The organism is Halomonas koreensis (assembly GCF_031451675.1).
Lineage (GTDB): Bacteria > Pseudomonadota > Gammaproteobacteria > Pseudomonadales > Halomonadaceae > Halomonas > Halomonas koreensis.
The window spans coordinates 165,983-221,775 of record NZ_JARWAK010000001.1 but is presented as its reverse complement, the minus strand read 5'-3'; the positions used below and the strand labels follow the sequence as shown (position 1 = coordinate 221,775).

52 protein-coding genes and 1 pseudogene (2 of these 53 running past the window's edge) are annotated in these 55,793 nt (G+C 69.7%); 30 read left to right on the top strand and 23 right to left on the bottom strand.

Going from position 1 to position 55,793, the window contains the following annotated elements; translation table 11 throughout:
* From QC818_RS01075 to QC818_RS01060, 4 genes are all read left to right on the top strand, one after another.
* Window positions 1-911 carry the 3' portion of an allantoate amidohydrolase gene (locus QC818_RS01075; protein WP_309650976.1) on the top strand. The gene continues 352 nt to the left of window position 1, outside the view, so 911 of the gene's 1,263 nt are visible here — the last part of the coding sequence; its start codon lies off the left edge, out of view; it ends in the stop codon at window positions 909-911.
* Window positions 912-972: 61 nt separating this feature from the next.
* Window positions 973-2,394 carry a YfcC family protein gene (locus QC818_RS01070; protein WP_309650975.1) on the top strand — a complete coding sequence of 474 codons (1,422 nt, stop codon included), beginning with the start codon at window positions 973-975 and terminating at the stop codon, window positions 2,392-2,394.
* Window positions 2,395-2,617: 223 nt separating this feature from the next.
* Window positions 2,618-4,015: a DNA-3-methyladenine glycosylase 2 family protein gene (locus tag QC818_RS01065; protein ID WP_309650974.1), complete on the top strand. Its 1,398-nt coding sequence runs from the start codon at window positions 2,618-2,620 to the stop codon at window positions 4,013-4,015.
* Window positions 4,005-4,496 (top strand): methylated-DNA--[protein]-cysteine S-methyltransferase, encoded by a 492-nt coding sequence (locus QC818_RS01060; protein WP_309650973.1) that lies wholly within the window; start codon window positions 4,005-4,007, stop codon window positions 4,494-4,496. The genes QC818_RS01065 and QC818_RS01060 overlap by 11 nt, the downstream gene beginning before the upstream one ends.
* A 9-nt stretch (window positions 4,497-4,505) precedes the next feature.
* Here QC818_RS01060 and QC818_RS01055 read toward each other — a convergent pair whose 3' ends face one another.
* Together QC818_RS01055 and QC818_RS01050 are read right to left on the bottom strand one after the other, a co-directional pair.
* Complete coding sequence (locus QC818_RS01055; RefSeq protein WP_309650972.1) at window positions 4,506-4,994, bottom strand: metallophosphoesterase family protein; 489 nt, start codon at window positions 4,992-4,994, stop codon at window positions 4,506-4,508.
* A 75-nt stretch (window positions 4,995-5,069) separates the two neighbouring features.
* Window positions 5,070-5,660, bottom strand: a complete 591-nt coding sequence (locus QC818_RS01050) for a TetR/AcrR family transcriptional regulator (protein WP_309650971.1) — start codon at window positions 5,658-5,660, stop codon at window positions 5,070-5,072.
* 94 nt (window positions 5,661-5,754) lie between these two features.
* Between QC818_RS01050 and QC818_RS01045 the strand changes: the two genes are divergently transcribed.
* The 5 genes from QC818_RS01045 to QC818_RS01025 all read left to right on the top strand — a co-directional run bounded on the left by QC818_RS01045 (window position 5,755) and on the right by QC818_RS01025 (window position 17,728).
* Entirely contained in the window at window positions 5,755-6,258 is a 504-nt protein-coding gene (locus tag QC818_RS01045) for an HPP family protein (protein ID WP_309650970.1), read from the top strand.
* Window positions 6,259-6,329: 71 nt separating this feature from the next.
* Window positions 6,330-9,971, top strand: a complete 3,642-nt coding sequence (gene recC / locus QC818_RS01040; RefSeq protein ID WP_309650969.1) for an exodeoxyribonuclease V subunit gamma — start codon at window positions 6,330-6,332, stop codon at window positions 9,969-9,971.
* Window positions 9,968-13,972, top strand: a complete 4,005-nt coding sequence (gene recB / locus QC818_RS01035) for an exodeoxyribonuclease V subunit beta (RefSeq protein WP_309650968.1) — start codon at window positions 9,968-9,970, stop codon at window positions 13,970-13,972. Before recC ends, recB begins: the two co-directional genes overlap by 4 nt.
* A complete protein-coding gene (gene recD / locus QC818_RS01030; RefSeq protein ID WP_309650967.1) occupies window positions 13,969-16,443 on the top strand; it encodes an exodeoxyribonuclease V subunit alpha in 2,475 nt (824 codons plus the stop codon). Before recB ends, recD begins: the two co-directional genes overlap by 4 nt.
* A gap of 172 nt (window positions 16,444-16,615) precedes the next feature.
* Complete coding sequence (locus QC818_RS01025; RefSeq protein WP_309650966.1) at window positions 16,616-17,728, top strand: TauD/TfdA dioxygenase family protein; 1,113 nt, start codon at window positions 16,616-16,618, stop codon at window positions 17,726-17,728.
* 351 nt (window positions 17,729-18,079) lie between these two features.
* Here the strand turns inward: QC818_RS01025 and QC818_RS18355 are convergent, their stop codons facing one another.
* Window positions 18,080-18,529 (bottom strand): DUF2141 domain-containing protein, encoded by a 450-nt coding sequence (locus tag QC818_RS18355; protein ID WP_374710043.1) that lies wholly within the window; start codon window positions 18,527-18,529, stop codon window positions 18,080-18,082.
* Between the two features lie 565 nt (window positions 18,530-19,094).
* Window positions 19,095-19,385, bottom strand: coding sequence for a hypothetical protein (locus QC818_RS01020; protein ID WP_309650965.1), 291 nt, complete (start codon window positions 19,383-19,385; stop codon window positions 19,095-19,097).
* A 335-nt stretch (window positions 19,386-19,720) separates the two neighbouring features.
* On the opposite strand from QC818_RS01020, the gene QC818_RS01015 reads away from it, so the two are divergent.
* Window positions 19,721-20,923, top strand: coding sequence for an ISL3 family transposase (locus tag QC818_RS01015; protein ID WP_309650964.1), 1,203 nt, complete (start codon window positions 19,721-19,723; stop codon window positions 20,921-20,923).
* 767 nt (window positions 20,924-21,690) lie between these two features.
* Here QC818_RS01015 and QC818_RS01010 read toward each other — a convergent pair.
* The 3 genes and pseudogenes from QC818_RS01010 to QC818_RS01000 form a co-directional block, all read right to left on the bottom strand.
* Window positions 21,691-21,822, bottom strand: a pseudogene (locus QC818_RS01010) (DUF427 domain-containing protein); the annotation flags it as partial.
* Window positions 21,823-21,834: 12 nt separating this feature from the next.
* Complete coding sequence (locus tag QC818_RS01005) at window positions 21,835-22,044, bottom strand: DUF427 domain-containing protein (RefSeq protein ID WP_309650963.1); 210 nt, start codon at window positions 22,042-22,044, stop codon at window positions 21,835-21,837.
* 343 nt (window positions 22,045-22,387) lie between these two features.
* Entirely contained in the window at window positions 22,388-22,756 is a 369-nt protein-coding gene (locus QC818_RS01000; RefSeq protein ID WP_309650962.1) for a nuclear transport factor 2 family protein, read from the bottom strand.
* Window positions 22,757-23,094: 338 nt separating this feature from the next.
* Between QC818_RS01000 and QC818_RS00995 the strand changes: the two genes are divergently transcribed.
* On the top strand, window positions 23,095-24,045 hold the full coding sequence (locus QC818_RS00995; RefSeq protein ID WP_309650961.1) for an IS481 family transposase: 951 nt from the start codon (window positions 23,095-23,097) through the stop codon (window positions 24,043-24,045).
* Between the two features lie 218 nt (window positions 24,046-24,263).
* Here the strand turns inward: QC818_RS00995 and QC818_RS00990 are convergent, their stop codons facing one another.
* On the bottom strand, window positions 24,264-25,100 hold the full coding sequence (locus QC818_RS00990; protein WP_309650960.1) for a DUF6544 family protein: 837 nt from the start codon (window positions 25,098-25,100) through the stop codon (window positions 24,264-24,266).
* 156 nt (window positions 25,101-25,256) lie between these two features.
* Here QC818_RS00990 and QC818_RS00985 point away from each other — a divergent pair, with 156 nt between their 5' ends.
* From QC818_RS00985 to QC818_RS00975, 3 genes are all read left to right on the top strand, one after another.
* Window positions 25,257-25,946 (top strand): 5'-methylthioadenosine/S-adenosylhomocysteine nucleosidase, encoded by a 690-nt coding sequence (locus tag QC818_RS00985; protein ID WP_309650959.1) that lies wholly within the window; start codon window positions 25,257-25,259, stop codon window positions 25,944-25,946.
* A gap of 228 nt (window positions 25,947-26,174) precedes the next feature.
* On the top strand, window positions 26,175-27,170 hold the full coding sequence (locus QC818_RS00980) for an ion transporter (protein ID WP_309650958.1): 996 nt from the start codon (window positions 26,175-26,177) through the stop codon (window positions 27,168-27,170).
* 282 nt (window positions 27,171-27,452) lie between these two features.
* Window positions 27,453-28,193 carry a hypothetical protein gene (locus QC818_RS00975; protein ID WP_309650957.1) on the top strand — a complete coding sequence of 247 codons (741 nt, stop codon included), beginning with the start codon at window positions 27,453-27,455 and terminating at the stop codon, window positions 28,191-28,193.
* A gap of 105 nt (window positions 28,194-28,298) precedes the next feature.
* On the opposite strand, the gene QC818_RS00970 is transcribed toward QC818_RS00975, so the two are convergent.
* From QC818_RS00970 to QC818_RS00960, 3 genes are all read right to left on the bottom strand, one after another.
* Entirely contained in the window at window positions 28,299-28,640 is a 342-nt protein-coding gene (locus QC818_RS00970; protein WP_309650956.1) for a DUF427 domain-containing protein, read from the bottom strand.
* Between the two features lie 328 nt (window positions 28,641-28,968).
* Complete coding sequence (locus tag QC818_RS00965; RefSeq protein WP_309650955.1) at window positions 28,969-29,319, bottom strand: VOC family protein; 351 nt, start codon at window positions 29,317-29,319, stop codon at window positions 28,969-28,971.
* A 116-nt stretch (window positions 29,320-29,435) separates the two neighbouring features.
* Window positions 29,436-31,106, bottom strand: coding sequence for a GMC oxidoreductase (locus QC818_RS00960; RefSeq protein ID WP_309650954.1), 1,671 nt, complete (start codon window positions 31,104-31,106; stop codon window positions 29,436-29,438).
* A 504-nt stretch (window positions 31,107-31,610) separates the two neighbouring features.
* On the opposite strand from QC818_RS00960, the gene QC818_RS00955 reads away from it, so the two are divergent.
* Window positions 31,611-31,892, top strand: a complete 282-nt coding sequence (locus QC818_RS00955) for a sll1863 family stress response protein (RefSeq protein WP_309650953.1) — start codon at window positions 31,611-31,613, stop codon at window positions 31,890-31,892.
* Between the two features lie 27 nt (window positions 31,893-31,919).
* Here QC818_RS00955 and QC818_RS00950 read toward each other — a convergent pair whose 3' ends face one another.
* Window positions 31,920-32,489 carry a nucleoside deaminase gene (locus tag QC818_RS00950; protein WP_309650952.1) on the bottom strand — a complete coding sequence of 190 codons (570 nt, stop codon included), beginning with the start codon at window positions 32,487-32,489 and terminating at the stop codon, window positions 31,920-31,922.
* Window positions 32,490-32,597: 108 nt separating this feature from the next.
* Here QC818_RS00950 and QC818_RS00945 point away from each other — a divergent pair, with 108 nt between their 5' ends.
* On the top strand, window positions 32,598-33,137 hold the full coding sequence (locus QC818_RS00945) for a YgjV family protein (RefSeq protein ID WP_309650951.1): 540 nt from the start codon (window positions 32,598-32,600) through the stop codon (window positions 33,135-33,137).
* A 62-nt stretch (window positions 33,138-33,199) separates the two neighbouring features.
* On the opposite strand, the gene QC818_RS00940 is transcribed toward QC818_RS00945, so the two are convergent.
* Complete coding sequence (locus QC818_RS00940; RefSeq protein ID WP_309650950.1) at window positions 33,200-34,483, bottom strand: MFS transporter; 1,284 nt, start codon at window positions 34,481-34,483, stop codon at window positions 33,200-33,202.
* Window positions 34,484-34,768: 285 nt separating this feature from the next.
* Here QC818_RS00940 and QC818_RS00935 point away from each other — a divergent pair, with 285 nt between their 5' ends.
* From QC818_RS00935 to QC818_RS00915, 5 genes are all read left to right on the top strand, one after another.
* Window positions 34,769-35,539, top strand: a complete 771-nt coding sequence (locus tag QC818_RS00935) for a DUF1499 domain-containing protein (protein WP_309650949.1) — start codon at window positions 34,769-34,771, stop codon at window positions 35,537-35,539.
* A gap of 132 nt (window positions 35,540-35,671) precedes the next feature.
* A complete protein-coding gene (locus QC818_RS00930; protein ID WP_309650948.1) occupies window positions 35,672-36,373 on the top strand; it encodes a glutathione S-transferase N-terminal domain-containing protein in 702 nt (233 codons plus the stop codon).
* A gap of 40 nt (window positions 36,374-36,413) precedes the next feature.
* Window positions 36,414-37,622, top strand: coding sequence for a nicotinate phosphoribosyltransferase (gene pncB, locus QC818_RS00925; protein WP_309650947.1), 1,209 nt, complete (start codon window positions 36,414-36,416; stop codon window positions 37,620-37,622).
* Window positions 37,623-37,750: 128 nt separating this feature from the next.
* The gene (gene bfr / locus QC818_RS00920) at window positions 37,751-38,218 is read left to right on the top strand and encodes a bacterioferritin (RefSeq protein ID WP_309650946.1); all 468 of its coding nucleotides are present in this window, start codon (window positions 37,751-37,753) and stop codon (window positions 38,216-38,218) included.
* A 107-nt stretch (window positions 38,219-38,325) separates the two neighbouring features.
* Entirely contained in the window at window positions 38,326-38,799 is a 474-nt protein-coding gene (locus tag QC818_RS00915; protein WP_309650945.1) for a YbaK/EbsC family protein, read from the top strand.
* Window positions 38,800-38,809: 10 nt separating this feature from the next.
* Here QC818_RS00915 and QC818_RS00910 read toward each other — a convergent pair whose 3' ends face one another.
* On the bottom strand, window positions 38,810-39,157 hold the full coding sequence (locus tag QC818_RS00910) for a hypothetical protein (RefSeq protein WP_309650944.1): 348 nt from the start codon (window positions 39,155-39,157) through the stop codon (window positions 38,810-38,812).
* Window positions 39,158-39,391: 234 nt separating this feature from the next.
* Here QC818_RS00910 and QC818_RS00905 point away from each other — a divergent pair, with 234 nt between their 5' ends.
* Both QC818_RS00905 and QC818_RS00900 read left to right on the top strand, forming a co-directional pair.
* Window positions 39,392-40,195, top strand: a complete 804-nt coding sequence (locus QC818_RS00905) for an EAL domain-containing protein (protein WP_309650943.1) — start codon at window positions 39,392-39,394, stop codon at window positions 40,193-40,195.
* Entirely contained in the window at window positions 40,186-41,067 is an 882-nt protein-coding gene (locus tag QC818_RS00900) for a GGDEF domain-containing protein (protein ID WP_309650942.1), read from the top strand. The genes QC818_RS00905 and QC818_RS00900 overlap by 10 nt, the downstream gene beginning before the upstream one ends.
* A 13-nt stretch (window positions 41,068-41,080) precedes the next feature.
* Here the strand turns inward: QC818_RS00900 and QC818_RS00895 are convergent, their stop codons facing one another.
* Window positions 41,081-41,713, bottom strand: a complete 633-nt coding sequence (locus QC818_RS00895) for an SDR family oxidoreductase (protein ID WP_309650941.1) — start codon at window positions 41,711-41,713, stop codon at window positions 41,081-41,083.
* A gap of 110 nt (window positions 41,714-41,823) precedes the next feature.
* Here QC818_RS00895 and QC818_RS00890 point away from each other — a divergent pair, with 110 nt between their 5' ends.
* The 4 genes from QC818_RS00890 to QC818_RS00875 all read left to right on the top strand — a co-directional run bounded on the left by QC818_RS00890 (window position 41,824) and on the right by QC818_RS00875 (window position 45,070).
* Window positions 41,824-42,039: a DUF3820 family protein gene (locus QC818_RS00890; RefSeq protein ID WP_309650940.1), complete on the top strand. Its 216-nt coding sequence runs from the start codon at window positions 41,824-41,826 to the stop codon at window positions 42,037-42,039.
* Window positions 42,040-42,055: 16 nt separating this feature from the next.
* Entirely contained in the window at window positions 42,056-42,469 is a 414-nt protein-coding gene (gene arfB, locus QC818_RS00885; protein ID WP_309650939.1) for an alternative ribosome rescue aminoacyl-tRNA hydrolase ArfB, read from the top strand.
* Window positions 42,470-42,609: 140 nt separating this feature from the next.
* The gene (locus tag QC818_RS00880) at window positions 42,610-43,740 is read left to right on the top strand and encodes an ABC transporter substrate-binding protein (RefSeq protein ID WP_309650938.1); all 1,131 of its coding nucleotides are present in this window, start codon (window positions 42,610-42,612) and stop codon (window positions 43,738-43,740) included.
* Window positions 43,730-45,070: a GGDEF domain-containing protein gene (locus QC818_RS00875; protein WP_309650937.1), complete on the top strand. Its 1,341-nt coding sequence runs from the start codon at window positions 43,730-43,732 to the stop codon at window positions 45,068-45,070. Before QC818_RS00880 ends, QC818_RS00875 begins: the two co-directional genes overlap by 11 nt.
* Before the next feature lie 12 nt (window positions 45,071-45,082).
* Here QC818_RS00875 and QC818_RS00870 read toward each other — a convergent pair whose 3' ends face one another.
* The 3 genes from QC818_RS00870 to QC818_RS00860 form a co-directional block, all read right to left on the bottom strand.
* A complete protein-coding gene (locus QC818_RS00870; RefSeq protein ID WP_309650936.1) occupies window positions 45,083-45,532 on the bottom strand; it encodes a hypothetical protein in 450 nt (149 codons plus the stop codon).
* 81 nt (window positions 45,533-45,613) lie between these two features.
* On the bottom strand, window positions 45,614-46,264 hold the full coding sequence (locus tag QC818_RS00865; protein WP_309650935.1) for an NAD(P)H-dependent oxidoreductase: 651 nt from the start codon (window positions 46,262-46,264) through the stop codon (window positions 45,614-45,616).
* Between the two features lie 33 nt (window positions 46,265-46,297).
* Window positions 46,298-47,239 carry a DMT family transporter gene (locus QC818_RS00860; RefSeq protein WP_309650934.1) on the bottom strand — a complete coding sequence of 314 codons (942 nt, stop codon included), beginning with the start codon at window positions 47,237-47,239 and terminating at the stop codon, window positions 46,298-46,300.
* A 78-nt stretch (window positions 47,240-47,317) separates the two neighbouring features.
* Between QC818_RS00860 and QC818_RS00855 the strand changes: the two genes are divergently transcribed.
* From QC818_RS00855 to QC818_RS00845, 3 genes are all read left to right on the top strand, one after another.
* Window positions 47,318-47,812: a MarR family winged helix-turn-helix transcriptional regulator gene (locus QC818_RS00855; protein ID WP_309650933.1), complete on the top strand. Its 495-nt coding sequence runs from the start codon at window positions 47,318-47,320 to the stop codon at window positions 47,810-47,812.
* A 70-nt stretch (window positions 47,813-47,882) separates the two neighbouring features.
* On the top strand, window positions 47,883-48,437 hold the full coding sequence (locus QC818_RS00850; RefSeq protein ID WP_309650932.1) for an NADPH-dependent FMN reductase: 555 nt from the start codon (window positions 47,883-47,885) through the stop codon (window positions 48,435-48,437).
* Window positions 48,438-48,490: 53 nt separating this feature from the next.
* On the top strand, window positions 48,491-50,032 hold the full coding sequence (locus QC818_RS00845) for an FAD-dependent oxidoreductase (RefSeq protein WP_309650931.1): 1,542 nt from the start codon (window positions 48,491-48,493) through the stop codon (window positions 50,030-50,032).
* Between the two features lie 40 nt (window positions 50,033-50,072).
* Here the strand turns inward: QC818_RS00845 and QC818_RS00840 are convergent, their stop codons facing one another.
* From QC818_RS00840 to QC818_RS00820, 5 genes are all read right to left on the bottom strand, one after another.
* Entirely contained in the window at window positions 50,073-50,864 is a 792-nt protein-coding gene (locus tag QC818_RS00840; protein ID WP_309650930.1) for a maleate cis-trans isomerase family protein, read from the bottom strand.
* A gap of 61 nt (window positions 50,865-50,925) precedes the next feature.
* Entirely contained in the window at window positions 50,926-51,231 is a 306-nt protein-coding gene (locus tag QC818_RS00835; RefSeq protein WP_309650929.1) for a hypothetical protein, read from the bottom strand.
* 69 nt (window positions 51,232-51,300) lie between these two features.
* Complete coding sequence (gene xdhB / locus QC818_RS00830) at window positions 51,301-53,664, bottom strand: xanthine dehydrogenase molybdopterin binding subunit (protein WP_309650928.1); 2,364 nt, start codon at window positions 53,662-53,664, stop codon at window positions 51,301-51,303.
* Window positions 53,661-55,172, bottom strand: coding sequence for a xanthine dehydrogenase small subunit (gene xdhA, locus QC818_RS00825; protein WP_309650927.1), 1,512 nt, complete (start codon window positions 55,170-55,172; stop codon window positions 53,661-53,663). The genes xdhB and xdhA overlap by 4 nt, the downstream gene beginning before the upstream one ends.
* 72 nt (window positions 55,173-55,244) lie before the next feature.
* On the bottom strand, window positions 55,245-55,793 hold the end of the coding sequence (locus tag QC818_RS00820; protein ID WP_309650926.1) for a permease family protein. 1,026 nt of this gene lie beyond the right edge of the window; the window shows 549 of its 1,575 coding nt (coding positions 1,027-1,575); its start codon lies off the right edge, out of view; the stop codon is at window positions 55,245-55,247.

Here is a 55,793-nt window from a genome sequence, read left to right as displayed (position 1 = left end):
TCGAGCTGCCCTTCCATATCGATGTCGTCGCCTTCAGCGACGAGGAAGGCACGCGCTTCAGCTCGACGCTGCTCGGCTCCAAGGTGCTCGCCGGCACCTTCGACGACGCCATGCTGGACGCCACCGACGATGACGGCATGACGCTGCGCGAGGCCCTCGAGGCCTTCGGCTGCCGCCCCGAGCGCATCGCCGAGGATCGATACGCCCCCGAGGAGGTCCTCGCCTTCCTCGAGGTGCACATCGAGCAGGGGCCGCAGCTCGAGCTCGACGGCCTGCCGGTCGGCGTGGTGAGCGCCATCACCGGCATCGAGCGCCATCGGTTGACCATCCAGGGCCTGGCCGGACACGCCGGCACGGTGCCCATGCACGTGCGCCAGGACGCCCTGGTCGGTGCCGCCGAGGTGATCCGCCTGGTGGATGCCCTGTGCCGGGAAACCGAGGACCTGGTCGGCGTGGTGGGCAAGATCGAGAACGCCCCCAACGGGGTGAACGTCATCCCCCAGAGCACCACCCTCTCCATCGAGCTGCGCTCGCCGCGCGACGAGATCCGGCGCCAGGCCCGGGAGACGCTGCTCGAGCGCATCGATGCCGCGCTGACCGCCTCCCGCCTGGGGCTCGACCACGCCCTGACCTACGAGCAGTCCGCCGTGCAGTGCTCCGGCTGGCTCACCGAGGAGCTGCGGGGCGCCGTGCATGACAGCGGCCTCCCGCCTCGGGTGCTGTTCAGCGGGGCCGGCCATGACGGCCTGGCCATGCGCTCGCTGTGCGACATCGGCATGCTCTTCGTGCGCTGCGAGGGAGGCGTCAGCCACCATCCCGGCGAGGCCATCGAACCCGAGGACCTGACGGCCGCCGTCGAGGTCCTGGTCCGCGTCTGCCAGCGCCTGGCCCAGCGCCAGGACGCGGCATGACACCCCTTCCCGACTCGCTTCATCCTCCACGACAACACCGACAACGTTCCGAGGGTCGACCATGAGCCAATCCCAACAACATACCCAGACCTCGGCCCCATCGGCCTCGACCGCGCCGAAGTGGTACCAGCGCGTGCCGGATCCGATGGTCCTGATCTTCCTGATCCTGGTGGCCGCCTACCTGATGACCTTCATCGTGCCGGCCGGCGAGTACCAGCGCGAAATGCTCGACAACGGCAGGACGTCGGTCATTCCCGACTCCTTCCGCTACCTGGCGGACGTCGCCAACCTCCACGTCTTCGACATCTTCGTGGCCATCCCCGAGGGACTGATCGCCGCCTCGCAGTACCTGTTCATCGTCTTCATCGCCGGCGGGCTGTTCCACATCCTGCAGCGCACCGGGGCCCTGGAGAACGCTATCGGCGTCGCCGTCCACCGGGTGGGCGCCGAACACAGCACCCGCAGCCGCAACCTGATCATCGTCGCCGGGACCTTCATCTACGGCTTCTTCGGCGTGGCCGTCGGCTTCGAGAACAACATCGCCCTGGTGCCCATCGGCGTGCTGATCGCCACGGCCATCGGCTGCTCGCGGCTGGTCGGGGTGACCATGGCCGTGGGCGGCATCGGGGTCGGCTTCGCCCTCTCGCCGATCAACCCCTACACCGTCGGGGTGGCCCAGGGCATCGGCGAGCTGCCGACCTTCTCCGGCTGGGGCCTCAGGACCCTGATGGTGGTCGGCTGCCTGGCCACCCTGAGCGCCTTCATCTGCCGCTACGTGACGCGCGTCGACTATCGCGACGACCAGCCCGCCGAGCTCACCAAGCGGCTCGAGGACTACACCCTGACGCGCCGCGACCTGATCACCCTGGGCATCTTCGTGACAGGGCTGGTCGCCATGCTGGTCGGGGTGTTCAGCCAAGGCTGGTACATCAACGAGATCGCCGGCATGTTCCTGCTGATGGCGATCGTGATCGGCTTCGCCAACGGGCTGGGCGCCAACGAGCTGGTCAAGCAGATGATGGAAGGGGCCTCCACCGTCACCGCCGGCGCCCTGGTGATCGGGGTCGCGGCGTCGATCCAGGTCATCCTCCAGGACGCCCGGATCATCGACACCATCGTCCACGGCCTGAGCGGCCTGGTGGGCGACATGCCGACCGCCCTGGCGGCGGTGGCCGCCAGCGTCATCCAGGGCGTGATCAACCTGTTCGTGCCCAGCGGCTCGGGCCAGGCGCTGGTCACCATGCCGATCCTGATTCCGCTGGCCGACCTGATCGACATGAGCCGCCAGTTGATGATCACCGCCTTCCAGGTGGGCGACGGCCTGACCAACCTGATCGTGCCCACCTCCGGCGGCACCCTGGCCATGCTGGCCCTCGGCCGGGTCTCCTATGCCCAGTGGCTGCGCGTGATCATGCCGCTGATGGTGCTGGTCTATGCCATGTGCTGGGTCGCGCTGATCGCCGGGCACTATCTCGGCTACTAGGTTTGGGGACTGAGCGCGCCTGCCGGAATCGCTCCGGCGGTGCCGAAGCTCATGCACAGGCGAGCGCCCGCCCCCACGCGGGCGCTCGCCTTGCCGGTTGCTTAGCTGCGCCTCGACACGACCGCCCCCATGACGGGACGACGCGCCTCCGGGTCCGATTCCGGCTAGTCCCACCCGCTCCGGGCGATACACTGGGCATCAGGCCCACCCGGAGGAACGCCCCATGCTGGATCCCGCCCGGTGTCGCCGGGCCCGCCTGGCCCGGGACGCCCGCTTCGACGGCCGCTTCGTGGTCGCCGTGACGACCACCGGCATCTACTGCCGCCCCATCTGCCCGGCCACGCCGTCCCGGGAAGCCAACGTGCGCTACTTCGCCAGTTCCCTGGCCGCCGCCGAGGCCGGCTTTCGCCCCTGCCTGCGCTGCCGGCCGGACAGCGCCCCGGACTCCCCGGCCTGGCGGGGCAGCCACACCACCCTCGACCGGGCCCTGCGGCTGATCGACGAGGGCGCCCTCCAGCAAGGGTCGCTGGCGGCGCTGTGCGACCGCCTGGGCATCGGCGAGCGCTACCTGCGCCGCCTGTTCGACCGCCACCTGGGCCTCTCGCCCAAGGCCTACGCCCAGCATCGCCAGTGCCTGTTCGCCAAGCAGCTGCTGCACCAGACGACGCTGCCGATCACCGACATCGCCTACGCCAGCGGCTTTCGCAGCCTGCGGCGCTTCAACGACGCCTTCCGCACGCGCATCGGCCTGGCGCCCCGGGAGCTGCGCCGACGGACGGGCAAGGACGACGAGGGCCTGACGCTGTGGCTGGCCTACCGGCCGCCCTATGCCTGGGAGGCGCTGCGCGACTTCCACGCCAGCCGCGCCATCGACGGGCTGGAGTGGGTCGGCGACGCCCACTATGGCCGGCGGATCCGCTGGGGCGAGGCGACCGGCGCGTTCACCGCCGAGCATGTTCCGGCACGCCACGCCTTCCGGGTACGCCTCACGCTCGACGACCTGGGCGTGCTGTCGCCGGTGGTGCGGCGCATCCGCCGCCTGCTCGACCTGGACGCCGACACGGCCGCCATCGAGGCCCACCTAGCCGAGGCGTTCCCGGACCTCCCACTGATCGAGGGGCTCCGGCTGCCCGGCGTCTGGTCGCCCTTCGAGGCCGGGGTCCGCGCCATCCTCGGCCAGCAGGTGTCGGTGGTCGCCGCACGCCGGCTGGTCAGCCGCCTGGTGCGCGAGCTCGGCGAGCCCGACGGCGACGGCCAGCGCTTCCCCACCCCCGCCGCCCTGGCCAACGACGACCTGGCGTGGCTGCCCATGCCCGGCGCGCGCCGGAATACCCTGCGCCGCTTCGCGGCCTGGTACGCTGGAGACGAGGGCAGCGACGCGCCGGCCGACTGGACCGCCCTCAAGGGCATCGGCCCCTGGACGGCGAACTACGCGGCCCTACGCGGCACCGGCGCCCCGGATGTGTGGCTGGACGGCGACGCCGGCGTGCGCCGGGCCCTGCCCCGCCTCGACGGGGCCGACCCGGCTCGGGCCGCGCCCTGGCGCAGCTACCTGACCCTGCAGCTCTGGTCCCAGGACCTCTCTCACCCCCCAAGGAGGAGCCAAGCCGATGACCGATGACGCCCTGGACTACTACCGGCCGCCGGAGACCGAGGCCCTGGGCCTGATCCGCCTGAGCGCCAAGGAGGCGGGGCTCACCGAGATCGCCTTCGTGCTGGAGGAGGACGCGCCGCCCCGGCCCAACGCCCACACCGAGCAGGCCAGGGCCCAGCTCGCCGAATACTTCGCCGGCCGCCGCCGGGCCTTCGACCTGCCCCTGGCGCCCCAGGGCACCGACTTCCAGCGCCGGGTGTGGCAGGCGCTGGCGACCATCCCCTTCGGCGAGACCCGCTGCTACGCCGAGATCGCCGAGCAGCTTGGCTGCAGGGGCGGCCAGCGCGCCGTGGGCGCGGCCAACGGCAAGAACCCCCTGGCCATCGTGGTGCCCTGCCACCGGGTGATCGGCAGCGACGGCCGGCTCACCGGCTACGCCGGCGGCATCGGCCGCAAGCAGTGGCTGCTGGCCCACGAGGCCGGCGAGATCCCCTTCGAACTGGAGTGAGCCGGTCAGTCACACCGGCAGGTGCAGGATGGCACCGCGCAGGGCGGCCTCGTCGGCCCACAGCTTGCCCAGGGTCAGCGGCAGCGAGAAGCGCCGCCGGCCGGCGCCGCCGGGGTTGAACAGCAAGCGGCCGTCGCGCCACTCGTGGCGCGCCTTGTGGGAATGGCCGTGGAGCACGGCGTCGCAGGCGGTGGTCGCGTCGAAGTCGGCGATGTCGTGCACCAGATGCAGGCGCCAGCCGTTGACCGCGAGGCCCTGATGCCAGGGCAGCGCCTCGGCCCAGGCCGCGGTGTCGACGTTGCCGCGCACGGCGTAGACCGGCGCCAGCGCGCCCAGCCGCTCGAGGATCGCCGCGTCCCGCTCCCGGCCGCCCACATCGCCGAGATGCAGGATCAGCCCGCAGCCCTCAAGCAGCGCCAGCGCCTCGTCGCGCAGGGTGCCGTGGGTGTCGGCGATCACCCCGATCGGGGCATCGAGCTCGAGGGTGGAGGTGTCCATGGGAAAGCTCCCGTCATCCGGTCAGGCCCGCCATGGTGACGCCGCCAGCCTGGACTGGCCAGCACCGCGCCACGCTCAGGGCCGCGTCCAGTCCGCCTCGCCCTCGCGGTCCAGCGGCCGGGCCTCCAGCCCCAGCAGCGGCGCCAGCGCCGCCCAGGCCTCGTCCACGGCCTCCGGGCCGAACAGGTAGGCATTGACGATCATGCCGTCCAGCGTCACTTGCACGAGCCGCGCCATGGGCGACGCCGCCTCGCCGTGCATCCCGACGAGGATGTCCTCGACCAGCGCCCTCACCTCGGCCTTGTGCCGCCGCGAGAGCGCCAGCAGGGAGGCCGGCTCCCGGGCGTATTCCTCGGTCGCCTTGAGGAACATGCAGCCATGGAAATGCTCGGCGGCGAACCAGCGGGCATGCCAGTCGAAGACGGCACGCAGCCGCGCGTCCGTCGAGCCCGCCGACTCGACCGCCGCGGCCAGCGAGGCCATGAAGCGCGCGTGGCGCTGTTCCAGCACCGCCTCCACCAGCGCCTCCTTGCCGGCGAAGTGGTGATAGAGCGTCATCTTCGAGACGCCGGCCTCGTCGCGGATCCGGTCCACGCCGACGGCGTGATAGCCGTATGCCCCGAACAGCCGGGTCGCCGTCGCCAGGATGTCGTCGCGCTTGGCCATGAGCACCTCTCCTCGTCATCGGCTGCCTTGCTTCGATGAGCTCATGCTACTACTGTACAGACCTGTCTGTATATAACCCTGACGAGGCAATTCCATGCTCCACAAGATGAAGGGCGGCGGCCCCCTGCCGGCGCGTCCCGACACCCTCCAGATCCTCACCGGCCTGCTCGGCGGCATCAGCGGCATCGGCCTGGTGGCCTGGCTGACCCGGCTCACCGAGGTGCCGCTGCTCATGGCCCCCTTCGGCGCCACCTGCGTGCTGCTGTTCGCCGCGCCGGGCGCGCCCCTGGCCCAGCCCCGCAACGTGGTCGGCGGCCACCTGGTCTCGGCGCTGGTCGGCCTGGTCGTCATGCAGTGGCTGGGCACCGGGCCGCTGGCCATGGCGGTCGGCGTCGGGGTGGCCATCGCCGCCATGCAGGCGCTGCGGGTGGTGCACCCGCCGGCGGGCGCCAACCCGCTGGTGGTGATGATGTCCGGCGCCGTCGGCTATGACTTCCTGCTGATGCCGGTGCTGGCGGGCTCGCTGAGCCTGGTGCTGGTGGCGCTGCTGATCAACAACCTGGGAACGGAACGCCGCTGGCCCAGCTACTGGCTGTGACGGTGCCGGCTTCATGCGCCCCGCGATTTGCGGCACCATGAAGGCCCGTCCAACGCCGCGAAGGATTCGCCATGCCCCTCAGCCTCTCCCAGGGAACCGAGCTCACTCCCGGCTTTATGGTGGTGCATGGCAATCGCCTGGAGGCGCTGCGCGACCTGGCGGTGGAGTGGCTGCGCAACCATCCGCTGGGCCCGTTGGAGGACGAGGTGATCCTGGTCCAGAGCAACGGCATCAGCCAGTGGCTGAAGCTGGCGCTGGCCGCCGACCCGCCCGCCGGCGCCGGCATCGCCGCGGCCATGGACGTCACCCTGCCGGCGCGCTACCTGTGGCAGGCCTACCGCGCGGTGCTGGGAAGCGAGGCCGTGCCCCCGGCCTCGCCGCTGGACAAGCCACGGCTCGTCTGGCGGCTGATGCGCCTGCTGCCGGAGCTGCTGGATGACGCCACCTTCACGCCCCTGGCGCGCTTCCTGGCCGACGACGCCGACCGGCGCAAGCGCCACCAGCTCGCCGAGCGCCTGGCCGACCTCTTCGACCAGTACCAGGTCTACCGCGCCGACTGGCTTTCCGCCTGGGCCGAGGGCCGCGACGAGCTGATCGACGCCCGCGGCCAGGCCCGGCCGCTGGCCGAGGACCAGCGCTGGCAGCCGGCCCTGTGGCGGCGCCTGCGCGACGACATCGGCGAGGCGGGCCTCGCCACCAGCCGCGCCTGGGTGCATACCCGCTTCCTCGAGGCCTGCCGCGAGCTCACGCCAGGGAGCCCTCAGCGGGGTTCTGGAAAGGGACGGCCACCCGGCCTGCCGCGCCGGGTGGTGGTGTTCGGCATCTCCTCGCTGCCCCGCCAGACCCTGGAGGCGCTGGCCGCGGTATCGAGGGTCAGCCAGGTGATGCTCTGCGTGCACAATCCCTGCCGCCACTACTGGGCGGACATCATCGAGCACAAGGACCTGCTGCGGGCCGCCCGCCGCCGCCAGCGCCAGCGCCCGGGCATGCCGCTGGAGCTCGACGACACCCGGCTGCACCTCCACGCCCAGCCGTTGCTGGCCGCCTGGGGCAAGCAGGGCCGCGACTACCTGCGCCTGCTCGACGAGTTCGACGACCCGGATCACTACCGGGCGCTGTTCGACGCCGAGGCGCTGCGCATCGACCTCTTCGATTCGCCGCTGGAGCAGGCCGAGGCCCCGGGGCTGCTCCAGCAGCTGCAGGACGACATCCTCGAGCTGCGCCCGCCCCGGGAGACCCGCGACACCTGGCCGGCGGTGGACCCGGCCCGCGACCGCAGCCTGCGCTTCCACATCGCCCACAGCCCCCTGCGCGAGGTGGAGATCCTCCACGACCAGCTACTGGCCGCCTTCGACGCCGACCCCACGCTGCGCCCGCGGGACGTGCTGGTGATGGTGCCGGACATCGACACCTACGCCGCCGCCATCCAGGCGGTGTTCGGCCGATTGCCGCCGGACGACCCGCGCCATATCCCCTTCACGCTCTCCGACCAGACCAGCCGCCATCGCCAGCCGCTGTTGGTGGCGCTGGAGGCGCTGCTGCACCTGCCGGAATCGCGGCTCACGGTGAGCGACCTGCTCGACCTGCTGGAGGTGCCCGCCCTGCGCGGGCGCTTCGGCCTGGACGCCGAGGCCCTGCCGGTGCTGCGCCGCTGGATCGAGGGCGCCGGCATCCGCTGGGGGCTCGACGCCGAGCAGCGCGCCCGGCTCGACCTGCCCGGCGGGCTCACCGCCAATACCTGGGCCTTCGGCCTGCGCCGGCTGATGCTGGGCTACGCGGTGGGCCGCAGTACAGAAAACGAGAGCGCCGAGGGCCCCTGGCACGACATCGAGCCCTTCGGCGACATCGGCGGCCTGGAGGCGGCGCTGGCCGGCCCGCTGATGGACCTGCTCGACGTGCTCGAGGCCCAGTGGCGCGCCCTCGCCGAGCCCGCCGACGTGCCCACCTGGTGCCGTCGGCTGCGCGGGCTGCTGGGTGCGTGCTTCGCCGCCGAGGACGAGGCCGACCTCGCCACCCTGAGCCGCCTGGAGGAGCTGCTGGAGGAGTGGCAGGAGACCACCGAGGACGCCGGCCTGAGCGAGGCCCTGCCGCTCTCGGTGGTGCGCGAGCACTGGCTCGGCCAGCTCGACGAAGCCAACCTCTCCCAGCGCTTCCTGGCCGGGGCGGTGAACGTCGCCACCCTGATGCCGATGCGCGCCATCCCCTTCCGCCACGTCTGCCTGCTGGGCATGAACGACGGCGACTACCCGCGCACCCAGCGCCCCCTGGACATCGACCTGATGGGCCACGACTACCGCCCCGGCGACCGCTCCCGCCGCGAGGACGACCGCTACCTGTTCCTCGAGGCGCTGCTCTCGGCCCGCGACGGCCTGATGATCAGCTGGGTCGGGCGCAGCATCCACGACAACGAGCCCCGCCCGCCCTCGGTGCTGCTCGGCCAACTGCGCGATCACCTGGCCGCCGGCTGGCGCCTGGCAGGCGCAGAAGCGGGCGACGACGCCGGCCAGGCCCTGCTCGACGCCCTGACCACCGAACACCCGCTGCAGCCGTTCAGCCGCAGCTACTTTGTGAACAACCCACGGCTGTTTACCTATGCCCATGAATGGCGGGCGGTGCATGCGATCGAGACGGCGCCACAAGGCGCCGCGGACGACGAGCTGCCGCCCATGGCGCTGGACACCGCCCTGCCCCTGGCGCGCCTCGGTGGCTTCCTCAAGGACCCGGTCAAGGCCTTCTTCACCACCCGGCTCGGCGTGTTCCTCGAGCGCGAGGCGCTGGAGAGCCCCGATCACGAGCCCTTCGCCCTGGACGGCCTGGACCACTGGCAGCTCCAGCAGGCGCTGATCGAGGCCGGGCGCCGCGCCGTGGACGCGGGGGAATCGCCGACGCCCGCCGTCCACGACACCCTGGAGCGCCTGGAGCGCGAGGGCCGGCTGGCCATGGGCGGCTTCGCCGAACTGATGCGCGAGCAGCTGGTCGAGCCGCTGGACAAGGTGCTCGGCGACTACGCCGACCAGCTCGAGGCCTGGCCCCACGCCTGGGAGACGCCGGCCGCCGTGTCGCTGGCACTGGCCACCGACGAGGGCCCGCTGCATATCGAGGACTGGCTGGACGGCCTGCGCGAGAACGCCGCCGGCGAGCGCTGCCGGCTGGTGCTGATGACCAGCAGCCTGATCAACAAGGGCAAGTACAATTGGAAGCACTGGCTGGCCCCCTGGGTCGCCCACCTCGCCGGCCAACTCGCCCTGGGTCCCATGACCACGGTGCTGCTCTCCCGGGCCGGCGGCGGCACCCTGGCGCCCATGGATGCGACCACCGCCCGAGCCCACCTGGAGACCATCGCCCGCGCCTGGCGCGCCGGCATGACCGCGCCCCTGCCGCTGGCCCGGGACACCGCCTTCGCCTGGCACGAGAAGGGCGGCGACGAGGGCGCCCTGGCCCGTGTCCTCGGTGGCGATGAGGGCAAAGCGGAGGAAGCCGACCTCAAGGCCTGGAAGGCCGCCGTCCAGGCGTTCGAGGGCAACGACTACAGCCCCGGCGAGCGCGACCGCGATCCCTACCTGGCCCGCCAATGGCGCGACCTGGCGAGCCTCGCGCGCCATCAGGCCGCCGGCCGGGGCTTCACCGAGCTGAGCGCGGCGCTCTACGCCCCGCTGCACGACGCCGTGAAGGCCAAGAAGAACGGGAGTAAGGGCCAGGGAGGCAAGGCATGAGCACCGTAGAAACCCTGCACACGGCCGAGACCCCGCGCCTCGATCCGGTGGCGCTGCCGCTCACCGGCAGCCGGCTGATCGAGGCCAGCGCCGGCACCGGCAAGACCTTCACCATCGCCCTGCTCTACCTGCGCCTGGTGCTCGGCCCGCGCGATGAGGCGGACGCGGCCAGTTTCCCGCGGCCGCTGACCCCGCCGGAGATCCTGGTGGTGACCTTCACCAACGCCGCCACCCAGGAGCTGCGCGACCGCATCCGCGCCCGGCTGGTGGAGGCCGCCGAGGCCTTCCAGCCCGACGCTGTATCGGGTCAGGCGCCCGACGACGCCCCCGACCTGTTCCCCAGCGAAACCGGCGACCTCTTCGCCGAACCGGCGGTGGATAACTCAACGCCGGTGGATAATCCCGCAGCCGACGACGCCGGACCTCAGGACCCGCTGCTGGCCCTGCGCAACAGCTACCCGCGCGAGAGCTGGCCGACCTGCGCGCGCCGGCTGCGGCTGGCCGCCGAGTGGATGGACGAGGCCGCGGTCTCCACCATCCACTCCTGGTGTCACCGCATGCTGCGCGAGCACGCCTTCGACAGCGGCAGCCTGTTCGCCCTGGAGATGGCGCTGGACCAGTCGGAGATGGACCTGGAGATCGCCCGGGACTACTGGCGCAGCTTCTACTACGACCTCGCCCCCGAGGCGCTGGAGATCGTCGCCCGCTACTGGACCACCCCGGACGCCCTCAACGACACCGCCGCCCGGCTGCGCACCCACACCGCCGCCCTGCCCGCGGCGCCGCCACCGGCCGAGGCACTCGATAACTACCGCGAGCAGCGCGCCAAGGCGCTGACCGCGCTCAAGGCCCCCTGGCCGGCCTGGCTCGACGAGCTGGAACAACTGCTCGAGCAGGCGAATGGCCGTAAAGCTTTCGATGCCCGCAAACTCAACGCCAAGAGTCGCGCCAACTGGCTCGCCGCCCTGCGCGACTGGGCGAGCGACCCGGAGCTCGCCTGGCCGGCGCTGACCGACGCCGCCTGGAAGCGCCTGACGCCCGAGGGCCTCGCCGAGATCTGGAAGGAGGACCCGGCGCCCCACCTGCCGGCGCTGGAGGCCCTGGCCGAGCTGCCGGAGAAGCTCGCCGAGCTGCCCGACCCGTTCGCCGACCTGCTCGCCCACGCCGTGCACTGGATGGCCGCGCGCCGCGAGACCGTGCAGCGCCGCCGCGCCGAGCTGGGCCCCGACGACCTGCTGCACCGGCTGGACGCCGCCTTCGCGGGCGAGGCCGGCGAGACCCTGGCCGCGCGCATCCGCGAGCAGTTCCCGGTGGCGCTGGTCGACGAGTTCCAGGACACCGACCCGGTGCAGTACCGGCTGTTCGACCGGGTCTATGCGCTGGAAGACAATCGAGACGACAGCGCGGTGCTGCTGATCGGCGATCCCAAGCAGGCCATCTACGCCTTCCGCGGCGCCGATATCCACACCTACCTCCAGGCCCGGCGCGACACCGCCGGCCGCCACGTCACGCTCGGCACCAACTTCCGCTCCGCCACGCCCATGGTCGAGGCCGTGAACCGGGTCTTCGCCCACGCCGAGGCCAATAATGAAGCCGGCGCTTTCCTGTTCCGTCAAAGGCAATCTGAGTCCCTGGATCAATCGGCGAGCGGAATTAAGCACAAGGCGCACGGCGCACAGGAAGCGAGACATAACGAGGGGTTAGGCGAGCTTTCGAGCACCGCGCAACGCAGTGATTCGTCCGCGCAGCCATTTAGCCAGGGATTCAGTAATCCCGTGCCGTTCACGCCCGTCGAGGCGAACGGTCGCAAGGACTCACTCACCCGCCAGGGCGCCACCCAGCCGGCGCTGACCCTCTGGCACCTGGCCGCCGACGAGACGCTGTCCAAGGGCGCCTACCTCCACGAGCTGGCCGGGCGCTGCGCCACCGAGATGGCCGCCCTGCTGCGCGAGGGCCAGGCCGGGCAGACGGGTTTCTTGAAGGAAGGGGAACTGCGCCCCCTGGCGCCGTCGGACCTGGCGGTGCTGGTCAACAACGCCGGCGAGGCCCGGGCCATCCGCAGCGCCCTGCTGGAGCGCGGCATCCGCAGCGTCTACCTCTCCGACAAGGAGGGCGTGTTCGAGACCGAGGCCGCCGCCGAGCTGGAGGTATGGCTGGCCGCCTGCGCCGCCCCGGACGACGAGCGCTGCCTGCGCGCGGCCCTGGCCACGCCGAGCCTGGGGCTGAGCCTGGCCGAGCTGGACGCCCTGAACGGCGGCCCCCAGCAGGACGAGCTGGCCTGGGAGGCGCGGGTGATGCAGTTCCGCGACTACCACCGCCAGTGGCAGCGCCGCGGCGTGCTGCCCATGCTGCACCGGCTGCTGGCCGACTTCGCCGTGCCCGGCCGGCTGCTGGCGGTGCCCGAGGGCGAGCGACGGCTCACCGACCTTCTCCATCTGGGCGAGCTGCTCCAGGAGGCCAGCGCCGAGATCGACGGCGAGCACGCCCTGCTGCGCTTCTTGGCCGAGTCCCGCGCTCATCCCCAGGCGCAGTCCGACAGCCACCGCCTGCGCCTGGAGAGCGACGCCGACCTGGTGCAGGTGGTGACCATCCACAAGTCCAAGGGCCTGGAATACCCGCTGGTATTCCTGCCCTTCATCGCCGCCTTCCGCCCGGTGAAGCAGGGCGACCTGCCGCTGCGCTGGCACGACGACGACGGCCACCTGCGCCTCTCCCTGGCTGCCGACGAGGCCACCCTGGCCCGCGCCGACCACGAGCGCCTGGGCGAGGACCTGCGCAAGCTCTACGTCGCCCTGACCCGCGCCCGCCACGCCACCTGGCTGGGCCTGGCGCCGCTGGAGGCCATGGAACGCAGCGCCGTCGGCCACCTCATCAAGGGCAGCGCGGCGCTGTCGCCCGACGACCTGCGCCCGGCGCTCGAGGCGCTGGCGCGGGGCGATGGCGAACAAGCCAGCGACGAGGCGACCGTCAGGGTGCAGGACGCCCCCGAGGCCGATGCCACGCCGGTGCACCTGGCCACCGAGACGGAAGCACTGGGCGAGGCCCGCGCGCCGACCCGGGCGATCCGCGAGCACTGGTGGATCGCCAGCTACTCGGCGCTGCGCGCCGGGGCCACGCCGAAGGACGAGAGTGACACCGCCGGCGTCGAGGCCGAACCGGCCCCCGAGCCCACCACCGCCGACGAGGCCACCGCCATGGAGGTGATCGACGAGCCCTTCGACGCCGGCGCCGCCACGGTGAGCGAGGGCTCGCTTCACCGCTTCCCCCGCGGCCCTTCGGCGGGTACCTTCCTGCACGGCCTGCTGGAATGGGCCGGCGAGGAAGGCTTCGCCAAGGTGACGGAAGACGCCGCGCTGCGCGCCGACACCCTGGCCCGGCGCGCCAACCGCCGCGGCTGGGAGGGCCAGATCGCCGCCCTCGAGCAGTGGCTACCGGAGCTTTTGACCACGCCGCTGCCGGTGCCGAATTCGGGTGATAGCGAGGCCGCCCCGCTGCGCCTCGATGCCCTGGACGGCTACCGGGTCGAACTGGAGTTCTGGTTCGCCGCCCATCGGGTGGGCACGCGCAGGCTGGACGAGCTGGTAAGCGAGTACACACTCGGCGGCCGGAAGCGGCCGGCGCTGGAGCCCGACACCCTCAACGGCATGCTCAAGGGCTTCATCGACCTGGTGGTGGAGCACCAGGGGCGCTTCTACGTGCTCGACTGGAAGTCCAACCACCTGGGCGCGGATGACGCCGCCTACACCGAGGCGGCGATGGCCCAGGCCGTGCTCGACAAGCGCTACGACGTGCAGTACTGCCTCTACCTGCTGGCCCTGCACCGGCTGCTCGAGGCCCGGCTGCCGGACTACGACATCGAGCGCCACCTGGGCGGGGCGCTCTACGTCTTCCTGCGCGGCACCCGCGCGCCCTCCCGGGGCGTGCACGCCGAACGCCCGCCGAGCGAGCTGATCCTCGCGCTCGATGCCCTGTTCCGCGCCGCCGAGGAGGACGCCGCATGACCCCGGACAGCCCTATCCACACCCCCGATCTCGCCCCCGAACAGGCGCTGGCGGATCACGCGGCGCTGTTCGCTCTGCTCGACCGCTGGGTGGATCGCGGCTGGCTGCGCTCCCTGGATCGCGCCTTCGCCGCCTTCCTGCATCGCGAGGTAAGCGAGGCCTCACCCCGGCTGCTGCTGGCCGCGGCGCTGGCCAGCCACCAGCTCGGCCGCGGCCACGTGTGCCTGGACCTGGCCCAGACGCTTTCCACCCCGGACCTGGCGCTCTCGCTGCCGCCGGAGGGCGACAGCCTGGAGGATCCGCCGCCGCTGCCCAGCCGGGTGATGGCCGGGCTCGACCTCGCCGCCTGGCGCGCGGCGCTGGCCCAGCCCGAGCTGGTGGCCGCCGGGCCCGGCAGCACCCCGCTGGTGCTCGCCGGCACCGCCGAACGCCCCCGGCTCTACCTGCGCCGCTACTGGCAGCACGAGCAGGATATCCACAGCCGGATCTTCGACCGCCTCCACGAAGACGAAGCCAAAGCCCACTGTAGGAGCGCAGCTTTGCTGCGCGATGGCGCCGACAGGCGCCCAGACGAAGCCCCCCATCCCGATACCGAGCGTAGGAGCGCAGCTTTGCTGCGCGATGGTGCCGACAGGCGCCCAGACGAAGCCCCCCATCCCGATACCGAGCGTAGGAGCGCAGCTTCGCGCCGGTCCGACGCATCGGCGACTGGCGCCAACAGGCGCCCCGTCGATCCCAAAGCCCTGCGCCCGATCCTCGACACCCTCTTCCCTCCCCGCAACACCATCGACTGGCAGAAGGCCGCCTGCGCCCTGGCCGGCCGCTCGCGCTTCGCGGTGATCACCGGCGGCCCCGGCACCGGCAAGACCACCACCGTGGTGCGCCTGCTCGCCCTGCTCCAGGCCATGGCGCTGGGCGAAGGCGAGCAGGCCCTGCGCATCCGCCTGGCCGCGCCCACCGGCAAGGCCGCGGCGCGGCTCAACGAGTCCATCGCCGGCCAGGTCAGGCGCCTGCCCTTCGACAAGCTGGCCGCCCTGTGGCAAGCCGACGAAGCCTCCCTGGGGAAAGACGAGGACTCACAAGACATCTCCAAGGCAGGCAAAGCCTCCCTGTGGGAGCGCAATTTATTGCGCGATAAACCAGCCGAGACGCTCGAGCAAGCGATTCCTACGGAAGTCAGCACGCTACATCGATTACTAGGCTCGCGCCCGGACACCCGCCGCTTCCGCCACGACCGCCATAACCCGCTGCCGCTGGACGTGCTGGTGGTGGACGAGGCCTCGATGGTGGACGTGGGCATGATGGCCGCGATGCTCGAGGCGCTGCCGCCCCGGGCGCGGCTGGTGCTGCTCGGCGACAAGGACCAGCTCGCCTCGGTGGAGGCCGGCTCCATACTCGGCGACCTGTGCGCCCGGGCCGAGGGCGGCCACTACACCCCGGCCACCGCCGAATGGCTGGGTGAGGCCACCGGCCAAGAGTTGCCCGAAGAAACGCTGGACGCCGACGGCCAGCCCCTCGACCAGGCCATCGCCATGCTGCGCGTCAGCCACCGCTTCACCGCCGACAGCGGCATCGGCCGGCTGGCCACGGCGATCAACGACGACCTGGCGCCCGCCGCCAAGCGCAGTGCCATCACCAACGCGCTGACCAAGGGCCTCGCAGACCTCTCGCACCTGAGGCTCTCCGCCGACGACGAGCGCGGCCTGGCCTCCCTGGCCGTGACCGGCTGCCCGGAGCGCTTTCCCCATGCCGGCCAGGGCCGCCGGCATCGCGACGAGACGCTGCCGCCCCCGGTGGGCTATCGGCACTTCCTGAGCGTGATGGCCGAGCGGCGCCCGGCCGACGACGCGGATCAGGACGCCTTCGACGACTGGGCCCGCGCGGTGCTCGCGGCCCACGGCGACTTCCAGCTGCTGTGCGCGCTGCGCCGAGGCCCCTGGGGCGTGGAAGGCTTGAACGAGCGGGTGCGCCAGGCGCTGGAGCGGGAGAAGCTGATCGACAGCCAGGACGGCCGCCAGCGCTGGTACCCCGGCCGCCCGGTGCTGGTGACGAAGAACGACTACGGCCTGGGGCTGATGAACGGTGATATCGGCATCACCCTGGACATGCCGCGCCCGGACTCTTCACTCTCTTCACAGCGCCCGAACAATCCGCCTGGCGACGGCAGCCGCCGCCTGCTGCGGGTGGCCTTCCCCGCCACTGATGGCACCGGCCGCATCAAGTGGGTGCTGCCCTCGCGCCTGCAGGCGGTGGAGACGGTGTTCGCGATGACGGTGCACAAGTCCCAGGGCTCGGAGTTCGCCCACGCCGCCCTGGTGCTGCCCGACGCACCGAACCCCATCCTCACCCGAGAGCTGGTCTACACCGGCATCACCCGCGCCCGCCACTGGCTGACGCTGGTGGAAACCGGCCGCGGCCAGCTGATGGACGCGGCGCAGCGGCGAGTGATGCGGGTGAGTGGCCTGGTGTAGGCACCGGACGACTGCCGCGGCCAGGCGCCGGAAGGTTCGCCTATGGACCGGTGGGGACCATCGAAGGGTTGGGAGGTATCGCCGCCGGGCGCAGCGCCCCCCCCTCCTGGCCCGTGTTTGGAAAACGGCAGCGTCTCTGTCAGCATGCCCCGCACATACATCCTGTGCGCGAATGACGGCGGCGCCCCGCTGGCACACCCTGCCACCTCGACGCCTTCGGCAGCGCTTCCATCCTGCTGGCATCGCGCTCAACCACAGGAGGTCGGCATTGCCATCCCGTCAATCGACACTCCCGCCCCTGGCCCCGTCACGCCTGGCCACCATCGAAGCCTTCGGCGGCACCATCACCCCGCTGGACCCACTGGGCGCGCAGGTGCAGGGCATCGACCTGTCCTCCGGGGAGACGCCGCCGCCCGAGGTCCTCGACGCCCTGGAACGCGAGATGGCGAACTGCGGGTTCCTGGTCTTCAAGAACGACACCCCGCTGGCGCCCGAGGACTTTCTCCGGGCCAGCTGCTGGTGGGGCGGCAAGGAATTGCACAGCACCCATGGCGTGCACACGGCCACGCCTGGCGGCAACCCGCATATCTTCCGCCTCTCGAACGACCGTCGTCACGGCATCCCCGGGGTGGGACCGCAATGGCACAATGACGGCAGCTTCAACACGGCCCCTTTCTCGCACTCGGGCTACCACATCATCCGGCCGGCCGAGAAAGGCGGCGGCACCTACTTCGCCCATCAGGGTGCCGCCTACGACGCCCTCCCGGAGGATCGCAAGGCATACTGGAGTCGCCTTTCCTCGGTGAACTCCAGTTCAGGCGCCGTTCACCCCCTGGTGCACGAGCACCCCACCTCTCGGCGCAAGTGCATCTGGATGCACCTGGGCATGACGGGGGCGGTGATCGAGAAGCTGCCCGACGAGGAGGCCTTTCGCCTGTTGAATGCCGATGAACTGACGCAGCTCTGTCATGAGTACAACGACATCCTGAATGCCGGGCTGGAGAACGGCTACGCCACCGCCTACGAGTACCAGGAAAACGACTGCGTGTTCATCGACAACCTCGCCGTGGCGCATCGTGCCGCCCCCGAGGCCCATCTGCCGGTCGAGCAGCAGGGCCTGCGGATCATGCACCGAAGCACCGTGCGCGGCGTTCATGACCTGGCGCCAGGCTTCGGGCTGCCGCTTCAGGTCGATATCTATGGCCCCAATCCCCAGGGCAAGGGAGTCTGGCAGGGCGGCGGCATCGGCTTTCGGTGGGATGACCGCGTTCCCATGCAGAACTGATGAAAGCTCGCGTGGCCCGAGATCAGCTGACAGCAGGGGCCGATCATGGCAGGTCCTGACGCGGGAAGCGGTCTACACCGCCATCAACCGGCCGCGGCCAGTTGATGGACGCGGCGCAGAGACGGTGATGCGAGTGAGTGGATTGGGGAGATCAGCTTCAGCTACTATCCTCAACCTGCACTGGTGGTCCGCTTTCGGTGAATAGCAGACATTAAGAATATACTGATATGAAAGGGGAAGCTAAGCGGCGGCTGCAAAGCCGACGTCCGCTTGAGCGACGTGCTATGCGAAGCAATCTCTGAATGGGCGTCCTGGATTTAAAGAACTCTTCAGTGTCCATGAGAAGATCGCTCAGTAATTCAAGCTGATCGTCAGATCTAGGTTTCGCCCACCGTATGGAAAACTAGCGGCATCGAATGAAGGTGCACTCATCCTGGCTGTTGCGTCGTTTGAAAAACCGTAGCCTTCCGTGGGGACCCCCAGCCAGTTTGCGTCAAGCTTTCCGTTCATATTTTCATCATGAATGACAGCCAACGCATACGTCCCCGGCGGTATGCTTAAAAAGTCACAACGCGCCTGTGTATCCCGAATTTTTATTACCATGATATTGGTTGCGGAGTGAAGAAATTCAGTAGGAAACCCCACTGGCGATGCGAAAAGCGCGCACGCTACGGCTCCAGTGCTGTTGTTTATGTCCAGAATCTTTACATGAATTCCCGAGCATGGTGATTGGGCTAGGACACTGGCGGGAAGATTCGCAAATACCAGCACTGCGCACAATGCTACACAGCGAACGCTCATGGGAACCCGCGTCACCAGACGCTTGACAGAGGAGGCCAACGCGGACTTTCGAGGAGTTGACTCACTCATGATCTCCCTCATGGCTCCGCTCTGCGGAGCCTAGTTGAATCCCCCACTGACGCCGGGCGCCGTGTGAGGATAGATAGGGGCCTCCCCGAGATGGCATCCGGGCCTATGGTTGCCCCGGGTGACCACACCGGCAGCACCTTTTCCGGAAAGCCCGCGTTAGTCATTAACTGCCGCACCAGTTTAATCAATATAGCCTGATGCTCTGCATCCGGCCAAAAGCGGTCAATCGCAAACAGCTAGTATAACGCCAGAACAAATCGTCTCTCGGCGCGCCAAGGGAAGACGCTCTGTTAGGCAAAGCAAACACTGAACGTTCTTGCAGGCCCGACAGCATTGAGCGAACCGCACTTAAGCGCCGTCCGCTTGCCGACTACGGACGGCCAGTCGCTGATCTGATCGCGAAATGTATTGCCATCGAGGTCTGACAACATTTCTTCGGCTCGCACGCAGCCGTAGTCAGCTAGGGCGAGAGCAGGCATAAGGTTTAGACCAGCTATCAACTTAGCTTTCTTGTGACCGTGCAGTGACACACATCGCCGTCGATACTATCAATGCGAACAACAACTGGCCGATCCTCAGCCGGGTCTTCGGCAAACAAGAGCCAGCTGTTAGAATCGAACCCCCGGACATACTCCCTGCCCACCTCAGGATTCTTCACCTGATCCGTGCCGATCTTTGTGGTCATGCCAACCTCAAGCCGACTTATATCTTGCATGGCAATCCCCTGTATCAAAGAAAGCGGAATCACCCCCGCAAGGCGTCCGCTCTGCTGCATAATCTGCTTCATCCATATCATCAGGGTAGACTAACATTCCCCATTCGGCCAGAAGCGGACGCTCAGCGCGGACTGATATAACGCTAGCAGCAGGGGCGCGACGTCAGGAGCGTCCCTTGCCTGCATTTTTTAGAAATTATCGGCTATCCCGCCATGTGAGGAAGAAGCAGGTATTTGGCTCGTGCGGGCATAGCCAAGTCATATCGCATTGCTCGCATTTTTTTGGTTCTTCGCAGATCAGCGTGAAACGGGTAGAGCCCTTGAGGGCAGGCAGAATAGAGAAACGGCGGTGAATCCGGATAAGCTGATATTCGCCAAAACGACAGCCTGCGGACACCGCCGTTGCCATGGATGCTACCCCGCTCTGCCTGTTCTGGAAAGGCTTCACCCCCGTCCAGCAAACCTTTCTCGACGCCGATACCCTGCTTATCCGGCTGGCACCGGATCCTCATGTGCCCCCGGTCTGCAGCGGTTGTGACCATGCCTGTTTTCTGGTGCATGACGTGCATTACCGGCGTGTTCGGGAGGCGCCGCTGCTGATCTATCGAGTGTCGCTGGACATTCCGGTCCGGCGACTGCGCTGCCCCGTCTGCGGCCCAACGCGTGAGCGGATCGACTGGTTGCCCGGCCGGTCCTCCGTCACCGATACGCTGCGTCAGTGGGTGGAACGGCTGGTGGCACTGCTCCCTATCCAACATGTCGCCGATCTGACCGGACAGAGCTGGCATACCGTCAAGACCCTCGACAAGCAGCGCTTGCAACGCGATTTGCCGACCCCGGACCCCAAGCAGCTCCGCCGCTTGATGATGGACGAGTTCGCCCTGCATAAGGGGCAGCGCTACGCCACGGTGATCGCCTGTGCCGAGACCCAGCAAGTCGTGTGGATCGGCGAAGGCCGATCCCGTGAGGCGATCCGTCCGTTCTTCGAGTGGCTGGGTGAGGCGCGGGAGCAGATCGAGGCGGTCGCCATGGACATGAACTCGGCGTTCGATCAGGAGGTGAAAGCACAGTGCGAGAACGCTGAGGTGGTCTATGACCGTTTCCACGTGGTGGCCAAGTACGGACGAGAGGTCATGGACCGGGTGCGTGTCGACCAGGCCAACCAGCTGCGGCACGACAAGGCAGCCCGCAAGGTGATCAAGGGGAGTCGCTGGCTGTTACTACGCAATGCCAGCAACCTGAAGCCCGAGCAGACGATCAAGCTCGAGGAGCTGCTGGCCGCCAATGCTTCCCTGGCCACGACCTATGTCCTCAAAGATCAGCTCAAGACGCTCTGGTTCGCCAAGGATGAAACGACGGCTCGCCATGCCTGGAAGGAATGGTCCGAGATGGCCCTCGGCAGTGGCATCGAAGCTCTGGTCGGCTTCACCAGGAAGCTGGCGCCCTATCTGGACGGGATCGTATCCAGCGCCCGGCACCAACTGAACACCAGCGTGCTGGAGGGCATGAACAACCGGATCAAGGTCATCAAGCGGATGGCCTATGGGTACCGCGACACGGCGTACTTCTTCCTGAAGATCCGTGCCGCGTTTCCCGGCAAAGTGCGATGAACCATTTTTTTGCCATTATACAAGAGCTTATTTCCCCAAAAACCCTGAATCAATTTTCCTCATCAGCCGAATCGCCTTCGCCACAGCGACAGTTAGAGTTGCATATGTGATCCTGATATCACCTTTCTTAGGCCACTCTTCCGGCTGTTCACGATGAGCAATCTCACGATTTCTTTTTTCTTTTAGCTTGTTAGCCACCATGAGCCGTCTGAACTCCTGGACCTCGTCCTGCAGTGTTCGTGTTCCTAGCTTTTCAGACGAGAAATAGAACGTAGTTTTTTCCGATCTTCTGTTCCGAAAGCTCTGCCAACGTAAGCACCAGGTCATTGCTGATCCGATCTCTTACTGCGTAGATAAATGCGAGGCCTTCGCTCTTCATATCTGCCTGAACATCATCAGCTTGCAGATGATTCGCTGAACCGATTAGCTGCCTCAAAATTATCCAATTGGTAATAGCTTCCCCGACTTCCCCGCGAAGGTTGCCAATCAGTACCTCGGGGTTAGTCTTTATTAGACTTACGCGGGAGTCAGCCACAGCCACCTCGAACTTCTAACAGGCATTAGACTGCCAGCACATTTATTTACTTGAACGCGCCGGCACATTAATTCAGGTTATACCGCATACCATTCACGATCCGTCCTCTTGAAATTCAAAGAAACCAAGTATAACTCGGTAGCATAACATCGATCATCATGCCGGCTTCATAACACGGCTGAACGAGCATGCCGTGTTTCCAGGGAGGACCGCTTTGGGTCGATAACCGATATCACTCCACAAGCTCCGTTACCTTGCCAGCATCGAAAGCCAGCCGTATGGCAATCGCCCTCATCTCGTCGATCGGCCGTTCATAGCTCCAGGCCACCTCGTCGATATCGGGCAGCGAGTAATAGGTGGTGTCCCCCTTGAACGGTCAATGCGTCACGGCAGAAGAAACGGAGAGCTTCGACATATCCACATCCGCTCGTGGAAGCTCTTTTTGAAGGTCAGGCCTCTGCGGATAACCACGCTTGCGCAATTCGCTGGCGTTACAGGTATCAGCGATCAGGGTATCGCCATCAAGGATACGCACCCGCCGAGTGTGCGGATGCAGGGTAATGCGAGGTAGGAAGTGGTCGGCCATCGGCAGTTCCCTTGCTGGTTGGCGTCTCAACCAGCTTAGGGTACATGGGGGAGGCTGTCACTCGATCCGGGGCAAGGGCGTCTTCCCATGAGTCGTGTGATCTTACCCAACGATTCTGAACACTGACCTACGCGACTTCGGGCCTCGAAGGCCTCTGGGCCGATCATCCCAACTGCACTGTGCCGAGGGCGCCGCCTCCTGGTCCATTCGATTGACTCGTCGAGTCGCCGCTGACGCTGATCGCCGGCGTGACCGGAGAGGCGTGAGTAATGCCCGGCAACCGCGATCCGTTGCGGATCGTGCCGTGCGACTTCATCGCCCCCATCGTGGTTTCACACCTCCTTCATCCGCCAGGCTTGGCGTAATAGGTGATCACCTCGGAATGCACGCCGCTGTCGTCCACCTTGATGAGTCCGGCTCCCTGGATCGCAGTGCCCGGGATGGTCCACCAGCATGAAGCCGTAACCCCCCCATTCTCCTCATGAGTGAGCACCTCGGTGAGTTCCATCAAGGGGTCTGGCACTCGACCGTCCCCTTGCGCCGCAACGGCCTCTTTCAAGCCGGCGAGGTATTCCGTAAACGCTTCCCGGGTCACCACGCCCACATTGGGGTCATCGAATGTGTAGTCATCCGCGGCGGCCTTCAGAATCGTCTCGGCATTGCCTTTGGTCCACCCTTCCGCATAGGTATTCAAGTGTTCAACTGCGTTCATCGCTACGCCCTCCCCTCCGCAATCGGCAGGTCATCCACTTCCTCGATGAGGCCTGGTGTACTAGATTCATCAGCCCTGATTAACGCCTGGTAACGTCACCCTTCATTCGTTGCAGATCTTCATACGTCATCCTTTTCAAGCACGATAATGACGACACTCACTACAGGGGCCATGCCCACCATCATGCTCGATCCTGGCGCGACAGACGGAGAGAAATGCTCCGGGAGGAACGCCCTACAAGAAGGATAATCTAGCTGTGATCTCTCGGTAGGTTGTTCATCCGGAACCTACCCGGAAGACTGGAGATGCGAACCAACCAATCTCTCCAGGAGGCCCGGATGAACACCCACAAGCATGCCCGTCTCACTCCTCATGGTCGAGCCCTGCTGGTCCGTCGAGTCATCGACGAAGGGCTTCGGCCAGCGGAGGTCGCCCAGGCGCAAGGCATCAGTGTACGGACCGTCTACAAGTGGGTGCGCCGCTACCGGAAAGAGGGCAAGGCTGGGCTGCAGGACCGCTCGTCTCGCCCACGCCGCTGTCCTCATGCGACCTCTGACGACACCCTCGAGCAGGTCATCGAGCGGCGTCGGCAGCGTCAGACCTACCGCCAGATCGCCGAGCAGTTGGGCATCGGGCACAGCACGGTCGCTCGACTGCTCGCACGCGAGGGGCTGAACCGTCTCTCGGCCTTGGCGCCTGCCCGCCCCGAGAACCGCTACGAACATGACGCGCCGGGGGATCTCCTGCACCTGGACATCAAGAAGCTCGGTCGCTTCGAGCGCCCAGGGCACCGTGTCACCGGCGATCGCCAGCAGAACACGCCGGGCGCCGGCTGGGAGTATGTTCACATCGCCATCGACGATCACTCGCGGGTGGCCTACGGCACCCGCTACCCCGATGAAACCGGCTGGAGTGCGTGTTATGCCCTGCTGGAGGCCGTGCGGTATTACCGAGGGCTGGGCGTTCGCTTCGCGCGCGTGCTGACCGACAACGGTGCCTGCTACAAATCCAAGGCATTCCACCGCCTGTGCCGGCGGCTGGGGCTGAAACGCCAGCGCACTCGCCCCTATACGCCCCGCACCAATGGCAAGGCCGAGCGGTTCATTCAAACCGCCTTGCGCGAGTGGGCCTATGCGCGCTCCTACGAGAGCTCGGAGGAGCGAGGCAAGCATCTGCCCGCCTGGCTCCACCAGTACAACTGGCATCGGCCACATGCCAGCCTGAACTATCAGCCTCCGGTTAGCCGACTGGGGCTTTCCGTGAACAACCTGGTGGGTTTACACATCTAGCCGGAGGACTTGTCGATGAACTCGGGGAAAACAGGAGGCCGCTGAGAGGTTCTCGCGCCCGCTGTTCGTTGCGGCAACAATAGGCCTGGCTCGACTCCCCGCTCGTGCCGGCGATGAGCCCCTGATCCCGGGCTGCGCTCATTGCGGGAATCGGTCCTGCACCGATGGATGTTCAGACCCAGGTACCAGGCCAACGGAGCCCGGTAAACGATGAAGCCCTATGGCTCCGGGAAGCGAATCGCTTCCACCCTCGCGCGGAAGAAAGGAAAGTACGCTTCCGTGCCGAAGTGATTGCCACCCTCGACCTTTGTGGGCAAGCGTAATCCGCCGAAGTCGCGATGGCCGTCGAGATAGCCGCCAAAGGGTTGGTACCGCCATTGCCCTTCCGGATTCGCATTGCTCCAGCGTTGGATCTCGACCCAGAGCGGCCGCCCGTCCTCGGCCACGGCGATCTCCATCGCCTGTTCCAGCTTGCCGTGTGTGATCACCGCCCTGGCCCGGCCCGGCGCGTCAGTGTCTTCCCAGCGCACGCCCTGCTGGGGAAGCAAGGCTGCCGGCGCCCAGAATGCGGATTCCGCCACCACCCGACCGAACGATGAGCGCAGGTGGTCCTCGTCGCTCCCCGCCCTGACGACGGGAAGCGTCCAGTTCAGCCAGAAGCGGGTCCAGGAGCGACCGTCTACCATCCCGTCCGAGCCGCTCATTCGCATGGCGCCCGAACCTGCCTCGAGCCGCCAGACGAAGCCATGGGGCGGCGCCAGAATCTGATGGGCCCGCATCGGGCGATAGCCGGGCGTTTCCTTGTCGCCGAGCCCGATCTCGCCCGCCATGTGAATCTCGCTGACCCGGTGGAGCGGCGTGCCCGGTGCGATGGTGTAGAGGAAATAGCGGCGCGCCGCCTCGGGCAGGTCTTCGACCATGGCCGTTTCGAACACCTCGACGGACGCTGGCGCCTTCGCTTGCAGAGATGACCATGCCGAATCTGCCGCTCGCCGATCCGCCAGACGCCACCCCTGCATGGCTAGTATCGCTACCAGTCCCAGTGCCAGCAGCACGCCAACGCCTACTCCCGCATGCGCCATCCTTCGTCTCCTGTGTGTCACCCTGCTGCCGTCTGGCATCGCTTACGGGACCGTTGCCCGTCAGCTGTGGCCGCTTGATCAACACAGTACACTGGGACGAAGCAAACCCTGGCAAGAAAGGCAGCGTCCATGACGAACCACCATACCCACGACTCCCGGGACGAAGCCGTGAGTGAGCCTGGCGTGGCCGAGCCGACGCGTCTGGGCAACCACTCCGTGCTCTTCGTGATGGCGGCGGACGCCGAGTACGGCCCGCATCTCATGAAGAGGTTTACTCCCTTCATGACCGGCGTGGGGCCGGTCGAGGCGGCGGTGGAGCTCACCGCCGCGCTGGCCGAGCTGGAGGCCCGCGGGCGGCGGCCGGACCTGGTGGTGTCGCTGGGCTCGGCGGGCAGCCGGGCGCTGGAGCAGACCGCGGTCTATCAGGCGACGTCGGTTTCCTACCGCGACATGGACGCCTCGCCGCTGGGCTTCGAGAAGGGCGTCACGCCCTTCCTCGACCTGCCGGCCACCCTGTCCCTGCCGCTGCGCATTCCGGGGATTCGCGAGGCGACGCTCTCGACCGGCGCCGATATCGTCTCGGGCGCGGCCTACGACGCCATCGCCGCCGACATGGTGGACATGGAGAGCTATGCCTGCCTGCGCGCCTGCACGCGCTTTTCGGTGCCGCTGGTCGTGCTGCGCGGCATCTCGGACGGCAAGGCGGAGCTGCACCACGTCGACGACTGGACGGAATATCTCCACGTCATCGACGAGAAGCTGGCCGCCGCCGTGGACCGCCTGGGCGAGGCGCTCGGTGAGGGCCTGCTGAAGACCTGATGCGCCGCGCCGGATCTGAAGACCGCTTCCACAGGGCTCGAGGCCATCGCCTGTCTGGGTGCCGCCATCTTTCGCGATCTGAAGATCGCTCCCACGAAGAGCACTCTCACCGTGCCGAACCGGGCTGCGAACGTAAGGGGCAGCGCGGGCATGCTTGTCATGCCACCAACGCCGCGACGCTCTAGGCTGGGTGAGGAAGGAACGTTCCGGCACCGCTAAGGAGGCGCCATGCCCGCCACCCGCACGACCTCGCCCGCCCTGGAGCGGGCCCACCTGGTGTGGGACCTGCTGATCATCGTGCTGGTGATCGCCAACCTGGCCCTGCTGCTGTTCGACAGCCTCTTCCTGCTGCCGCCGTTGAACGCCGCCTTCGAGGCCGTGGCGCCCGGCCTGCACGGCGCCTACGACCGGCACATCCATGCCCACTTCCTCACCATCGACCTGGCCTTCGTGGCCGTCTTCCTGCTCGATGTGCTGCTGGGCTGGGCGGTGGCCATCGCCGAGCGGCACTACCACCGCTGGTTCTTCTACCCCTTCGTGCACTGGTACGACGTGCTCGGCTGCATCCCGGTGGGCGGCTTCCGGCTGCTGCGCATCCTGCGGGTCATCTCGCTGCTGCACCGCCTGCAGCGGCTGGGCCTGATCGACGTGCGCCGCTGGTACCTCTACTCCGTGGTCGCCAAGTACTACGACATCCTGCTGGAGGAGCTCACCGACCGCATCGCCATCCGCATGCTCGACAACGTCCAGCAGGAGATCCGCGCCGGCGACGGGCTCTCCGCCCCGGTGATGGAGCGGGTGGTGCGGCCCCGCAAGCAGGCGCTGATCCACGAGATCAGCCAGCGCCTGGAGGCCATGGCGGGCGAGGCCTATGAGCACAACCGCGACGACACCCTGCGCTACGTGCACGGCCTGGTCGGACGCACCCTGGCGGAGAGCCCGGAGATCCGCCGCCTCGGGCGCCTGCCGCTGGGCGGCCAGGTGGCCCGGGGGCTCGAGGCCTCGTTCTCCGACCTGGCCTGCCGGCTGGTCGACGAGGCGCTGGCGGGGCTGCAGTCGGCGGAGTTCTCGTCGCTGGTGGAGCACCTGGCCGAGAGTGGCTTCGATGCCTGGCTGCGCACCGACCCGCATACCGAGCAGATCACCGAGCAGGTGCTGGTGGACATGCTGGAACTGCTCAAGGAGCAGATCGCGGTCAAGGGCTGGCAGCACCGGTACCGGTGACGCAGAAGGCCGGGGCTCCCGCGACAGGACGAAGCGATCTCGCCGGCGCGGGGCCGAGCCGGGATGGCGTCGTCTTCCCCGCGGGGCCAGCGAGCGGGCCTGGCATGCCCCGCGGAAGGGGCGGCGAGCCGCGGCGATGGCCAGGGGCTCGGCGACACCAGGCGTCGCTCCCACGTCGCTGGCGATCGTAGCCGAAACGGGCGTATGCTGCGCGCTCACGATTCGCCCGGGGCACGGACCAGCCCCGCCGGCACGGACGGCCGGAGGCTCACAGGAGGTGACATGTCGCTCAACCCCCAGTACGCGTTACGCCAACCCTTCAACCGCGTCACGCAAGCGACCAATCGCCTGATCGGCAGGGCGATAATGGGGCTTTTCCCGGTCTGGGGGCCGCTGATCGCCGGCATCTGCCTGGGCGTCGGCATCCTGCTGATGGCCTGCGGTTTTCCCATCGCCGGTTTCCTGGTGATCGTGGCGCCCTACGGCGGGCTAATCGCCCTGCTGTTCGCCTGGCTGCTGATCGCCAACTACCTGGTCTTGCTGTTCGGGGCACACGACAGCGGGCGGCAGAGCGCGATGGTGGCGCTGACCATGTTCGTGATGCCGGTCGTGCTGGGCATGGCGTGGTACGACACCCTGCCGTTCCAGATGCTGTCCCCGTCGGCCTTCGGCTACGTGGCGGCCGGAATCACGCTCGGGATCGTCGCCTTCGGGGCATGGGGCGTTTTGCGGGTCGGCAGCCGCCGGCCGGCGCGTATCGGCCTGCTGGCCCATGCCATCAACGCGGTACTGGTGCTGTCACTGTTGGAGGCGACGCTTCCCTATCCCGAGACCACGATCCCCGATGCACGCACCATGAACTGTCAGCGCGTCGAGGCCACCTCGAAGACGGGCGTCACGACCCGCTTCCCTGTCTGCCGGGTGCGCTTCACCCAGGACGACAAGACGCACGAGCTCTGGCTCACCCCGGACGGCGACGCCGGCGTCCGGGTGCGGCATGGCCTGTTCGACCATTACCGCTGATCCGCCGCGGCGCTCGGCGCATCGGCGAGCGCGCCTCGTTCCCCTCCCGGCCGCGCCCGCGCGAAGGGCGCAGGGCATGGCGGTCCACCGGCCCGGCCCCGCGGCTCAGTCGATCCGCTGGGTGACCTTGGCGGCATCGAAGGCCAGGCGCCCGGCGATGGGGCGCATGGCATCGATCGGCTGCGCGTAGCACCAGGCCACGTCGGCGACATCGGGCAGGGAATAGTAGGTGGTGTCGCCCTTGAAGGGGCAGTGGGTCACGGTGGCGGACACCGCGAGCCGCGCCATGTCCACCGCCTCGCGCGGCAGGTATTGCCGGTGGGGATAGCCGCGTTCGCGCAGCTCGATGGCGGCCCGGGTGTCGGCGAGCAGGACATCGCCGTGATAGATGCGCACCCGGCGCTCGTGGGCATGCAGGCGAATGCGTGGCGGGGTCTGCTCGGCCATGGTCGCTCCTGGCATGGGGTTCGCCGCCAGCCTAGGGCGTCCGGGGATGGCTGTCATCCTGAGGGATGTCGATGCCCCGTCGGGCATTCCTTCCAGGCGGGCATGGCCCCCGGCGGGATCCTCCAGCGAGGCGACCCTGCACCGGGGCAGCGTCACCTGGTGCTTGCAGGACGCTCCGATGCCGATGATGCCGCCATGCATCCAGGTGAGCACTTCCCGCCTTCCCTGAGCTCGGGATCGGCGGCCTTGTTCGGCGCTCGGCCGCGGCAGGTCGACGACGGCGCACCGCGGGGTCACCGAACATTGCCCGGGTCCTGCCCCGGCGCAATCACTCGTGCTGCAGGATGTTGACGAGCTTGCCGAACGGGTCGCGGACATGGAATCGCCGCACGCCCCAGGGCTCGCTGACGGGGCCGTACTCGATGGGCACGCCCGCCTCCTCGACGCGCGCCAGCGCCGCCTCGAGATCGTCGACCTCGATGGAGAGATCCGGCACCGGCGTTCCCGAGCCGCCCTCCGTGCCGAAGCTCACCTGGACCCGCATCCGCTCGTCCGAGCCGTAGGTGCGAAACCAGCCGTGATCCATGAGCCGCTCCAGGCCCAGGAGACCTCCGTAGAAGGCCTCCGCCTCGTCGAGGTCCTGCGTGGCCGTGTTGGCCATGATGCGCTTGACCTTCATCCGTCACCTCGGGTTCATCGGGGACAGCCCCCGATGATCTCAGCAGGATGGCAGTGGACGGCCCATGGCCGGCCGCCCCTGGGCGGCCGGCCATGGGCAATGGGGCCACGCCCCGGCTATCCGGCGCTCTCCAGCTTATCCGCCAGATCCTGAGCCAGGGCCACCATGGTCATCGTCGGGTTCCAGGAGCCGCCACGCGGCCACAGCCCGCCGCCCGTCACATACACGTTATTGCTGCCCCTGAAGCGGTAGTTCAGGTCCACGGGGGCGGACTCCTGTTCTCCCAGATACAGGGTGGAGCTTTCATGCACCAGGGCATCGACCCGTCGCTGGTGCCGGCCGGGGCGCTCGGCGCTCCATTCCCCCTCATCCGGGTCACCATGCCAGTACTCCACCTGAGCGGCGCCTTCCGGTGAAAGGGCCTCTTCGAGGATGCCGAAGGTGGCCTTGTCCATGGCATCCCAGGTCCGATAATCCTGAGAGTTCTCCTTCACCTGAAGCAGCGAGTTGGTGGTGACATTGCCGTCCAGGCGATTGCGCAGGAACCAGGAATCCGGGTTGTCGTAATCCAGCTCGCCCAGCACCGCGCAGACGAACACCACGTAGCCCTCGGAGGTCTGCAGCTGGGCCTGCGAGGCCGTGGCCACCACATCCGGCATGTAGCGCAGGGCCTTGCCGGCATTCTTCGCCGGATTCACATCCCACAGCGACGATAGCTGAATATGGAATTGCTGTTCGTAGCTGTCGTCGGCCACGCCGGCGACGTAGCAGGCGCTCAGTTCCAGGTCGCCGAACTCCCCTTGCGGGTCCAGTGAGGTCTTGGGCACCCGCGCGACGATGGAGCTGATGAAGTGCGCGGAGAAGCGCTCGCCGAGCGCCTGGGTGTCGGGGAAGGAATTGCGCAGAAGCGTGGTGGGCGGCAGGGTGCCCATGGCCAGGATCAGCTTGGCCTCTCCCAGGGGCAGCACGCCACGCGAGGTTTCCAGGGCGGTGGCCTGCCGTGCTCCATCGATCTCCTGCTGCTGGATCTTCTCTACCGTGCAACCGGTGACGATATCCAGCCTCGCCCCCTTACCGGCGGCGTTCAGCTTGGCCTGCCGATCGGCCAACGCCAGGATATCGCCCGGCGTGGAAAACTTCTGGAAGTCGATGCCGTTGACGTTTTCCGAGGCGCAGGCCAGGGGGGCCGCCTGGGTCCGGTAGATGCCGTCGACACTCTCGCCCTTCTCTCGCAGCAGCGATTGGATGCGATGCTGCAAGGGACCATACACGGGCCTCCCCATCCCGATGACGCGTCGCTCTTCCTTGCTGCGCTCCAGGTCGATCCGATCGGCGTCCTGCACGCGCAGCAGGGCCTCGGCCGTCGCGAAGTTACGATGTGCGGCCTCGATGGTGGCCGTCGGCCAGCCCGCCAACTCGTCACCGTTCGGCCGGGGACACCAGGCGCTCCACAGCGTGGAGCGGCCACCGAAGAACGGCACCATGCCGTGCTGCCAGCGGACCGGGCCATCCTGCCCGAGGGCCGTGGTGGCGGACAGGGTCCAGGGGAAGGTCTCGGAGAGGCCCCCCAGGGTGTCCTTGAAGGGCAGGGGGAGGTTCTGGAAATGCTCCGGGAGGAAGAAGGAGCCACGCTCGACCATCAGGATGCGGCTGTGAGGGTTTGCCTCCAGGACGCGCTGGGCAAAGCCCAGGGCGCAAAAGCCTGTCCCCACCACCACATAGTCATATTGGTTGCTCTCGCGTGCGGCCTTCCACTCGGCATTGGACAGGAAGAAGACATGATCCATGACCCGCTGTCCGGAAGGGTCCTGGGGGCCGGGGGTCGGATAACCGTATTGAAGGTTCTGGCTGGCTGCTGCAGTACCCATAGTCACTCCCTACGCTGTGTGGTTTCCATTCTCCGAGAGGCTCGAGCCGAGGCACTCTCGGTCACTTGCCCTTGCGTGGTGCCGGGACGGAGGGAGTCATCGGGTATCACTAGTCAACGATCATGCGGGGCAGATCGATACGGGGCGGAGTATCCATGGCCGTGGTGGCTCCCTGCGCACTGGCGGCATCGCTATGGTTATCTGATCTTCAGCCTAGCACTAAAGCATGAGTATTCCCGGACTTCGCTGGATCGAGTCGGCAATGCGCCCTGGCTATTCCGATAAGGTCGGCGAGGGCCGGAGCAACACGGCAGCGTGCACTCGAGATCGAGACGTCGGTGTGACTCGAGCCGTATGCGCCCGACGCCCCGCGACGGGCTATCTTCAAGGTTCCCCTACCCGCAGACGAACAGGAGTGGCCCCATGAGCGACCGCAACGCCTACGAGCAGAAGCTGCGCGCCCAGCTGGATGAACTGCAGGCCGAGGTGGACAAGCTGAAGGCGCGCGCCCGGCGGGCCGAGGCCGAGGCGCGCATCGACGAGGACCTCGAGCGGCTCGAGGCGAGGCGCGAGGACATGCGCCGGAAGCTCGACGAGCTGCGCCATGCCGGCGACGAGGCCTGGGGCGATATCCGGGCCGGGGCGGAAGACGCCTGGCGCGCCTTCCACGAGTCGCTGGAGAAGGCGCGCTCCCGCTTCAAGTAAGCCCGGGGCGCTCGCCGGCGCTCCCGATCAGCGGCTGGCGGCGAGCCCCTGCCAGTCTTCCCGATCCAGCTCGGGCTGCTCGGCGCGGAAGCGGGCGTAGCGCTCGATGCCGCGCGCATCCTCGAGAATATCGACGCGCACGCCCCGGGCCTCGAGCATCGCCTCGGTGCCCGAGGCGTTGGTGACGTCGCCCACCACCACCCGATGGAAGCCGCGCATGGCGAGCAGGGTGGCGCAGATCTCGCAGGGGCTGAGCGAGGTGAACAGCGTGGTGCGGCCGAAGTCGCGGCGCCCGGCGTCGCGCAGCGCCGAGGTCTCGCCGTGGTGGTAGGGATGATTCTCCTGCACCAGGGTGTTGTGGCCCTTGCCGAGGATGCGCCGGCTGTCGTCGTCGATGATCACCGCGCCGATGGGGCAGCCGCCCTCGTCGTAGCTCTTCTGCGCCAGCCACACGGCGATGCGCATGAAGTCGGCGTCGGAGAGCCGCCGGGCGAAGGCGTCGTCCATCAACGCCGGCAGGCTGGCGGTGGGCATGTGGGCGATGGCGGCCAGCGCCGCCTCGGTCACCGGGGTGCCGGCATCGAGCAGTGTGTCCATGTCGCGTCCTGCGTGGTGGGGTCCCGCCAAGATGCGCGGCGGCGTCGGCTTGCGTCAACCGTCGCCGCAGCGGCTATGCTGGGCGCCCGATCACGGAAAGGATGCCCGATGCTGGAGAGTCCCGCCGCCCTCGCCGGCCAGGTCGCCGGCCTGGCCGCCCTGCTGCTGTGTATCGCCGCCTTCGCCAGCCAGCGGGACGAGCGCCTGATGGTGCTGCTGATCTCGGCCAACGTCGCCTTCGCCCTGCAGTTCCTGTTCCTGCAGAGCTGGACGGCGGCGGCGCTGACCGTGCTGGTGATCGCGCGCATCGCCCTGGCCCGCCGCTACCCGGGCAGCCGGGCGGTGATGGCCGGCGTGCTGGCGGCCGGCGGCGTGGCCGCGCTGGTCACCTGGCAGGGCTGGGCGGACCTGCCCGCGCTGGTGGCCATGGTGCTGGGCACCCTGGGCATGTTCCTGCTGCGCGGCATTGCCATGCGGGTGATGCTGGGGCTGGCGGCGCTGGCCTGGCTGCTCAGCCACCTGCTGGTGGGGGCGGTGGGCGGCTCGCTGGCCGAGGCGCTGGTGGTGATCACCAACGCCATCACCATCTGGCGCCTGCTGCGGGCGAAGCGGCGCTATCCCGAGGCGTTCGAGCGCGCCGAGCCCTGAGCCGGGCCCGTGGCGTTCCCGCTGCATCGCGAAGCCGCGCTCAACCAGCAACGGCGCCGCCCTCAGGGGTGGACGGCGGGCTTCTCCGGCTCCTCCTCGGCGGGCTCCTCCAGCGGCTCGCCCTCCTCGTTCTGGAGCTGGTGGTCGTAGGCCGCCTGCAGGCCGGTATCCTCCTCCTCTTCCTCCTCGGCCTGGGCGATATGGCCCGGGTAGAAGGGCGACAGGATGGCCACCAGGATGCCCAGCGCGGCGAACATGGCGAAGGCATCGGCGTAGCCGAACGCATTGACCAGCCCGCCGACAACCGGCGAGCCGGTCGCCTGCCCCAGCGAGACGGCCATGAAGGGCAGCACCGGCCCCACCGAAAGCCGGCCCGGCAGCAGGCGGATGCCGGTCATCAGATAGAGGCCCGTCAGGCTCATGTAGGCCAGGCCGAAGACCAGCGCGGAGAAGGCCGCCAGCCACGACTGGCCGGGGCTCGCCGCCAGCAGCGCCAGGCTCGCCGCCAGCATCATCAGCATCAGCGCCTGGGTGATGGGGGGATTGTTGCGATCGGCCAGGTCGGCCACCACGGCGCCGCCGAGGCCGGCGATGCCCACCGCCAGCCACAGCCAGCCGGTGGCGCCGGACGGCAGGCCGCCCAGGGTGACCACCAGGTCGGGGGCGAAGATCCAGTACGCCGAGGAGACGAAGCCCATCACGAAGGCGAACAGCGAGAGCCTGACGAGGCGCGACCACGGCAGCTCGCGCAGCGGCGGCGGCGGCGCGGCGTTGCCCGGGGTGATGCGCGACACCGAGGGCAGGAACAACCAGGCGCCGATCACGCCGAGCCCGGCCAGGACGGCGAAGGACAGGTAGGCCAGCCGCCAGGCGCCGACCAGGAACAGCACCGTCGGGACCGCGACGATCACGCCGATGCTGGTCCCGGCGTTCATGACCGAGCTGACGCGGCCGTGCATCGAGCGCTTGACCAGCGCCTGCATGGCGGCGGTGAGCGCCGGCATCATCAGGCCGGTGCAGATACCGCAGGCGAACACCCCCACGCCCAGCCAGAGCGCGTCGCCGGCCTGGCTGATCATCGCCAGGCCGGCGGTGCCGAAGGCGCCGGAGAGCACCGCCGCGTTGCGGGCGCCCATATGGTCGGTGGCCAGCGGCGCGACCGCCGTGGCCAGCAGGAAGCTGATCAGCGGCAGCGCGCCGATGATGCCGATCACATAGGGCGTCAGGGCCAGCTCGTCGCGGATGGGGGGCACGAAGAGGCCGAAGGCGAAGCGCGCGAGCCCGTAGCTGATGGCGATCAGCGCGGCCCCGAAGATCGCGAAACTCGTGCTCGACAGTGTCCTCATGCCGCCACCCCCGGGGCGATGACCGCCCCCTGCCGCCCGATACCGCCATCGTGGTCGATCACCATGCATCCCCTCCCGAATCCGGAATCCTAGAATAGCTGCCATCCTGCGCGGGCGGCGGGCAAACGCGCTCGGCGCCGCCGCCGAGCGCCCCGGTCATGGGAGCACCGAAGGCCCGCGCGGCACAAGCCTCCGGCGCCGTCGACCGATGGGGGATCGGCAGACCGGGCCCGGGGCACTATCCTGAGGGGCCATCGCGAGTCACCGAGGGAGGAAGGAGCCCGCATGTCGTCCCTGACCTTCAAGCCCCGCCCGCGTGGCGGCCGCTGGCCCGTGGCGCTGGCCTGGCTGGCCGTGCTGCTGCTCGCCGTGGCGGCGGCGCTGATGGGCGGCGCCGGGCCGGCCTACCGGCTGGACTGGCTGTCGCTGGGCGAGTCCTTCTCGCTGCTGCGGCGCGGCGCCCTGCTGGCCGTGGGCGCCGCCGGGCTGGGCGCGCTGGCCTTCCTGGTCGCCGGCTTCTGCCGCCGCGGCCGGCCGGCCCTGGTGGGCGCGCTGGTGGTCGCCGCCGTGGTGGCCATGGTCGCCCAGCCCTTGCAGCTGCGCGAACTGGCCCGCCGCGTGCCGCCGATCCACGACATCACCACCGACCTCGCCGCGCCGCCGGCCTTCGAGGCCCTAGCCGAGGCTCGCCGGGCGGCCCCCAATGCGCTGGCCTATCCCGAGGCGTTCGCCGAGGCCCAGCGCGCCGGCTACCCGAACCTCGGGCCGCGGCGCTTCGAGCGGCCGCTGCCCGAGGTGCGCGACGCCGCCGAGGCCCTGGCCCGGGAGCGCGGCTGGGCGATCGCCGCGGTCGGCGAGCGGCGCCTGGAGGCGGTGGCCACCACCCGCTGGTTCGGCTTCCAGGACGATGTCGTCATCCGCCTGACGCCCACCGCCGATGGCGTGGAGGTGGACATGCGCTCGGCCTCGCGGATCGGCAAGAGCGACCTGGGCACCAACGCCGCGCGCATCCAGACCTTCCTCGAGGCCCTGGCAACGCGGCTGGGCGAGGGCTAAGGCCCGGCCGCGCCCCGCCGACGACGGCCGGCATCTGGTTCGCGGCCCAATAATACACGCGCTATCATCGGAGGCTCGCTTCCCGCATGCTCGGCTCCCTCTCGCCGGGCCACCCCGCACACGAGGCTTCCCATGACCAAGCTGAACGCCTTCCCCGTCACCGGCAAGTGGCCGGCCCGCCATCCCGACCGCCTGCAGCTCTACTCGCTGCCCACGCCCAACGGCGTGAAGGTCTCGATCATGCTGGAGGAGATCGGCCTGCCCTACGAGGCCCACCGGGTCAGCTTCGAGGACGGCGACCAGCGCTCCCCCGAGTTCCTGTCGTTGAACCCCAACAACAAGATCCCGGCGATTCTCGACCCGAACGGGCCGGAGGAGCGGCCGCTGCCGCTGTTCGAGTCCGGCGCCATCCTGGTCTATCTCGCCGAAAAGACCGGCCGGCTGCTGGCGAGCGCCGGGCAGGACCGCTACCACGCCCTGCAGTGGCTGATGTTCCAGAAGGGCGGCATCGGCCCGATGTTCGGCCAGGTCGGCTTCTTCAACCGTTTCGCCGGCCGTGAGATCGAGGACAAGCGCCCCCGGGATCGCTACGTGGGCGAGTCACGGCGCCTGCTGGGCGTGCTGGACGCCCACCTGACGGACCGCGACTGGCTGCTGGGCGAGCCCTACTCGATCGCCGACATCGCCACCTGGCCCTGGGTGCGCAACCTGATCGGCTTCTACGAGGCCGGCGAGCTGGTGGGCATCGACGACTTCCCCAACGTCCAGCGCGTGCTCGCCGCCTTCCTGGAACGTCCGGCCGTACAGCGCGGCCTCACCATCCCCGCCGCCTGAGCCCCGGGCGGTGCCCACTCCCCCATCACAGGAGCCCCAGATGGCGGCCACCTACCGCGCCCCGGGCCGGATCATCACCTCGCTGCTGGATACCGACTGGTACAAGCTCACCATGATGCAGGGGGTCCACCACAAGTACCCCAACGCCAGCGTGACCTGGGAGTTCCGCTGCCGCGACGCCGAGGACCTGCGCCCCTACCTGGACGCGATCCGCGAGCAGATCGACGCCCTGGCGGCGCTGTCGCTGAGCGAGGCGGAGTCGGCCTACCTGGGCGGCTTCGCCTACCTGTCGCCGGACTTCATCCGCTTCCTCGAGCTGTACCGCTTCCGCCCCGAGTACGTCGACCTGCACATGCAGGGCAGCGAGCTGTGCATCGTCATCGACGGCCCCTGGACGCACAGCATCCTGTTCGAGATCGTGATCCTCGCGATCATCAGCGAGGTGCGCAATCACACCCTCCACCCCGGGGCGCGGGTCGACCAGGCCGTCGACCGGCTGCGCGACAAGCTGGCCCGGCTGCGCCGGGACTACACGCCGGCCCAGCTGGCGGACTTCCGGCTGGCCGACTTCGGCACCCGGCGGCGGCTCTCCCAGCCGGTGCAGGAAGCCATCGTCGAGGTGCTCGCCACGGAGTTCCCGGGGCAGTTCGTGGGCACCAGCAACGTCGACATCGCGCGGCGCCACGGCCTGGCGCCGATGGGCACCATGGCCCACGAGTGGGTGATGGCCCACCAGCAACTGGGCAGCCGCCTGGTGGACAGCCAGCGCGCCGCGCTGGAGGCCTGGGTCCAGGAGTATCGCGGCCATCTGGGGGTGGCGCTGACCGATACCATCACCCTGGACGCCTTCCTGGCGGACTTCGATCTGTACTTCGCCAAGCTGTTCGACGGCCTGCGCCACGACAGCGGCGACCCCATGGTGTTCGCCGAGAAGTGCATCCGCCACTACCAGCGGCTGGGCATCGACCCGAGGAGCAAGACGCTGATCTTCAGCGACGCCCTGACCTTCGACTCGGCGATGGCGATCAAGACCGCCCTGGACGGGCGCATCCGCACCAGCTTCGGGATCGGCACCAGCCTGACCTGCGACCTGCCCGGGGTGACGCCGATGAACATGGTGATCAAGCTGGTCGCCTGCAACGGCCAGCCGGTGGCCAAGCTCTCCGATGCCCCCGGCAAGACGCTGTCCCGGGACACCGGCTATGTGCACTACCTGAAGCGGGTCTTCGGCGTGCCCTCGCCGGCCTGAGGGCCGGAAGCAAAATGCGAATCGCACGCAAAGATAGTCTCAACTTGTTGAAATACCGGAAAAAATTGACCAACCTCGAGGCCCGCACTAGGATGCCAGGCTAATCCCCCCGGCTCAGGAAGGATCCCATGAAAGGCAACCAAGAGATCATCGACGCCCTCAACGGCCTGCTCGCCGCCGAGCTGGCCGCCATGGACCAGTACTTCATCCATTCCGAGATGTACGCCGACTGGGGGCTGGCCAAGCTCCACGAGCGCATCGCCCACGAGTTCGACGACGAGAAGGGCCATGCCAAGCAGCTGATCGAGCGCATCCTGTTCCTGGAAGGCACGCCGGACATGCACACCCGCACCCCGGTGCGCATCGGCCAGACAGTGGAGGAGATGCTCGGCAACGACCTGCAGCTGGAGTACGAAGTGGGCGACGCCCTGAAGGCCGCCATCGCCCTGTGCGAGCGGGAACGCGACTTCCAGACTCGCGCCGTCCTCCAGCAGCTGCTCAGCGACACCGAGCAAGACCACGCCTACTGGCTGGAGCAGCAGCTGCGGCTGATCAAGCTGGTGGGCCGCGAGAACTACCTGGCCGAGCAGATGTGACGCTCCCCGGCCGCCCGCCGCCGGGCGGCCGTTCCCCTCCGCCCCTCTCCACCGCGGGGCCGCCCCGGGGTATCCTCGAGCCCTTGATCATCCGACAGGGAGCCCCAATGAGCCTGGACAGCGTGCGCGCCTTCTTCGCCGAGCGGGCGCCGGACATCGAGATCCTCGAGCTGGACACCAGCACCGCCACCGTGGCCCTGGCCGCCGAGGCCCACGGCGTGGCGCCCGGCCAAATCGCCAAGACCCTGGCGTTTCGCGTCGGCGAGCGCGAGGTGCTGGTGGTGGCCAGCGGCGAGGCCCGCTTCGACAACCGCAAGCTGCGCGACGCCTTCGCGGCCAAGGCCAGGATGCTCGACGCCGAGCGGGTGCAGGCGCTGACCGGCCATCCGGTGGGCGGCGTCTGCCCCTTCGGCCTGGCGACCCCGCTGCCGGTCTACTGCGACGTCTCGCTGCGGGCCTTCGACACGGTGCTGCCCGCCGCCGGGGCCCGGCACAGCGCGGTGCGCCTGGCCCCCGAGCGCCTGGCCGCCCTGGTCGAGGCCGACTGGGTGGATGTCTGCCAGGCCCCCGCGCCCGCCTGAGGCGCCCCGCTCACCCCCGGGCCGCCAGCGCCCGACGATACTCCTCCCGCCAGGCCGCCGCCTGGGCGGCCGGATCGGCCGGCAGGCGGCCCAGCTCGGCGGCCAGCTCGAAGAAGCCGCGGCGCGGCAGGCCCTCGCCCTGTCGGCCGATCACCAGGGCGGCGATCATCGGTCGCCCGGCCTCGACATCCTCGCGCATGGTGATCTCCAGCGCCTCGGCGACGCGGCGAATGGTGCGCGGCGGCGCCAGCGACAGCGCCTCGGCCAGTTGCTGGTAGGTCATCGGCAGGGCCTGGGCAGGGACGCGCCCGAGCAGCGCGCGGGCCCGCTCCGCCAGGTCGGCATCGGGATCGGTCATCGGCCTCTCCGTGGGCAGTGGCAAGTGCGCCCATCCTGTCGCGACAGCGCGCCGCTGGCCAGGGGCGTGATCCCGCCCGGCTTTCGCCGTCGCCCGGGGAACGCCGGAGGGGCATGGTTCGCGGCAATACTTGTACAAAATCTCCGCATGTACAAGAATGCAGGAAAAACACGCCGCAACCCCGCTCCGCCGCTCGCCGGCCCGGGGCGGCCATGCAACCGACGGGGAACTTCCATGGGACACTGCGCAAGGGTGGCCGGACACTGCAAGCGATGCGAGGGCGACCTGCCCTTCGACATCACCATGGCCTTCCAGCCGATCATCGACGTTGGGCGCCGCGAGATCCATGCCTACGAAGCCCTGGTGAGGGGGCCCAACGGCGAGCCGGCGGGCCAGGTGCTCGAGCGGGTCACCGACCGGCTGCTGTATCGCTTCGACCAGGCCTGTCGGGTGCGGGCCATCGAGCAGGCCAGCCGGCTGGAGATGCCGGTGCCGCTGTCCATCAACTTCCTGCCCAACGCCGTCTACGAGCCCGAGGCCTGCCTGCAGGCCACCCTGGAGGTCTCGCAGCGGGTGGGCTGGCCCCTGGAGCGGCTGATCTTCGAGATCGTCGAGTCGGAACGGGTGCCCGACCGCGAGCACCTGCAGGACATCATCGAGGCCTACCGCCGCATCGGCTTCCGGGTGGCGCTGGACGACTTCGGTACCGGGCACGCCAACCTGGACATGCTCACCGAGCTGCAGCCCGACAAGCTCAAGCTGGACCGCCAGCTGGTGCGCGACTGCCACCGGGATCCCCGCCGCCAGGCCCTGGTGCGCGCCATGGTCGCCATGGCCGAGCCGCTGCGGGTGACCCTGATCGCCGAGGGCGTGGAGGAAGCCGAGGAGGCCCGTTGGCTGTTCGAAGCGGGCATCCCGCTGCAGCAGGGCTACTACTTCGCCCGCCCGGCCCTGGACGCCCTGGCCGAGGACCCCGCCGAGCGCATCGATGCCCTCTACGCCCCGCCGCCCCACCAGAGGAGCGCCGCATGCCGCTGACCCTGACCCACCCCGACAACGTGCCGCGCCTGGTCCACGCCGCGCCCATCGGCATCTGCATCACCAACGACGCGGGTATCTTCGAGATGGTCAATCCGGCCTACTGCGAGTTCTATGGCTACCGGGAGGAGGAGCTGCTGGGCCGGCACTTCACCCTGGTGGTGCCGGAAGCCATGCGCGAGCGTCTGAGCGAGCTGCACCGCCGCTTCATCCAGGGCGAGGAACTCCACGAGCTGCGCGAGGAATGGGAGGTGGTGCGCCGCGACGGTGAGACGCGCAGCATCATCGCCGAGGCGGCGCGCATCATGGACGATGCCGGCGGGGTGAAGAAGGTCACCTTCATCACCGACATCACCGAGCGCAAGGCCCTGGAGCGTCGCCTCGACTTCCTGGCCCGCCACGACGAACTGACCGGCCTGCTCAACCGGCGCGCCGGCATGGAGCGCCTGGAGGAGGAGATCGACCGCAGCGGCCGCCACGGCACCGCGCTGTGCGTGGCCACCCTCGACCTCGACCATTTCAAGCAGATCAACGACCGGCACGGCCATGGGGTGGGCGACGAGGCGCTGCAGGCCGCCGCCGAGCTGATGCGCGCCGAGCTGCGCCGCTACGACGTCATCGCCCGGATGGGCGGCGAAGAGTTCCTGGCGATCCTGCCCGGCGCCAGCCCGGCGGAGGCCGAGCACGGCATCGAGCGCCTGCGCGCCCGGCTCGCGGCGGCCACCCTGACCCGGCGGGGGCTGACCCTGACCCTCTCCGCCGGCATCGCCGCCCTGGACGCCGACGCGACCGGCCACCGCCTGCTGGAGCGCGCCGACCGCGCCCTCTACCGGGCCAAGCTGGCGGGCCGCAACCGGGTGCTGGTGGCCTGAGCGGCTCGCGGCCTCAGTTCAGCGCCTCGGCGATCGGGCGCTCGCCGTCCAGCAGGTGGATGTCGCGATCGACCAGCTCCCGCGCCTGCAGCAGGTGGCACAGCACCCGGGCCACGTTGGCCCGGGACACGGTGTTGTCGCCGCCGGCCTCGGCCAGCGAGGTGGCGACACGCCCGCTGGCCGGCGCATCGGTCAGTCGGCCGGGCTTGAGGATCACCCGGGGCACCGGCGAGGCCGCGAGATAGGCGTCGGCGGCACGCTTGGCCGCCATGTAGGGCCGCAGCTTCTCGGGCGCCGCCTGGGGATCCTCGGCGCGCAGGGCGCTGACCATCACGAAGCGGCGCAGGCCCCGCTCGGCGGCCAGGTCCACGGCGCGCATGGCGCCGTGCAGGTCGATCAGCAGGGTCTTGTCGGGCCCGGTGTGCGGGCCGGAGCCGGCGGTGAACACCAGCTCGTCGCAGCCCTCCAGGGCATGGGCGAAGTCCCCCTCCAGGTCGGCGACCACGGCGGGGATGCCCCGCGCCTCGAACCAGGCGACCTGGTCCGGGTCGCGGACCATGGCCCGGATCGCCAGGCCGGCGTCGTGGGCCAGGGCGCAGAGCTGGCGGCCGATCTGGCCGTTGGCGCCGATCACCAGGGTCGTCATGGGCTTGCTCCTTGATATCGCATGAATCGGCCCCAGCCTAACACGCCCGCCCTGGCCGCCGACCGCCCGGTGCCGTAAGCTGCGCTCCATTTGCCGACGAGGAGGCCCCCGTGGAACCCGAGGACCTGCAACGCCTGGTCACCCTGCGCATGCCCTTCGGCAAGTACGAGGGCACCCTGATCGCCGACCTGCCCGGTCCCTATCTCGCCTGGTTCTCCCGGGAGGGCTTCCCCGAGGGCCAGATCGGCCGCCTGCTGGCGCTGATGCACGAAATCGACCACAACGGGCTCGGCGAGCTGCTCGCGCCGCTGCGCCACCGGGCCTGAGCCGAACGAGGTTGCCATGCTGCGTATCTCCAACAGCGTCGAGATCCCCGCCCACGAGCTCGAGATCTCCCAGATCCGCGCCCAGGGCGCCGGCGGACAGAACGTCAACAAGGTGTCCTCGGCGGTCCACCTGCGCTTCGACATCCCCGCCTCCAGCCTGCCGGACTTCTACAAGGAACGCCTGATGGCGCTCGCCGACCAGCGCATCAGCAAGGACGGGGTGGTGGTCATCAAGGCCCAGAGCCACCGCACCCTGGAGCTGAACAAGGAGGACGCCCTGGCGCGGCTGCGCGAGCTGATCCGCCAGGCCATCCAGCAGCGCAAGACCCGCAAGCCGACCCGCCCCAGCAAGGGCGCCCAGCGCCGCCGGGTCGACAAGAAGGTCAAGAAGGGCAAGACCAAGGCCCTGCGCGGCAAGGTGAAGCTCTGAGCCCGGCGAGCGTGAGTCACGGCCGGATTGAAGCCCACGCCTGACCGATAGACAATGCGCGATTTTCCCGCCCGGCGCCGCGCGTCGGGCGGCCGACGCGCGGGCCTGCCGGCCCGTTCCCTGACAAGCGAGCCGCCATCGTGAGAGCCAAGCTGCGCCTGCTGGCCTGCCTGCTGTGCCTGGGCCTGTCCGGCCCCGCGCCGGCCGACCCGGCGCCCCCGATCCATGTCCGCTTCGTGAACCCGGGCTTCGCGGCCGAGGGGTTCTGGCGCGGCGTGAGCGACACCATGCGCGCCGCGGCGGACCAGCTGGGCATCAGGCTGGAGATCAGCCACGCCGACCGGCAGTGGCCGCGGATGCGCGCCAACGCCCGGGCGGCCATCGACGCCGCCGAGCGCCCCGACTACCTGATCCTGGTCAACGAGCACCGCCAGGCGGCGGACCTGGTGGCGGCCGCCGACGCCCGCGGCATTCCCACCCTCCTGCTGCTCAGCACCCTGACGCCCGCGCAGGAGGCCCGGGTCGGCCGCCCCGGCCGGGAGCTGCCCCACTGGCTGGGCAGCCTCACCCCGGACAACGCCCGAGCCGGCCGCGAGATGGCCACGGCGCTGTTCGCGGCGGCCCGTGAGCTGGCGCCCGAGCGGGATCGCCTGACGCTGATCACCCTGGCCGGGGATGCCGCCACCCCGGCCTCCACGCGGCGCCTGGCCGGGCTCGACCAGGCCCTGGCGACGGCCCCGGACATCGAGGAGGTGCGCCGCCTGACGGTGGACTGGTCCCGGGAGAAGGCCTACCGGCGCATCGACGCCTGGCTGCGCACCGGCCGCCGCTTCGATGCCGTCTGGGCGGCCAACGACCCCATCGCGCTGGGCGCCATGGCCGCCGCCGAGGCCCACGGCCTGGTCCCGGGGCGCGACTTCGCGGTGGTCGGCATGAACTGGTCCGCCGCGGCCCTGACGCACCTGCGGGACGGCACCCTGGTCATGACCCATGGCGGCCACTTCCTGGCCGGCGCCTGGGCGATGGTGCTGCTGCACGACCTGCACCACGGCATCCCGGCGATTGCCGGCAGCCGGCACCTGCGCTTCCCCATGGCCGGACTCACCGCGCCCGTGCCGCCGCGGCTGCGCGCGCTGCTCGCCGACCGCGACTGGTCGCGCCTGGACTTCCGCGCCTTCAGCCGCCACCACCACCCCGAGCGGACGGGTTACGACTTCTCGCTGCCGGCCCTGCTGGCGGCCCTCGACGAGGAGAGCGGGCATGCCGACTGAACGCCTGCGCCGCCTGGGCCGCGGCATCCGGACGGCGCTGGGCAGCCGCCTGGCCCGGCGCCAGGTGCGCCTGGTGCTGATCGTCGCCCTAGGGGTGGGCTGGCTGCTGTCGGCCCTGCAAATCGCCGTCGACTATCGCGCCTACCGCGATTCGCTGACGACCCAGCTGGACCAGCTGGTGACCACCACCCTGAGCACCGCCGCCGCCGCGGCCTGGCAGCTGGACGGGCAACTGGCGAGGGTGGTCTGCGAGGGCCTCACCGCCCACCCGGCCATCGACGGCTGCGTGCTGCGCCTGCCCGGCCCGCTGTCGCTGGGCGAGACCCGGGTCGAGCCGGCGACCACCTGGCTGCCGCTGAGCGACGGCCTGTTCGGGGGCCGGCAACGCCGCGAGCTGCCGCTGCGCCATGAGGGCCCGAAGGCGATCGGCCGCCTGGCGCTGGACCTCAACCCGGCCAGCGCCGTCAACGACTTCTCCCGGCGGGTGCTGACGCACCTGCTGACCGGCACCCTGCGCGCCCTGGTGCTGGCCCTGGTGCTGTTCGCGGTCTTCCATGTCCTGACCCTGCGCCCGATCACGCGACTCTCGCGCTTCCTGTCCGACGCCGATCCCGGCGCCGCGGGCGTCGAGCTCACGCGGCCGGCGCGGCATCGCCACGACGACGAGATCCGCAGCCTGGAAACCGCCACCCTGGGCCTGATGCAGACCGTCAGCCGCCAGATGGCCGACCTGAAGGCCGCCAAGCGGGACCTGGAGCACACCAACCGGCACCTGGAGGACCGCATCCGGGCACGCACCCGGGAGCTCGAGCAGGCCATGCGGGTCATGCGCGACCGGGCCTACACGGATCCGCTGACCGGGCTGGCCAATCGCCGGGCCTTCTTCGAGGCGGCGGCCGACTATCTCGCGCGCTGGCGGCGCGACGGCGAGGCCTTCGCGGTGGTGCTCGCCGACCTGGACGAGTTCAAGGCCATCAACGACCGCCTGGGCCACGACCTGGGCGACCGTGCCCTGCAGGCCGTCGCCGACGGCTGGCGCCGGACCTGCCGCCAGGACGACTGCATCGCCCGCTTCGGCGGCGAGGAGTTCATCGGCCTGTTCCGGGTCGATGATCGAGACCAGGCGCGCGAGGTCGCCGAGCGGCTGAGGCGGGAGGTGGCGGCGCTGCGCCTCGAGGACCTGCCCTGGTCGCTGACCGTGAGCCTGGGGGTCGCCCTGGTCGGCCCGGGCGACGAGGCCATCGACGGCCTGGTCACCCGGGCCGACCAGGCCCTCTATCGGGCCAAGCGGGGCGGCCGCAACCGGGTCGAGGACGACGCCGCGGGCTGAGCGCCCGGGCGCTCAGCGGAAGGTGTCGCAGACGGCGGCCTGCGTCGAGGGATCGTGGGTCTCGGTGTGGGTCACCGGCCCGGCGCCGGCCTCGATGGCCACGCGCCACTGGTGGTCGTGCTGCATGGGGTCGCACTGCCCGGCGCTGCCGCCGCCGAAGTTGGCGTCGATCCAGTAGTGCACGGCGTAGCGCTCGCCCTCCCTCAGCGCGCCGGGAAAGACGAAGGAGAAGGCCGGGTCGGCGGAGGCGGCCACCTCGCCGGTCTCCACGGCGATGGTCTCGCCGCGGGCGACGTCGACCAGCGCCGCCTGGATCGCCTGCCCGCCATGGGGGCCGCCGAAGCTGGCGTCGCCCTGGAAGGTCAGGTCCCGACCCTCGGCGGCCAGGGTGGTGGCGGTCAGCAGCAGCGTCAGCGACAGGGCCGAGCCGAGCCGGATGGCGAGAAGCGCTGTACGATTCATGGGATACCTCCTGTCACGGGGTCCGGTGCCACCCTCCAGCATAGCGGCTGGCACCGCCGCACGCCGTGGCCCCGGCGCGCCTCAACCGGCGTGCAGGATCACACGCTCCCGGGGCCAGCGCACCTTCTTGAGCCCGGCCAGCCAGTCGGTGGCGTCGTCCCGATAGCCCAGCGCCACCACCACGGCGCTGGCGAGCCCGCGCTCGCGCAGCCCCAGCGCCTCGTCCAGGGCGGCCGGATCGAAGCCCTCCATGGGGGTGGCATCGACCCGCTCCAGGGCGGCCGCGGCCAGCGCCATGCCCATGGCCAGGTAGGCCTGCTTGGCGGCCCAGTGGCGCCGGGCCTCCGAGCTCTCGAAGCCGTTGACCACGCCCTTGAGGGTGGCCCGATAGCCGTCGAGGCGGGCTTCCTCGATCTCCCGTTCCCGCGCCATCAGCCGGATCAGCTCGTCGACCTCGTCCTCGCCGGTGGCCCGCCAGGTGGCGAACACCAGCAGGTGCGAGCATTCGGCGATCTGCGGCTGGTCGAAGGCGGCGGGCCGGCAGCGCTCGCGCAGCGCCGGGTCGTCGACGACCACCACCGAGTACGGCTGGAGGCCGTAGGAGGACGGCGACAGGTGAGCCGCCTCGAGGATGCGCGACAGGGTGGCCTCGGGAACGCGCCGGCCATTCATGCGCTTGGCGGCATAGCGCCAGTGGAGGGCGCTCTGGAGGGGCGTCGGGGTCGATGACATGGGGAGATCTCCGTGTGGGATGTGGGTCGGGGGTCAGGCAGAGGCGGACGCCCGGGCCGGGCGCCCGGGGGCGCCGCGCTGGAAGACCAGGGTGCCGACGATCACCAGCGCGGCCGCCGGCAGCAGGTTGGGCGGCGTGGGCTCGCCCAGGGCCAGCACCGCCACGGCGGTGCCGATCACCGCGGCGACGGTGCCGATCTGGCTCAGGTACACCGGGCCGGCCAGCCGCTGCAGGATGAAGAAGAACAGATAGAGCACGGTGAAGATGCCGACTTCCCCCAGCAGCAGGCCCAGGGCCGCGGGGGAGGCGAACAGCTCGCCCATGCGCCCGGGCTCGAGGAGCAGGCTGAACGGCAGCAGGCTGAGCGCGGCCCCCAGCAGCACCAGGGCGGTCAGGTACTTCAGGGACACCTCCGGGGGCCAGCGCAGGGTGCGGTAGATGTTGCCCGCGGCCAGGGCCAGCGGCATCAGCAGGATCAACAGCGACCAGCCCAGGGAGCCCCCGGCGCCGCCGGCCTTGGACAGCGCCAGCACGATGCCGCCGGCCAGCCCCAGGGAGACGCCGCCCAGGCGGTCCCAGCGCAGGGGCTCCAGGCGCAGCGCCACGGCCAGCCCCCAGGTCGCCAGGATCGGGAAGGCGAAGCTCAGCGAGATGAAGCCGGCGCCGACGTGGCGCACCGCCAGGAAGCCGAGGGCATTGGGCAGGGCCAGCAGGCTCCCGGCGACGGCGGCGTACTCGAAGATCCGACGATCGAGCCGCCAGGCGGCGCGGTGCGGCAGCGACAGCAGCAGCAGGCCGCCGCTCGCGCCGAGCAACGCCACCATCAGGAAGGTCAGCCGCGGCAGGCTCGCCGAGTCGGCGACCTTGGCCACGCTCAGCGACATCGCCAGCAGGGTGCCCACCAGCAGCAGGCAGCCCAGGGCCTTGAGGCCATCGCGCGGCCCCCGCTTGTGCATCCGGGTCGGCTTCGTCATCCTTATGCTCCTATAGCTTGCCATCGTGTATCACGATACAAAGAATCTTAGCGTAAAGATAAATAGGTCGCAAGAGCCATGAACCGAGTCAACGTTGCCATCGACCAGTGGCGCCGGGAGATGCCCGAGCTGGACCTGCTGCCCATGGAGCTGGCGGGCCAGCTGACCGTCATCGGCCGGCACCTCAGCCAGCAGTACCTGGAGCCCTTCTTCAAGGCCCGGGGCCTGCAGTTCAGCGAGTTCGACGTGCTGGCCACCCTGCGCCGGGCCGGCGCGCCCTATGCCCTCACCCCGACCCAGCTGTTCGAGGTGCTGATGCTGTCCTCGGGGGGCATGACCAACCGGCTCGACCGCCTGCAGAAGGCCGGGCTGATCGAGCGCCGCCCCAACCCGGCGGACCGTCGCAGCATGCTGGTCAGCCTGACCGACGAGGGCCTGGCGCTGGTCAACGAGGCCGTGCCGCAACACGTGGAGAACGAGGCCCGGGCGCTATCGCCGCTGAGCCGGGAGGAGCAGCAGACCCTCAACGCCCTGCTGGGCAAGCTGCTGGATGGCCTGGAGGCGGGGCAGTAGCCCCGGCATGGTCACCGGCCAGCTTCTATAGTGACTCATGTCGCTTGCTTCCCCCCAGGAGGGACAGCCCATGAGTCAGCCCACCCCCATCGCGGTCCTCGTCGGCAGCCTGAGGAAGGCCTCGTTCAACCGCAAGGCGGCCCATGCGCTGATCGAGCTGGCGCCGGCGAGCCTGGACATGGCGATCGTGGAGATCGGCGATCTGCCGCTCTATAACCAGGACTTCGATGACGATTCCCCCGAGCCCTACCGGGTCTTCCGCGAGCGGATCCGGGCGGCCGCAGGGCTGCTGTTCGTGACCCCGGAGCACAATCGCTCGATGCCGGCGGCGATGAAGAACGCCCTGGACATCGGCACCCGGCCGCCGGGGCACAACGTCTGGGCCGGCAAGCCCGGCGCCGTCATCAGCGCCTCGCCCTCGATGCAGGGCGGCTTCGGCGCCAGCCATCACCTGCGCCAGTCGCTGGTCAACCTGAACGTGCGCTGCATGCCGCAGCCCGAGACCTATCTCAGCCAGGCCCACCAGCTCTTCGAGGAGGATGGCCGACCCACCGAGCGCTGCCGGGGCTTCCTGCAGACGTTCATCGACGGTTACGCGGAGTGGATCGCCGTCCAACTGGGCTGACCCACCCCGGCGCTCCCGGCTCGCCGGAGGCGCCCCGACAGGAGGACATCGCCATGAGTGCCGCCGCCACGCCGAGCGGCCCCGACCTGGCCGCCGGCATCCCCCTGAGCGACCTGCCCGAGGGCGAGACGATCCGCGGCCATGTCGGCAACAAGGCCGTGCTGCTCGCCCATACCCGGGAAGGGTTGCATGCCGTCGGGGCCCGATGCCCCCACTATGGTGCGCCGCTGGACGAGGGACGGATCGTCGGCGACACCCTGCGCTGCCCCTGGCATCACGCCTGCTTCGCCCTGGGCAGCGGCGAGGCCCTGGGTGCGCCGGCGCTGGACGATCTGCCCCGCTGGCGGACCGAGGTGGTGGACGACCGCGTCTTCGTGCGTGAGGCCGTCGGTGGCGGAGCGCCCCGGCGCCCGGCTCGCTCGCCGGCGTCGGTGGTGATCGTCGGGGGCGGGGCGGCCGGGGAAGCCGCCGCCGAAACGCTGCGCCGGGAGGGCTACGCCGGCCCGGTGACGATCCTCAGCGAGGATCCGGCGCCGCCCTGCGACCGGCCCAACCTGTCCAAGGACTACCTGGCCGGGAAGGCCAAGGCCGAGTGGATCCCGCTGCGCGGTGACGACTTCTATGCCCGCCATGACATCACGCTGCGGCTGGGCACCGCCGTGGCATCGATCGAGCCCGACGCCTCACGGGTCCACCTCGCCGACGGCGGGGCCCTCGACTACGGCGCCCTGCTGCTGGGCACCGGCGCCGAGCCGGTCCGCCTGGCGGTCCCCGGTGCAGAGTCGCCGCAGGTGCACTATCTCCGCAGCCTCGCCGACAGCGAGGCGATCATCGCCGCGGTCGAGGCCGGTGCGCGCCGGGCCGTGGTGGTGGGGGCCAGCTTCATCGGCCTGGAGGTGGCGGCCTCGCTGCGAAGCCGCGGACTCGAGGTCCGGGTGGTCGCCCCCGAGGCACGCCCCCTGGCGCGCATCATGGGCGACGTCCTGGGCGACTTCGTTCGCGCGCTGCACGAGTCGAAGGGGGTGAGCTTCCACCTGGGCCGGGCGGTCTCGGCCATCACCGACCGGGCGGTGGAGCTCGACGACGGCACCCGGCTGGACGCCGACCTGGTGGTCGTCGGCATCGGCGTGCGGCCGCGCACGGCCCTGGCCGAGGCCGCGGGCCTGGACGTCGAGGACGGCATCCTGGTCGACGATTCCCTGGAGACCCGCGTGCCCGGCATCTATGCCGCCGGCGATGCGGCCCGCTGGCCGGATCCGGTGAGCGGCGAGCATGTGCGCATCGAGCACTGGGTGGTGGCCCAGCGCCAGGGGCAGCGCGCCGCCCGCCACATGCTCGGTGTCGGGGAGGCCCGCCCCGCCGTGCCCTTCTTCTGGAGCGAGCACTACGGGATCGGCATCAACTACGTGGGCCACGCCCCCACCTGGGAGCGCATCGAGACCGACGGCGACCCCGCCGCCCACGACTTCACGGCCCGCTTCCTCGCCGGGGGGCACCCCCTGGCGGTGGCCACCATCTTCCGCGACCGCGAGAGCCTCGCGGCCGAGGCCGAGCTGGAGGCCCGCTACGCCGGCACCGGCGACCGCCGGCGTTGACCGCTCGTCGCGAGACGCCCGGATGGCGGGCCGAGGCGCGTCACGTCCGACCGGCGCCCAGGGCGAAGAGCCGCCCATGGCGGGCCGAGGCCATCGGCAGGCCGGCCCGGGCGAGCGCCTGCCAGAGGGCGACCTGGTTGGCGGTCAGCACCGGCCTCTCGAGCGCCCGCTCGAGGGCCCCCACCGCCGCGGTGGCCCGGAAGCCGTTGCCGCCGATGAAGACGGCGTCGACCTCCGCCGGCACCCGGGCGCGGACCCAGTCGCAGACCACCCCGGGGTCCACGCCCAGCTGGCCGGCCGGCAGTTCGTCGAAGGCGATCGTCGCCGGGGCATGGAAGGCCACCTCGAAGCCCGCCCGGCGGAAGTAGTCGCCCCCCAGGGCATCGGTCTCGTCCGGGAACCAGGGCGGATGGATCAGCGCCAGCCGCCGGGCTCCCAGCGCCTCCAGGGCCGCGACGGCGGCGCGGCAGGGCACCACCACCGGCACCCCGCCGGCCCTGGCCTCCAGGCGCTGCTGCAGGGTCGCGTCTCCCGCGGCCCCGTCCACATAGCTGCTGCTGGTGAAGCCGTAGACGATGGCCTCCAGGGGCGCGGCGGCCAGCAGCTCCACGGCATCGTCCACGCCGGGCCCCGCCGCGAAGGCCCGCACGGCGGCCGCGCCCACCAGCCGCGCCCCGGCCGCGACGCCGAACTGGGCCCGGGCCGCATGGATGGAGATGCCCGCCGGGGCCATCGCGGCCAGCTCGAACTCCGGTATCAGGTCGAAGTGCGGGGTCACCACGCCGACCCGGCCGCACCAGCCTTGTCTGCATTCGGGTACGTCATCCGTCATGGCCGGCCTCCTCGCGCCGACCGGCCCGCCTCCCTGCGGAAGCGGGCCGTCCTGGTGAGGGTCAACCCCACCGCTGTCCGAGCCGGTCCAACCCCGCCCTGGCCAGGTCCTCGGGCGCCATGGCGATGTGCACGTCGCATTCGGCCTCGAAGGCCAGGAAGAAGGGCTCGGCGAGCGAGGGCAGCTGGGCGGAATCCTCGATGTCGACGACGAAGACGCCGCCCCGATGCCCGTCGGGGTCATAGAAGTAGGCGGCCTCGGGCTGGAGCTCGTCGAGGATCGACTGGATCGCCGCCCCTGCCGTGCCGTCGCGAACCATGGCGTTGAAGGGCTCGTGGGGAATCCGGACATTGATCAGCACACGCATGAGCTTGCCTCCCGCATCGGGGATGTCATGGCCGGCATGGGAGAACTCCTCCGCCCGCGAGCCACCCGGTCACTTCGCCGGCGCCGTCCTGCCCTCCCCCGGCACCCCCCGAGGGGAGCGGGTGGCGGTCACCGCGCGCATGATCGCCTCCGGGGTCGCGGGGGCGACGAGCGGTGGGGCGACCCGGTGGTCGGCCAGGCTGGCCACGGCGTCGCGGATCGCGAAGAACACCGAGAACGCCAGCAGCAGCGGCGGCTCGCCCACCGCCTTGGAGCGCAGGATGGTCGGCTCGCGATTGCGGTTGTCGAACAGCCGGGTATGCAAGACCGGCGGGCAGTCGTTGGTGGCGGGGATCTTGTAGGTGGAGGGGGCGTGCGTCATCAGGCGCCCGTCCGGGTTCCACCACAGCTCCTCCAGGGTCAGCCAGCCCATGCCCTGGAGGAAGGCGCCCTCGACCTGGCCGATGTCGATGGCCGGGTTGATCGAGTCGCCGGCGTCGTGGAGCAGGTCGGCCTGCAGCAGCTTCCACTCGCCGGTCAGGGTGTCGACGACGACCTCCGACACCGCCGCGCCGTAGGCGAAGTAGTAGAAGGGCCGGCCGGTCATGCTCAGCCGGTCCCAGTGCAACTTGGGGGTGGCGTAGAAGCCGTCCGACCAGAGCTGCACCCGAGCCTGGTAGGCCTGGGAGGCGAGCTCGGCGAAGGCGATGGCGTTGCCGTGGACCCTGACGGTGTCGTCGGCGAACTCGACGGCCTCCGGGGAGCCGCCGAAGCGGGCCGCGGCGAACGCGGCCAGGCGGGTCCTGATCCGGCGGGCCGCGTCCTCGGCGGCCTTGCCATTGAGGTCAGCCCCGGTGGAGGCCGCGGTCGCCGAGGTGTTGGCCACCTTACTGGTGTCGGTGGCCGTGGCCCGCACCTGGTGCAGGCCGATGCCCAGCTCGTGGGCCACGACCTGGGCGACCTTGGTGTTGAGCCCCTGGCCCATCTCGGTGCCGCCGTGGTTCACCAGCACCGAGCCGTCCGTGTAGACGTGCACCAGGGCGCCCGCCTGGTTGTAGTGGGCCACGTTGAAGGAGATACCGAACTTCACCGGCGTCAGCGCCAGGCCCTTCTTGAGCACCGGGCTGTCGGCGTTGAAGGCACGGACCGCCTCGCGGCGCCGCCAGTACCCGCTGGAGGCCTCGAGTTCGTCCACCAGCTCGGGGAGGACGTTGTCCTCGACTGTCTGGCCATAGGGGGTGAGGTCGCGCTCGCCCCGGCCGTAGAAGTTCCGCTTGCGCACCGCCAGGGGATCCTGGCCGAGCTCGCGGGCGATGGTGTCGAGGAGGTACTCGGTGACGATGGCCCCCTGGGGCCCGCCGAAGCCGCGGAAGGCGGTGTTGGACTGGGTGTTGGTCTTGCCGCTCAGGGCCTGGATGTCGACGTCGCTCAGGTAGTAGGCGTTGTCGACGTGGCAGACGGCGCGGGTCGCCACCGGCGCCGAGAGATCGGCCGAGAAGCCGGCCCGGGAGGTCATCTCGAGCTTGAGCGCCCGGACACGGCCGTCGTCGTCGAAGCCGACGTCGTAGGCGTAGTGAAAGCCGTGGCGCTTGCCGCTGATCAGGAAGTCGTCGTCGCGGTCCAGGCGCAGCTTGACCGGGCGGCGCAGCCGGTGGGCGGCCACCGCGGCGACGCAGGCGAACAGCGCCGACTGGGATTCCTTGCCGCCGAAGCCCCCGCCCATGCGCCGGGTCTCCACGACCACCCGGTGGGAGCGCAGGTTGAGGGCATGACAGACGACCCGCTGCATCTCCGTCGGGTGTTGGGTGGAGCACCAGACCTGGAGGGTGTCGTCCTCCCGCGGCGCCACATAGGCCACCTGCCCCTCGAGGTAGAAGTGCTCCTGGCCGCCCACCCGGAACTCGCCGGCCAGCCGCCGCGGCGCGCCGGCCAGGGCGCGCGGGGCGTCGCCGCGCTTGAGATGCATGGGGGGCAGCACGTAGGCCTGCTGGCGCTTGGCCGCCTCCGGGGTCAACACGGCCGGCAGGTCCGCGTAGTCGACGCTGGCCCGGCGGGCGGCGCGGCGGGCGGCGTCGTGGGACTCGGCCAGCACCGCGAAGATCGGCTGGCCGCAGTACTGGACGTGCTCCGCCGCCAGGATGGGGTCGTCATGGACGATGGGGCCGCAGTTGTTCTCGCCGGGGATGTCCGCCGCCGTGAGCACCGCGACCACGCCGGGGGAGGCGCGGACCGCCGACAGGTCCAGGGCGGTGATCTCGGCGTGCGCCCGCTCGCTCAGCCCCAGGGCGGCATGCAGGGTGCCCGCCAGGGGCGGCATGTCGTCCACGTAGGTCGCCTCGCCGGCCACGTGGAGGTGAGCCGATTCGTGGGGATGGGGCGCATGGGCGGCGCCCGCCGGGGCCTGGTGCCCGGTGGAGTGGGAATGGGTCGTCATAGGGGCTCCTCGCCGGGCTCCGCGAAGACGCTGACGCGGCTCGCCGGCAGGGGGTCGTCTTCCCGCGTCTCGAGATGGAAGCGATACAGCAGGTTCTGGGCCGTCTGCAGGCGGTAGGCCTCCGTGGCCCGCATGTCCGTCAGCGGCGAGTAGTCCTCGGCCAGGGCCGCCATCGCCGCACGGGCGGTGGCCTCGGTCCAGGACTGGCCGCTCAGGGCGGCCTCGCACTTGGCGGCGCGGGCGGGGGTGGCGGCCATGCCGCCGAAGGCGACACGGGCGGAGGCGATCCGCCCTCGGTCGAGGCGGATGGCGAAGGCGGCGCAGATGCCGGAGATGTCGGAGTCGAAGCGCTTGGCCACCTTGTAGGTGCGGAAGCGCTGGTCGGCCGGGGGCCGGGGCACCTCCACGGCCTCGACGATCTCGTCGTCCTGCAGCGCCTGCTTCATGTAGCCGAGGTAGAGATCCTCGAGCGGCAGGCAGCGGCTGCCCTCGCGGCTGCGCAGCGCCACCCGGGCGCCGACGGCGATGAGCCAGGGCATGGAGTCGCCGATCGGCGAGCCGTTGGCCACGTTGCCGCCGAGGGTGCCCGCATTGCGGATCGGCACCGAGGCGAAGCGCTCGCCCATCTCGGCGGCCTCGGGATAGTGGCGGATCAGCGCCGCGTAGGCCGCGGTGAGCGACGCCCCGGCCCCGATGCGCAGGCCGTCGTCGTGCTCCTCGATGGCGTGCAGCTCGGCGACGTCGCCGACATAGAGGATATCCCCCAGGTCGCGGAGGTCCTTGGTGACCCAGAGGCCCACGTCCGTGCCCCCGGCGAGGATCGTCGCCCGGGGATGGGCGGCGCGCAGCTCGACCAGCGCCTCCAGGGTGCGGGGCACGAAGAAGCGCGCCCCGTCCGCCTCGTAGACCCAGGACTCATGGCGTTGCAGCGGCACCAGCCCGGCACGCACCGCCTCGTGGTCGAAGGCCACCACGGGCAGGTCGAACATCGCCTCCGCGGCGTCGAGGATCGGCCGATAGCCCGTGCAGCGGCAGAGGTTGCCGGTCAGGGCGTCACCCAGGGCCCGGCGGCTCGGCCGCGCTCCCTCCCCCTGGTGGGCGATGTACTGGCCCCACAGGGACATGACGAAGCCCGGCGTGCAGAAGCCGCACTGGGAGCCGTGATGATCGACCATGGCCTGCTGGACCGGATGCAGGCCGCCGTCCGCCTGGCGCAGATGCTCCACCGTGAACAGCGCCTTGCCGTCCAGGGTCGGCGCGAAGCGGATGCAGGCGTTGACGGCCTGGGCCTTGAGCCCCATGCCATCCGGCTCGGCGAGCACGACGGTACAGGCGCCGCAGTCGCCCTCGGCGCAGCCCTCCTTGGTGCCGGTGAGGCGCAGGTCCTCGCGGAGGAGCTGCAGCACCGTGCGGGTCGGGGCGATGCCGCCGACGGCCATGGGCTCGCCGTTGAGCAGGAAACGGATCGCGTCCGCGCGAGCCGGCGGTGGCGGGTGATGCTGGGCCATGGGTCGCTCCCGGAATGGATGGCGTCGCGGGTGGTGCAGGCCGCGATCCCTCGGTCGCCCCGCCCCTCGGCGTCAGCCGTCACGCTCCGAATCGTCGCTGGCCGGCGGCGCGATTTCCTCTTCCGCCTCCTGGACCAGCTTGAGCCTGGCCTGTCCAAGCAGTATAGCCCCAAGGATCAGGTACCCCCACATCATCGGCGAGGTGAGCGACGGCCAGTGGAGCTCGGCGTCATGGATGACGCCGACGCTGCTGAGCACCGCCGCCGCCACCGCCACCATCACCGCGTGGTGGATCCGCCGGTCGATCAGGTAGGCCGTGAAGGCGCCCCACAGCATGCCGCTGACGATGGCGCCGTTGGCCAGGGCGGACTGGCCGATCACGTGGGCCCCCTGGCCGATCATCGTGCTGACGAAGGCGTCGTCCATGAGGCCGGGCACGTTCTCCAACCCCATGTCGCGCAGCGCATTGAGCACGGAGCCCCACTTGACGATGACGATGTTGGAGACGTGGGGGATGAAGGCGATGGCCACCGCCACGTGGTGCTTGGGCTCGCAGGAGCGGAAGGAGACGGCGATGATCGAGATGCCGACGAAGACCAGGATCGGGGCCACCGCCGCTTC

Excerpts from the sequence above, each read along its gene's own strand:
- QC818_RS01070 (WP_309650975.1), top strand. The coding sequence starts at position 973 with ATGAGCCAATCCCAACAACATACCCAGACCTCGGCCCCATCGGCCTCG.
- QC818_RS01065 (WP_309650974.1), top strand. The coding sequence starts at position 2,618 with ATGCTGGATCCCGCCCGGTGTCGCCGGGCCCGCCTGGCCCGGGACGCC.
- QC818_RS01060 (WP_309650973.1), top strand. The coding sequence starts at position 4,005 with ATGACCGATGACGCCCTGGACTACTACCGGCCGCCGGAGACCGAGGCC.
- QC818_RS01055 (WP_309650972.1), bottom strand. The coding sequence starts at position 4,994 with ATGGACACCTCCACCCTCGAGCTCGATGCCCCGATCGGGGTGATCGCC.
- QC818_RS01050 (WP_309650971.1), bottom strand. The coding sequence starts at position 5,660 with ATGGCCAAGCGCGACGACATCCTGGCGACGGCGACCCGGCTGTTCGGG.
- QC818_RS01045 (WP_309650970.1), top strand. The coding sequence starts at position 5,755 with ATGCTCCACAAGATGAAGGGCGGCGGCCCCCTGCCGGCGCGTCCCGAC.
- recC (WP_309650969.1), top strand. The coding sequence starts at position 6,330 with ATGCCCCTCAGCCTCTCCCAGGGAACCGAGCTCACTCCCGGCTTTATG.
- recB (WP_309650968.1), top strand. The coding sequence starts at position 9,968 with ATGAGCACCGTAGAAACCCTGCACACGGCCGAGACCCCGCGCCTCGAT.
- recD (WP_309650967.1), top strand. The coding sequence starts at position 13,969 with ATGACCCCGGACAGCCCTATCCACACCCCCGATCTCGCCCCCGAACAG.
- QC818_RS01025 (WP_309650966.1), top strand. The coding sequence starts at position 16,616 with ATGACGGCGGCGCCCCGCTGGCACACCCTGCCACCTCGACGCCTTCGG.
- QC818_RS18355 (WP_374710043.1), bottom strand. The coding sequence starts at position 18,529 with ATGAGCGTTCGCTGTGTAGCATTGTGCGCAGTGCTGGTATTTGCGAAT.
- QC818_RS01020 (WP_309650965.1), bottom strand. The coding sequence starts at position 19,385 with ATGAAGCAGATTATGCAGCAGAGCGGACGCCTTGCGGGGGTGATTCCG.
- QC818_RS01015 (WP_309650964.1), top strand. The coding sequence starts at position 19,721 with ATGGATGCTACCCCGCTCTGCCTGTTCTGGAAAGGCTTCACCCCCGTC.
- QC818_RS01005 (WP_309650963.1), bottom strand. The coding sequence starts at position 22,044 with ATGGCCGACCACTTCCTACCTCGCATTACCCTGCATCCGCACACTCGG.
- QC818_RS01000 (WP_309650962.1), bottom strand. The coding sequence starts at position 22,756 with ATGAACGCAGTTGAACACTTGAATACCTATGCGGAAGGGTGGACCAAA.
- QC818_RS00995 (WP_309650961.1), top strand. The coding sequence starts at position 23,095 with ATGAACACCCACAAGCATGCCCGTCTCACTCCTCATGGTCGAGCCCTG.
- QC818_RS00985 (WP_309650959.1), top strand. The coding sequence starts at position 25,257 with ATGACGAACCACCATACCCACGACTCCCGGGACGAAGCCGTGAGTGAG.
- QC818_RS00980 (WP_309650958.1), top strand. The coding sequence starts at position 26,175 with ATGCCCGCCACCCGCACGACCTCGCCCGCCCTGGAGCGGGCCCACCTG.
- QC818_RS00975 (WP_309650957.1), top strand. The coding sequence starts at position 27,453 with ATGTCGCTCAACCCCCAGTACGCGTTACGCCAACCCTTCAACCGCGTC.
- QC818_RS00970 (WP_309650956.1), bottom strand. The coding sequence starts at position 28,640 with ATGGCCGAGCAGACCCCGCCACGCATTCGCCTGCATGCCCACGAGCGC.
- QC818_RS00965 (WP_309650955.1), bottom strand. The coding sequence starts at position 29,319 with ATGAAGGTCAAGCGCATCATGGCCAACACGGCCACGCAGGACCTCGAC.
- QC818_RS00960 (WP_309650954.1), bottom strand. The coding sequence starts at position 31,106 with ATGGATCATGTCTTCTTCCTGTCCAATGCCGAGTGGAAGGCCGCACGC.
- QC818_RS00955 (WP_309650953.1), top strand. The coding sequence starts at position 31,611 with ATGAGCGACCGCAACGCCTACGAGCAGAAGCTGCGCGCCCAGCTGGAT.
- QC818_RS00950 (WP_309650952.1), bottom strand. The coding sequence starts at position 32,489 with ATGGACACACTGCTCGATGCCGGCACCCCGGTGACCGAGGCGGCGCTG.
- QC818_RS00945 (WP_309650951.1), top strand. The coding sequence starts at position 32,598 with ATGCTGGAGAGTCCCGCCGCCCTCGCCGGCCAGGTCGCCGGCCTGGCC.
- QC818_RS00940 (WP_309650950.1), bottom strand. The coding sequence starts at position 34,483 with ATGAGGACACTGTCGAGCACGAGTTTCGCGATCTTCGGGGCCGCGCTG.
- QC818_RS00935 (WP_309650949.1), top strand. The coding sequence starts at position 34,769 with ATGTCGTCCCTGACCTTCAAGCCCCGCCCGCGTGGCGGCCGCTGGCCC.
- QC818_RS00930 (WP_309650948.1), top strand. The coding sequence starts at position 35,672 with ATGACCAAGCTGAACGCCTTCCCCGTCACCGGCAAGTGGCCGGCCCGC.
- pncB (WP_309650947.1), top strand. The coding sequence starts at position 36,414 with ATGGCGGCCACCTACCGCGCCCCGGGCCGGATCATCACCTCGCTGCTG.
- bfr (WP_309650946.1), top strand. The coding sequence starts at position 37,751 with ATGAAAGGCAACCAAGAGATCATCGACGCCCTCAACGGCCTGCTCGCC.
- QC818_RS00915 (WP_309650945.1), top strand. The coding sequence starts at position 38,326 with ATGAGCCTGGACAGCGTGCGCGCCTTCTTCGCCGAGCGGGCGCCGGAC.
- QC818_RS00910 (WP_309650944.1), bottom strand. The coding sequence starts at position 39,157 with ATGACCGATCCCGATGCCGACCTGGCGGAGCGGGCCCGCGCGCTGCTC.
- QC818_RS00905 (WP_309650943.1), top strand. The coding sequence starts at position 39,392 with ATGGGACACTGCGCAAGGGTGGCCGGACACTGCAAGCGATGCGAGGGC.
- QC818_RS00900 (WP_309650942.1), top strand. The coding sequence starts at position 40,186 with ATGCCGCTGACCCTGACCCACCCCGACAACGTGCCGCGCCTGGTCCAC.
- QC818_RS00895 (WP_309650941.1), bottom strand. The coding sequence starts at position 41,713 with ATGACGACCCTGGTGATCGGCGCCAACGGCCAGATCGGCCGCCAGCTC.
- arfB (WP_309650939.1), top strand. The coding sequence starts at position 42,056 with ATGCTGCGTATCTCCAACAGCGTCGAGATCCCCGCCCACGAGCTCGAG.
- QC818_RS00875 (WP_309650937.1), top strand. The coding sequence starts at position 43,730 with ATGCCGACTGAACGCCTGCGCCGCCTGGGCCGCGGCATCCGGACGGCG.
- QC818_RS00870 (WP_309650936.1), bottom strand. The coding sequence starts at position 45,532 with ATGAATCGTACAGCGCTTCTCGCCATCCGGCTCGGCTCGGCCCTGTCG.
- QC818_RS00865 (WP_309650935.1), bottom strand. The coding sequence starts at position 46,264 with ATGTCATCGACCCCGACGCCCCTCCAGAGCGCCCTCCACTGGCGCTAT.
- QC818_RS00860 (WP_309650934.1), bottom strand. The coding sequence starts at position 47,239 with ATGACGAAGCCGACCCGGATGCACAAGCGGGGGCCGCGCGATGGCCTC.
- QC818_RS00855 (WP_309650933.1), top strand. The coding sequence starts at position 47,318 with ATGAACCGAGTCAACGTTGCCATCGACCAGTGGCGCCGGGAGATGCCC.
- QC818_RS00850 (WP_309650932.1), top strand. The coding sequence starts at position 47,883 with ATGAGTCAGCCCACCCCCATCGCGGTCCTCGTCGGCAGCCTGAGGAAG.
- QC818_RS00845 (WP_309650931.1), top strand. The coding sequence starts at position 48,491 with ATGAGTGCCGCCGCCACGCCGAGCGGCCCCGACCTGGCCGCCGGCATC.
- QC818_RS00840 (WP_309650930.1), bottom strand. The coding sequence starts at position 50,864 with ATGACGGATGACGTACCCGAATGCAGACAAGGCTGGTGCGGCCGGGTC.
- QC818_RS00835 (WP_309650929.1), bottom strand. The coding sequence starts at position 51,231 with ATGCGTGTGCTGATCAATGTCCGGATTCCCCACGAGCCCTTCAACGCC.
- xdhB (WP_309650928.1), bottom strand. The coding sequence starts at position 53,664 with ATGACGACCCATTCCCACTCCACCGGGCACCAGGCCCCGGCGGGCGCC.
- xdhA (WP_309650927.1), bottom strand. The coding sequence starts at position 55,172 with ATGGCCCAGCATCACCCGCCACCGCCGGCTCGCGCGGACGCGATCCGT.